This is a genomic window from Micromonospora sp. NBC_01699, from assembly GCF_036250065.1.
Taxonomy (GTDB): Bacteria; Actinomycetota; Actinomycetes; order Mycobacteriales; family Micromonosporaceae; genus Micromonospora_G.
In genome coordinates this window covers 4,309,557-4,367,227 of sequence record NZ_CP109199.1, presented here as the reverse complement: position 1 = coordinate 4,367,227, position 57,671 = coordinate 4,309,557, and the positions used below count along the sequence as shown (strand labels likewise).

35 protein-coding genes (2 of these 35 cut by a window edge) are annotated in these 57,671 nt (G+C 71.8%); 13 read left to right on the top strand and 22 right to left on the bottom strand.

Going from position 1 to position 57,671, the window contains the following annotated elements:
* The 4 genes from OG792_RS18750 to OG792_RS18735 all read right to left on the bottom strand — a co-directional run.
* Positions 1–271, bottom strand: partial view of an alpha/beta fold hydrolase gene (locus tag OG792_RS18750; RefSeq protein ID WP_329111318.1) — the beginning only. Its footprint begins 563 nt before the window's first position; 271 of the gene's 834 nt are visible here — the first part of the coding sequence; it begins with the start codon at positions 269–271; the stop codon falls past the left edge of the window.
* Between the two features lie 2 nt (positions 272–273).
* Complete coding sequence (locus OG792_RS18745) at positions 274–621, bottom strand: acyl carrier protein (protein WP_329100609.1); 348 nt, start codon at positions 619–621, stop codon at positions 274–276.
* A 50-nt stretch (positions 622–671) separates the two neighbouring features.
* Positions 672–5,477: a polyketide synthase gene (locus OG792_RS18740; protein WP_329100607.1), complete on the bottom strand. Its 4,806-nt coding sequence runs from the start codon at positions 5,475–5,477 to the stop codon at positions 672–674.
* A 103-nt stretch (positions 5,478–5,580) separates the two neighbouring features.
* The gene (locus OG792_RS18735; RefSeq protein WP_329100605.1) at positions 5,581–12,984 is read right to left on the bottom strand and encodes an SDR family NAD(P)-dependent oxidoreductase; all 7,404 of its coding nucleotides are present in this window, start codon (positions 12,982–12,984) and stop codon (positions 5,581–5,583) included.
* 576 nt (positions 12,985–13,560) lie between these two features.
* Between OG792_RS18735 and OG792_RS18730 the strand changes: the two genes are divergently transcribed.
* A complete protein-coding gene (locus OG792_RS18730; RefSeq protein WP_329100603.1) occupies positions 13,561–14,475 on the top strand; it encodes a sulfite exporter TauE/SafE family protein in 915 nt (304 codons plus the stop codon).
* A 115-nt stretch (positions 14,476–14,590) separates the two neighbouring features.
* Here OG792_RS18730 and OG792_RS18725 read toward each other — a convergent pair whose 3' ends face one another.
* The 3 genes from OG792_RS18725 to OG792_RS18715 form a co-directional block, all read right to left on the bottom strand.
* Positions 14,591–15,763, bottom strand: coding sequence for a hypothetical protein (locus OG792_RS18725; protein ID WP_329100601.1), 1,173 nt, complete (start codon positions 15,761–15,763; stop codon positions 14,591–14,593).
* A gap of 348 nt (positions 15,764–16,111) precedes the next feature.
* On the bottom strand, positions 16,112–18,619 hold the full coding sequence (locus OG792_RS18720) for an ATP-binding protein (protein WP_329100599.1): 2,508 nt from the start codon (positions 18,617–18,619) through the stop codon (positions 16,112–16,114).
* Positions 18,620–18,685: 66 nt separating this feature from the next.
* Positions 18,686–19,573, bottom strand: a complete 888-nt coding sequence (locus tag OG792_RS18715) for an NAD(P)H-binding protein (protein ID WP_329100597.1) — start codon at positions 19,571–19,573, stop codon at positions 18,686–18,688.
* Positions 19,574–20,004: 431 nt separating this feature from the next.
* Between OG792_RS18715 and OG792_RS18710 the strand changes: the two genes are divergently transcribed.
* The 3 genes from OG792_RS18710 to OG792_RS18700 are packed head-to-tail and all read left to right on the top strand — an operon-like array spanning position 20,005 to position 23,810.
* Entirely contained in the window at positions 20,005–22,041 is a 2,037-nt protein-coding gene (locus OG792_RS18710; RefSeq protein WP_329100595.1) for a sensor histidine kinase, read from the top strand.
* Positions 22,038–22,700, top strand: a complete 663-nt coding sequence (locus OG792_RS18705; protein ID WP_329100593.1) for a response regulator transcription factor — start codon at positions 22,038–22,040, stop codon at positions 22,698–22,700. Before OG792_RS18710 ends, OG792_RS18705 begins: the two co-directional genes overlap by 4 nt.
* A 48-nt stretch (positions 22,701–22,748) precedes the next feature.
* Positions 22,749–23,810, top strand: a complete 1,062-nt coding sequence (locus OG792_RS18700) for a Gfo/Idh/MocA family protein (protein ID WP_329100592.1) — start codon at positions 22,749–22,751, stop codon at positions 23,808–23,810.
* A gap of 37 nt (positions 23,811–23,847) precedes the next feature.
* Here the strand turns inward: OG792_RS18700 and OG792_RS18695 are convergent, their stop codons facing one another.
* Together OG792_RS18695 and OG792_RS18690 are read right to left on the bottom strand one after the other, a co-directional pair.
* The gene (locus OG792_RS18695; RefSeq protein WP_329100590.1) at positions 23,848–24,504 is read right to left on the bottom strand and encodes a DUF1345 domain-containing protein; all 657 of its coding nucleotides are present in this window, start codon (positions 24,502–24,504) and stop codon (positions 23,848–23,850) included.
* 150 nt (positions 24,505–24,654) lie between these two features.
* Positions 24,655–25,704 (bottom strand): LLM class flavin-dependent oxidoreductase, encoded by a 1,050-nt coding sequence (locus tag OG792_RS18690; RefSeq protein WP_329100588.1) that lies wholly within the window; start codon positions 25,702–25,704, stop codon positions 24,655–24,657.
* A gap of 237 nt (positions 25,705–25,941) precedes the next feature.
* Here OG792_RS18690 and OG792_RS18685 point away from each other — a divergent pair, with 237 nt between their 5' ends.
* The gene (locus tag OG792_RS18685; protein ID WP_329100585.1) at positions 25,942–26,280 is read left to right on the top strand and encodes a hypothetical protein; all 339 of its coding nucleotides are present in this window, start codon (positions 25,942–25,944) and stop codon (positions 26,278–26,280) included.
* Positions 26,281–26,543: 263 nt separating this feature from the next.
* Here the strand turns inward: OG792_RS18685 and OG792_RS18680 are convergent, their stop codons facing one another.
* Both OG792_RS18680 and OG792_RS18675 read right to left on the bottom strand, forming a co-directional pair.
* Positions 26,544–27,065, bottom strand: coding sequence for a GNAT family N-acetyltransferase (locus tag OG792_RS18680; RefSeq protein WP_329100583.1), 522 nt, complete (start codon positions 27,063–27,065; stop codon positions 26,544–26,546).
* A gap of 136 nt (positions 27,066–27,201) precedes the next feature.
* Positions 27,202–28,425: a hypothetical protein gene (locus OG792_RS18675; protein WP_329100581.1), complete on the bottom strand. Its 1,224-nt coding sequence runs from the start codon at positions 28,423–28,425 to the stop codon at positions 27,202–27,204.
* A 308-nt stretch (positions 28,426–28,733) separates the two neighbouring features.
* On the opposite strand from OG792_RS18675, the gene OG792_RS18670 reads away from it, so the two are divergent.
* Positions 28,734–29,639, top strand: a complete 906-nt coding sequence (locus tag OG792_RS18670) for a bile acid:sodium symporter family protein (protein WP_329100579.1) — start codon at positions 28,734–28,736, stop codon at positions 29,637–29,639.
* 9 nt (positions 29,640–29,648) lie between these two features.
* On the opposite strand, the gene OG792_RS18665 is transcribed toward OG792_RS18670, so the two are convergent.
* The gene (locus OG792_RS18665; protein ID WP_329100577.1) at positions 29,649–29,972 is read right to left on the bottom strand and encodes a hypothetical protein; all 324 of its coding nucleotides are present in this window, start codon (positions 29,970–29,972) and stop codon (positions 29,649–29,651) included.
* Between the two features lie 240 nt (positions 29,973–30,212).
* Between OG792_RS18665 and OG792_RS18660 the strand changes: the two genes are divergently transcribed.
* Complete coding sequence (locus tag OG792_RS18660) at positions 30,213–31,463, top strand: glycosyltransferase family 87 protein (RefSeq protein ID WP_329100575.1); 1,251 nt, start codon at positions 30,213–30,215, stop codon at positions 31,461–31,463.
* Here the strand turns inward: OG792_RS18660 and OG792_RS18655 are convergent.
* The 3 genes from OG792_RS18655 to OG792_RS18645 all read right to left on the bottom strand — a co-directional run bounded on the left by OG792_RS18655 (position 31,450) and on the right by OG792_RS18645 (position 39,547).
* The gene (locus OG792_RS18655) at positions 31,450–35,427 is read right to left on the bottom strand and encodes a CARDB domain-containing protein (RefSeq protein WP_329100573.1); all 3,978 of its coding nucleotides are present in this window, start codon (positions 35,425–35,427) and stop codon (positions 31,450–31,452) included. The two genes, OG792_RS18660 and OG792_RS18655, sit on opposite strands and share 14 nt — an antisense overlap.
* A gap of 348 nt (positions 35,428–35,775) precedes the next feature.
* Positions 35,776–38,820 carry an AfsR/SARP family transcriptional regulator gene (locus OG792_RS18650; RefSeq protein ID WP_329100571.1) on the bottom strand — a complete coding sequence of 1,015 codons (3,045 nt, stop codon included), beginning with the start codon at positions 38,818–38,820 and terminating at the stop codon, positions 35,776–35,778.
* A gap of 70 nt (positions 38,821–38,890) precedes the next feature.
* On the bottom strand, positions 38,891–39,547 hold the full coding sequence (locus OG792_RS18645) for a M15 family metallopeptidase (RefSeq protein WP_329100569.1): 657 nt from the start codon (positions 39,545–39,547) through the stop codon (positions 38,891–38,893).
* 149 nt (positions 39,548–39,696) lie between these two features.
* Between OG792_RS18645 and OG792_RS18640 the strand changes: the two genes are divergently transcribed.
* Both OG792_RS18640 and OG792_RS18635 read left to right on the top strand, forming a co-directional pair.
* Positions 39,697–40,449, top strand: a complete 753-nt coding sequence (locus OG792_RS18640) for an SDR family NAD(P)-dependent oxidoreductase (protein ID WP_329100567.1) — start codon at positions 39,697–39,699, stop codon at positions 40,447–40,449.
* Positions 40,450–40,566: 117 nt separating this feature from the next.
* Positions 40,567–41,232, top strand: a complete 666-nt coding sequence (locus OG792_RS18635) for a TetR/AcrR family transcriptional regulator (protein ID WP_329100566.1) — start codon at positions 40,567–40,569, stop codon at positions 41,230–41,232.
* A gap of 26 nt (positions 41,233–41,258) precedes the next feature.
* Here OG792_RS18635 and OG792_RS18630 read toward each other — a convergent pair whose 3' ends face one another.
* The 5 genes from OG792_RS18630 to OG792_RS18610 all read right to left on the bottom strand — a co-directional run bounded on the left by OG792_RS18630 (position 41,259) and on the right by OG792_RS18610 (position 46,163).
* On the bottom strand, positions 41,259–42,299 hold the full coding sequence (locus OG792_RS18630; RefSeq protein ID WP_329100564.1) for an ABC transporter ATP-binding protein: 1,041 nt from the start codon (positions 42,297–42,299) through the stop codon (positions 41,259–41,261).
* The gene (locus OG792_RS18625) at positions 42,296–43,849 is read right to left on the bottom strand and encodes an ABC transporter permease (protein WP_329100562.1); all 1,554 of its coding nucleotides are present in this window, start codon (positions 43,847–43,849) and stop codon (positions 42,296–42,298) included. The genes OG792_RS18630 and OG792_RS18625 overlap by 4 nt, the downstream gene beginning before the upstream one ends.
* 28 nt (positions 43,850–43,877) lie before the next feature.
* On the bottom strand, positions 43,878–44,912 hold the full coding sequence (locus tag OG792_RS18620) for an iron ABC transporter substrate-binding protein (RefSeq protein ID WP_329100560.1): 1,035 nt from the start codon (positions 44,910–44,912) through the stop codon (positions 43,878–43,880).
* A gap of 181 nt (positions 44,913–45,093) precedes the next feature.
* Positions 45,094–45,648 (bottom strand): hypothetical protein, encoded by a 555-nt coding sequence (locus OG792_RS18615; protein ID WP_329100559.1) that lies wholly within the window; start codon positions 45,646–45,648, stop codon positions 45,094–45,096.
* A gap of 110 nt (positions 45,649–45,758) precedes the next feature.
* Complete coding sequence (locus OG792_RS18610) at positions 45,759–46,163, bottom strand: BlaI/MecI/CopY family transcriptional regulator (RefSeq protein WP_329100557.1); 405 nt, start codon at positions 46,161–46,163, stop codon at positions 45,759–45,761.
* A gap of 97 nt (positions 46,164–46,260) precedes the next feature.
* On the opposite strand from OG792_RS18610, the gene OG792_RS18605 reads away from it, so the two are divergent.
* Complete coding sequence (locus OG792_RS18605; RefSeq protein ID WP_329100555.1) at positions 46,261–47,172, top strand: M56 family metallopeptidase; 912 nt, start codon at positions 46,261–46,263, stop codon at positions 47,170–47,172.
* On the opposite strand, the gene OG792_RS18600 is transcribed toward OG792_RS18605, so the two are convergent.
* Positions 47,147–47,920, bottom strand: coding sequence for an ABC transporter permease (locus tag OG792_RS18600; protein ID WP_329100553.1), 774 nt, complete (start codon positions 47,918–47,920; stop codon positions 47,147–47,149). The two genes, OG792_RS18605 and OG792_RS18600, sit on opposite strands and share 26 nt — an antisense overlap.
* 163 nt (positions 47,921–48,083) lie before the next feature.
* Positions 48,084–48,668 carry a hypothetical protein gene (locus OG792_RS18595; RefSeq protein WP_329100552.1) on the bottom strand — a complete coding sequence of 195 codons (585 nt, stop codon included), beginning with the start codon at positions 48,666–48,668 and terminating at the stop codon, positions 48,084–48,086.
* A gap of 975 nt (positions 48,669–49,643) precedes the next feature.
* Here OG792_RS18595 and OG792_RS18590 point away from each other — a divergent pair.
* From OG792_RS18590 to OG792_RS18580, 3 genes are all read left to right on the top strand, one after another.
* Positions 49,644–50,951 (top strand): beta-ketoacyl synthase N-terminal-like domain-containing protein, encoded by a 1,308-nt coding sequence (locus OG792_RS18590; RefSeq protein WP_329100550.1) that lies wholly within the window; start codon positions 49,644–49,646, stop codon positions 50,949–50,951.
* Positions 50,952–51,014: 63 nt separating this feature from the next.
* Positions 51,015–57,368, top strand: coding sequence for a type I polyketide synthase (locus OG792_RS18585; RefSeq protein WP_329100548.1), 6,354 nt, complete (start codon positions 51,015–51,017; stop codon positions 57,366–57,368).
* Positions 57,369–57,496: 128 nt separating this feature from the next.
* Positions 57,497–57,671: the 5' portion of a methylmalonyl-CoA mutase family protein gene (locus OG792_RS18580; protein WP_329100546.1), read on the top strand. 1,598 nt of this gene lie beyond the right edge of the window; only the first 175 of its 1,773 coding nucleotides appear in the window; it begins with the start codon at positions 57,497–57,499; the stop codon falls past the right edge of the window.

Here is a 57,671-nt window from a genome sequence, read left to right as displayed (position 1 = left end):
CCGCCAGGTCGTCGACGAAGTCGTCCAGGGTGTAGCCGGTGGGCGGGCGTTCGCTGTGGCCATGGCCGCGCAGGTCGTACATCAGCACCCGCAGTCCGGCGTCGGCCAGCGGCTTGGCCAGCGTGAAGTACCAGCTCGCCAGGGTGTCGGAGGCCATCCCGTGGATCATCACCAGGGTGGCCGGTCCGTCGCCGGTGGCGACCTCGTCCCGCTCGTCGGCCGGTGGATCGAGCTGTTCGACGTGCATCCCGATCCCGTTGGCCCGGATCATCGTCACGAGCCGACCACCCCGACGACGGCGGGCGTGCCGGCACCGGCCTGGGTGTCCCCGGTGGCACCGGCCGGGTCGAGGGAGCGGGTGATGTGCTCGACCAGCTGCCCGACCCGTAGGTCGCCCACGGTCTCCAGGTCCAGCCGGGCGACGAAGTGCGCGAAGTTGACGGTGTTGCCGTACCGGGCCTGCAACCGCCCGGCGAGCGAGACGACGTCGATGCTCTCCATCCCGAGCTCGTCGCGGAAGGTGGTGTCCGGGGTGATCGGGGTGTCGGTGGCGAAATCCCCGAGAACCGCGTGGATGATCTCCGTGAGTTCGGCGAGGATGTCGGCGGTCGAGGCGGCCATGGGGCGTACTCCTTCGGATGTTCGGGAATGGGTGCCGGTCACACGGTTGATCAGTGCCGGGCGTCGGTCTGTGGGCCCCAGGTCCAGGCCACGACGTACCGCCGGGGCGGAAGGTCCTCCGGGTTGCCGACCTCCCGGTGCTCCACCCGGTAGCCGCGACCGTCGACGTGCACCGCCAGCACGGCGTCGTCGGCGCTGGTCACGGTGAGCCGGCGGGGCCGCCCGTCGAGGCCGGTCCCCTCCGCCTTGCCGACCGCCTCCTTGGCGGCCCAGAAGCGGGTGAACCACCGGCGTCGGTCCTCGGCGTCGCCGCCGAGCGAGTCCAACAGGGCGATCTCCGCGTCGGTCAGGGCGAAGCGCAGGGTGCTCTCCGGATGGTCGGCGATCTCGGCGGCGTCGATGCCGACGCCCGGTACGCCGGCCGGCGCCGCCGGATCGCGGGGCTTGGCGATGGCGACCCCGAGCTCGGCGCAGTGCGCCAGCGACACGTCGCAGTCGCGCAGGTCACGACCCGGACGCCCGGACACCCGGGGTCGCCCGTCCGGATCGTTGCCGACCGTCAGCTCGATCGGGTAGATGTCGCGGTGCCCGTCCTCCCACAACCGGAACCGGACGGCGTCCTTCACCGCGATCCGGCCCAGCAGCCACTGTTTGCGGGCCTTGGCCGGCTGCCGTTCGTAATCCGCGTACGCGCCGGAGCCGAGGATGCCGCGGGCGGCCATGCCCTGGGTGACCAGGTCGGTCCAGCAGTCGAAGACCATCGTCCAGCCCTCCGGCTGGATCAGCGACATCGAATGCCGCTCGGGGAACCGCTCCGCCGGCCTGGCCTGTGGGTGGCTGTCGAAGCGCCGGTCGACCGCGCCGTCGATCTGCGCCCACACCCGGTCGCCGTGCACCAGTTGGGTGTCCGCGACGAGTTGGCCGTCGTCGATCGTACGAACCCGGGCGACACACTCGAACGCCGTGCCGGGCTCCGGCGGGGGACCGAAGTACCGGACGTGGCCCAGGCCGACCGGCAGCGCCACGGTACGGAACGGCTGGGTGGTGATGAGCCAGTTGCCGATCAGTTGCAGCGCGTTGTCCAGCAGCGCACCGGGCGGTACGGGAGCGGTCACCACTCCCCGTACGTGCATCTCCCCGAGAGCGTGTACGGCGGTGACCCCCTGGAACTGCGGCCCGTGGAACATCAGCCGCTCCGCGTACATCTCCTCGGCGCTGATCCGGGGCGGCTGCTCGGTGGCCGGATCGTGTCGCCAGACCTCGGGCGGGTCCGTCGGATAGTCGGCGGCGAGTTCCACCGTCGACCGGGCGTACGGTCCGAAGGTGACCGAGACCCGGCCGGGGCCGGACGGCTTCACCGTGACCTCGACATCCTGCCCCGGCTCGGCGATCAGCCAACGGTTGAACCGCGCGTCCCGTACGGCCACCGCCCGCAGGTCGGGTACGGCCCGCTCCGCCGCGTCGACCATGTGCTGGACCAGGGTGGTCGCCGGCACCACCGGCCACCGGTCCTCCACGTTCGGCCAGTCCGGCGGCTGGACGAAGAAGCAGTGGTCCCGCAGGTAGGGCATCGTCTCGACGGAGACCCGGATCGTGAACCGGTGGACCGCACCGGCGTCGCCGGCACCGCCGTTCCCGTTCGCCGTGCCGTTCCCGTTCGCCGTGCCGTTCCCGTTGGGCGTGCCGTTCCCGTTGGGCGTGCCGTTCCCGTTGGGCGTGCCGCTTCCGTTGGGCGTGCCGCTTCCGTTGGGCGCGGCGGGCGGGGTGACCGGGGGCGGCGCGGCGGTCACCGGCCGCGCGACCGGCGGCGGCGGTCGCAGCGCCGGCCCGGCGGCGTCCAGCACGCTCACCGCGTCCCGTGCCGTGTCCTGCAACAGGGCCGCGAGTTCGGCCGCCGCGCTGGATCGCCCGGCCAGCCGGTGCAGCGCGGCCAGTGCCGCCGCCGGGTTGCCACCGGCACCCGCCGGCTCCGGCTGCCGCGTCGCCGGGGCCGTGGCGTCGACCGTGCGGGCCACGTCCGCACCCGTGGCCGGGACGACGGCGGGCAGCCGATCCGGCTGGCCGTCGTGCACCGAGACGCCGAGCAGACCGGCGGCGCCGGCACCGAGCCGTACCAGCGGCCCACCCAGGTCCAGTGGGATCGACGGCCCACGACGTACCGGCTTCGCGGGGGCCTTCGGCCGGGGCGGGTCGAGCGCCGCCAGGTTCGGGCTGCCACCCTCCACCCAGAGCGCGGTGGCGACCCGGCGGAGCTGGTCCAGGCCGCTGCGGTGCTTCACGTTGACCGGCATCGCCAGGTGGTCCCGCCCGCGCAGGTTGTCGCTGATCAGCGAGGCGAGCTGTCCGGCGCCGAGTTGCAGGAAGACCCGTACGCCGGCGTCGTACATCGCCGCGACGGTCTGCCGGAACCAGACAGGTTCCATCATGTGCCGGACGAACAACGCGTTGACCTCCGCCTCGTCGGCCGGGAACGGCGCGGCCAGGGTGGCCGACCAGACCGGGATCCGGGGCGGGTGCACCTCCCACCGGCGCAGCGCCGCCCCGATCGACTGGAGGCCCTCGGCGAAGACCGGGGTGTGGAAGGCCGACCGGAACGGCAGCTTCTGGCACAGCACGTTCTCCGTACGCAACGCCTCGACCAACCGGTCCACCTGGGACTCCGGCCCGTTGACCACCGACTGGGCGGGGGCGTTGTCGTGTGAGAGCACCACCCCCGGGAAGTCGCCGAGCATCGGGGTGACCCGTTCGGCGCCCGCACCCACGGCGGCGAAGACGTACCCGGACACCTCGACCGAGTCGGCGTCGAACATCTCCAGGAACTCGTCCATCGCCGCGGTGCTGATCTGGCCGCTGGTCGCGGCGGCCGTCCACTCGCCGATGCTGTGCCCGGCGACCGTGTCCGGGACCACGCCGATGCGGCGCAGCGACTCGTCGAGCAGGGTGCCCACCTCGATCAGCCCGGCGCCGTGCCGGCCCAGGTCGGTCGCGGACCACTGCCGGTCCGGCAGCCCGAAGTGCGCGGCGATGTCCTCGGTACGCGGGGAGAACTCCGCCTCCAGGCCGGGGAAGACGAAGGCGAGTCGGCCGGTCCCGGCGGCCAGCAGCGGCTCGGGACTGAACCAGATGTCCCGGCCACCCCGCCAGGCCTGCCCACGGGCCACCGTCTTGCGGGCGACGGCGAGCAGCTTGTCGGTCGGGGCGACGATGCCGATCCGGCACCGTTCGGCCCCGGTGGCCGGCCGGTTGCTCCGCGCCCGCTCGGTGCCCAGCGCCCTTACCTCGTGGTCGTCGCGGGACAGCAGGCCGGCCAGTTCGACCGGGTCCGTGGCGGCGAGCCAGAGCACCTGGTCCGGCTCGGCCACCTCGACGGTCGACCCGGTCGGCCGGACCGCCGGTGCCGAGGTCGCCGGTTGCCCGCCGGTTCGCCGGCCGCGTACGCCGCCCGGTTCGGGGGCCTGCTCGACGATGACGTGTGCGTTGATGCCACCGAAGCCGAACGCGTTCACCCCGGCCCGGCGCGGCCCGTCGCCCTCCCACGGTCGGGCGGTCGCGATCGGGGCGAACCGGGTCGCCGCCATCTCCGCCCGTGGATCGTCACAGTGCAGGGTGGGCGGCAGCACCCCCCGGTGGATCGCCAGCGTGGCCTTGATCAGGCCGGCGATGCCGGCGGCCGGCATGGTGTGCCCGATCATCGACTTGACCGACCCGATCACCGGGCGCGCTCCGGCGCCGGAGTGCGGGCCGAAGACCTCCGCGACCGAGACCAGTTCGGCCGCGTCGCCGGTGGGTGTGCCGGTGCCGTGCGCCTCCAGCAGGCCCAGCGCGTCCGGCGCGGTCGGGTCCAGCCCGGCCGCCTCCCAGGCCCGCCGGATGGCCAGCACCTGCCCGGACGAGGCCGGGTTGAACATGCTCGCCGAGCGGCCGTCGCTGGACATCCCGCTACCCCGGATGACCGCGTAGACCCGGTCACCGTCGCGGACCGCGTCGGAGAACCGTTTCAGTACGACCACACCGGTGCCCTCGCCGATCAGCAGCCCGTCGGACTCCCGGTGGAACGGCCGGCTCTCCCCGCGCCGGGACAGTGCCCGCAACTGGCTGAACACCGACCAGAAGCTGATGTCGTGCACGTGGTGCACACCACCGGCGAGTACGGCGTCCAACCGTCCACTGGTCAGCTCGGTGATCGCCTGGTCGACCGCGATCAGCGACGAGGCACAGGCCGCGTCCAGCGTGTACGCCGGCCCGCGCAGGTTGAGCCGGTTGGCCACCCGGGACGCGGCCAGGTTCGGCACCAGCCCGATCGTCCCCTCCGGCTGGTACGGGCCGAGCCGTTCGTCGAACTTCTCGCGTACCAGGTCCAGCCGGCTCTGGTCCAGCTCCGGGATGAGTTCCCGGAGCACCTGGATGACCTGGCTGGACATCCGTACCCGTTGGGCGTAGCGGGCCTGGGCCGGGCTGAGGATGCCGCCGCGCCCGAGGATCACGCCGACCCGGTCGCCGCCGGGCAGCCGATCGGCGCCACCGGCGTCCTCGATCGCGGCGGCGGCCACGTCCAGGGCGATGAGCTGGTCCGGCTCGATCTCCGGCACCGAGGTCGGCATGATGCCGAACCGCAGCGGCTCGAAGTTCGCGAACTCGTCCACGAACCCACCCCGCCGGCAGTACATCCGGTCCGGCCGGTGAGCCTGTTCGGGGTCGTAGAACTCGTCGTCCCACCGGTGTGCCGGCACATCGGTGATCGCGTCGAAGCCGTCGACCAGGTTGCGCCAGTAGCTTTCCAGGTTGCCGGCGCCGGGCATCACCGTCGCCATCCCGACGATCGCGACCGGGTCGCGCCGGTCGGTGCTCGTGTTCATCCTCGACCTTTCGTTCCACCGTCGACGGGCGTACCGGGGGTACGGCGCGGGCGCCGCCGTGTCGCTGGGCGGATCGACGCCCGTCGCCGTATCGGGTGGCGGGTCACCAGCCGGAGGCGGTGTAGACCACGGAGTTGATCTTCGGGTCGCCCCAGGCCAGCTCGCCGAGCAGGCTGAACGCGCCCGACTCGGGATCGATCAGCTCGATGCCCCGGCGCGCGTACTCCCGGCTCAGCTCCTCGCTGACCATCCCGCCGTGGCCGGCACCCGGCGCCCACGGACCCCAGTGCACGGTCAGGCAGCGGTTGCCGGTGCCGGCCGCCCACCGGGCGCCGATCGCGTCGATCGCGTCGTTGGCCGCGGCGTAGTCGCCCTGTCCCCGGTTGCCGTAGGCGGCGGCGATGCTGCCGAACAGCACCACGAAGCGGGGCGCCGAGGTCAACCCGTCCAGCCCGGCGAGCACCGACCGGGCACCGTCCACCTTGGTTCCGAACACCCGGGCGAACGATTCCGGGTCCTTCTCGGCGATCAGCTTGTCCTCGATCACACCGGCGGCGTACACCACACCGTCGACCCGGCCCTGCGTCCGCTCGATGTCCAGCAGCAGGCTCCGGGTCGCCGCCGCGTCCCGTACGTCGAGGGCGTGGTAGCCCACCTCGCTGCCCAGCTCCCGCAGCTCGGCGATGGTCGCCTCGACCTCGCGGGCGGCCAGCACCGCCTGTGTGGTGCGTTCGATCTCCGCCGGTGACCGCAGGCCCCGGCGGGCCAGCGCCGCGCGCAACGAGGTCCTGTCCCGGGCCGACGCCAGGTCCGGATCCTCCGGCCCGGCCGGCAGCGGGGTACGGCCGACCAGCTCGATCCGGCACCGGCTCGCGGTGGCCACCGCGCGGGCGAACCACGGCGTGATCCCCCGGGCGCCGCCGACCAGGACGACCACCGAGTCCCGGTCCAGGCCGATCGCGGCGGCCTCGGCGGCGCCGTCACCGGCCGGCCCGGCGCCGCTGGTCGCCACCGCGCCGAGCGTCACCGGCGCGAGGTCGACCGTGGTCCGCTCGGTGTCTCCCCGTACGACGACCGGTGTGTCCCCGCCGACCAGCAGTTCGTCCACCAGGTGGCGGGCCACCCGCTGCGGATCGGCCGTCTCGTCGACCTCGACGTACCTGGCTGTGACCTGCGGGTACTCCCTGGCGATCGTACGGAACAGGCCGGCGAGCCCGTCGGTGCGGTCGCCGCCGCCGATCGGTCCGGCGGCGATCAGCCAGCGTGGCCCGGCCGCGAGCGCCTGCTTGAGGAACGGGAAGACCTCGGGCAGCAGCGGGGCTCCGGTGCCGGTCAACCCGTCGAGCATGATCAGCCCGTCGAACCCGGAGAGTTGGCCGGCCTGCTTCTCGTCCAGCACACCGGTCTGCCCACCCGCCCCCTGCTCCTGAAGGAACTCGGCGAGGTACGCCAGCGCCGGGCTGGCTCCGGTGATCAGGAAGCTGGTGCCGGCGAGTACGTCGACGGGCTGCCCGGCGAGCGGGGCGTCGGAAGCCGTTCCGGGCGGCGTCGCGAGCACCGTCGCCTGTGGCAGGAGCCGTTTCGGCGTGATCCCGGCCCGGCCGGCGGTCGGCGCCGGTGCGGTGGCGGCCACGGTGTCGGCGGTCGGGACCGTCGACGGTGCGATGGTCGTACCGATCGTGGTGAGCGCCGTGGCCAGGCCCGCCGGCCGGGCGGTCGTCACGGCGGACGCGGTGGCCGTGATCGTCGCGGTCAACGCGCGGGTTCCGGGCGACGCGGTGAGCGCGACGGCCCCCGAGGATCCGGCCGGGGCGGCGTCGCCCTGCATCTTCTGGTTGAGCCAGTCGACCATGGTGCGTACGGTGCGGGCTTTGACCAGGTCTTCGAGTTCGGCTTCGTTGCCTTCGACGGCGAGGCGGAGGCGGGCGGCGACCTCGCCGGCGACTTCGGCGCGTTTGATGGAGTCGATGCTGAGGTCGGCTTCGAGGTCGAGGTCGAGTTCGATGAGGTCGACCGGGTAGCCGGTGCGTTCGCTGATCACGTCCAGGATCGCGGTCTGGAAGTCGGGTCGGGCCACCACTACCGTGCTGGTGGCGACCATCCCGTTGCCGCGCCCCGAGCCGCCCGCCGGGCCGAGTACGGCGGTCGTGTGGATCACGGTCGCCGTGGACCGCATCCTGTGGTTGAGCCAGTCGACCATGGTGCGTACGGTGCGGGCTTTGACCAGGTCTTCGAGTTCGGCTTCGTTGCCTTCGACGGCGAGGCGGAGGCGGGCGGCGACCTCGCCGGCGACTTCGGCGCGTTTGATGGAGTCGATGCTGAGGTCGGCTTCGAGGTCGAGGTCGAGTTCGATGAGGTCGACCGGGTAGCCGGTGCGTTCGCTGATCACGTCCAGGATCGCGGTCTGGAAGTCGAGACCGGCCACGGCCACCGGCGCGGCGGCGACCTCGACCGCGCCCACCGGCGCGATCGAGGCCGCGACCAGGGGCGCGGCCACCATCGCCGGTGTCGTCACCGGGGCGACCTCGCCGCCGTTGCCCGGCAACACCACCGGCTGGTACGCCTGGGACGGTTGCCACACCAGCCGCCCGCCGGCGCTGTCACCGAAGTAGGCGAGCATCACGTCCCGCTGCGAGGCGATCATGTCCCGGCTGGTCCGGAGGAACTCGCTGAGCAACTCGTCCCGGCCGTCCCGGCCACCGAGGCCGGTTCCGTTCGATGCGGTCATCGACAACTCCTTGATCCGTCGTGGGGGTGTCATCCCGCCGGGCAGGCTGTTTCCGAACTGGTCGCGTACGAGCTGGCCGTCGACGGTCCAGATCGGACGTGGGGTCGGCTGGGCCGCGCCGAGGTCCATCGGGTCGCGACCCTGGTACAACCAGCCGGTCCGGACCGGTACGCCGGCACAGGCCAGTTCGGCGACGGTCAGCAGGAAGCCGCGCAGCCCCTCGTCGGGACGCGGCTCGGCGGCGACCGCCAGGTGCGGCCGGTCGCCGAGGATGGCCCGGACCAGCCTGGTGAGGACCTGACCGGGGCCGGTCTCCACGAACGTCCGGGCGCCGCTGGCGTACATCGACTCGATCTGTTCGACGAACCGGACCGGTGCGCCGATCTGCGCGGCGAGCTGGTCGCGTACCCGGTCGGGCGCACCGGCGTACGGGGCGGCGGTGTGGTTCGACCAGACCGGGATCGCCGGTTCGCGTACCGGGACGGCGGCCAGGGCCTCGGCGAACCGGGCGGTGCCGCCGGCCACCACCGGACTGTGGAACGCGCACGCCACGGCGAGGCTCCGGGCCGACAACCCGGCCTCGCGCAGTGCCGCCACCGCCGAGCCGACCGCGGCTGTCGGGCCGGAGATCACCACCTGGGTCGGCGCGTTCCGGTTGGCCAGCACCACCTCGCCGGCCAGCCCCGCCTCGGCGAGCACCTCGCCCACCTGCTCGGCGGTGGCGGTGACCGCGGCCATGGTGCCCGGATCGTCGCCGCTGGCGGCGAGGATGGCGTCGGCGCGTTGCCGGCTGAGCGCGAGCAGGGTCTCCGGGTCGAACGCGTCGGCCACGCAGAGCGCCACCAACTCGCCGTAGCTGTGCCCGCCGGCCAGGTCGGGTCGGATGCCCAACCGCCGGAACAGGTGGTCGACGGCGAGCCCGCCGATGCCCAGTACGGGTTGGGCGACCCGGGTGTCGCGTACCCGGTCCTCCTGCGCGCGGGTCGTCTCGGCGTCGAACGCCGCCGGCGGGAAGAGCAGGTCCGCCCACTCGGCGCCGAGGCGCAGGTAGTGCCGCAGTTCGGGGAACGCCACGAACAGTTCGGCGAGCGCGCCCGGCCGTTGGCTGCCCTGCCCGGGAAAGAGGAAGGCCACCTTTCCCGGTTCCGGCTCCCGGTCGTCCGACGGTTGGACCAGGCCGCGCGCCGGATCGTGCTCGCCGGCCAGCGCCCGGTCGAGCAGGGTGGCGAGTTCGTCCCGGTCGCGGGCGACGATCGCGATCCGGACCGGACCGGTGCGGTGGTCGGACTCGTCGGCCAGGGCGGCGGCCAGGTCGCGCAGGGCCCACGGCCGGCCCAACTCGTCGCGGGCCGACAGCTTCTCGACCAGCTTGCCGGCCCGGACCCGGGCGGCGGCCCGGTCGGCGCCGCGCAGGCAGAACAGTTCCGCCGGCCAGGTCCGCCGGGTGTGCCGGGGTTCCGGGCTGTTCGGGTACGCGCTCAGCACGGTGTGGAAGTTGGTGCCGCCGAAGCCGAACGCGCTCACCCCGGCCAACCGCTGCGCCGCCGGGGCGACCCACGGCCGGGCGCCGGTGTAGAAGGTGAACGGGCTGCGGTCCGGGCTCCACGCCGGGTTGGGCCGGGTCAGGTGGATCGTGGGCGGCTTGACCCCGGTGTAGAGCGCGAGGCTCGCCTTGATCACGCCGGCCAGCCCGGCCGCGCACTTGGTGTGCCCGATCTGCGACTTCACCGAGCCGAGCGCGCAACTGCCGGGTTCCGCGCCGGCCTCGTCGAAGAACCGGGTCAGGGTCTCCAGTTCGGTACGGTCACCGACGACGGTGCCGGTGCCGTGCGCCTCGACCAGGCCGATCTGCTTCGGCGAGATGCCGGTACGGTGGTAGGCCCGGTCCAGCGCCCGCCGCTGCCCGCTCGCCCTCGGGGCGGTGAGTCCGAGGGCCCGCCCGTCGCTGGAACTGCCGACGCCCTTGATCACGGCGTAGATCCGGTCGCCGTCACGTTCGGCGTCGGCCAACCGCTTCAGGACGACGCAGGCCACCCCCTCGCCGAGGGCGATGCCGTCGCCGGTGCTGTCGAACGTACGGCAGCGGCCGGTCGGGGAGAGCGCGTGCGCGGAGGTGAACATGAGGTAGTCGTTGATGCCGTTGTGCAGGTCGGCACCACCGCAGATCATCAGGTCGCTGCTGCCGGCACTGAGTTCCTTGCAGGCGGCGTCCATCGCGGCCAGTGACGAGGCGCAGGCGGCGTCGATGGTGTAGTTGGGCCCGCCCAGGTCGAGCCGGTTGGCGACCCGGCCGGCGATGACGTTGGCCAGCACACCGGGGAAGCTGTCCTCGGTGACCGTGGGGAGCAGGTCCTCCAACTCGGCGGGCACGTCACCGAAGTAGGCCGGGAGCATGGTCCGCAACGTCTGGGCGTGGCCCATGTCGCTGCCGGCCTCGGCCCCGAACACCACCCCGGTCGCGCTGTGGTCGACACCGTCGCCGTCGTACGGGTAGCCGGCGTCGACCAGCGCCCGGTGGGCCACCTCCAGGGCGAGCAACTGGGTCGGGTCGATGCTGCTCAGCGCCGCCGGGGGGATGCCGTAGCGGATCGCGTCGAACGGCACCGGGTCGATGAACCCGCCCCATCGGGAGACACTGATTCGGCCGGTCTGTCCGGGCCCCACCTCGGGTGCGTAGTAGTTGTCGACGTCCCACCGGTCGGCCGGTACCTCGGTGACCGCGTCGGTGCCGCCGAGCACGGTCTGCCAGAAGCTGTGCAGGTCGGGGGAGCCGGGCAGGACGCAGGACATGCCGACGATGGCGATGTCCAGCGGAGCGGGCGGCTCCTCGACCGGGACGGCCGGCGGGGTGAGTTCGGCGCGCAGGGCGGCGGCCCGTACGGCGTGGTATTCCACCGCCTCGGTGGTGACCTGCGCGTGCAGCTCGGCGACCGTGGTCGGTGCGTGCCGCAGCACGGCGACCTGACCGGCCATGAACATCCCCTCGACGGCCTGGACCGTCTCGTCGACCTCGACCAGGCCGGTGTCCTCGCGGCGCACCCCCTTGCTGGCGATCCGCAGCCGTCCGACGTTCAGCAGCTCCAACTGCTCCCACACCCGGCGGTTCTCGACGCCGGCCGACTCCAGTTCCTCCCGTACGCCGTGGAAGTCGTCGACGAACGGGCTGGGCAGGCAGCGGGTGGCGTGTCCCGGGGCGGTCTCCAGCAGCGACGTGCCGGTCGCGGCGATCGCCTCGCGGTGGAACAGCGGCTGGATCGCGCCCTGCTCGACAGCTTCGCGGGTGAACAGGTACGCGGTCCCCATCAGCAGGCCGATCCGGGCTCCGCGCCCGGTCAGCGGTGCCGCCATCGCCGCGACCATCGCCGCCGACCGCGCGTCGTGGATGCCGCCGGCGAACAGGAGTTGCAACTGCCCGGCGTCCTCCGGCGAGTCCGCCAGGAACTCGTCCAGGACCAGCAGTTGGGCCTCCCACAGCGGGAAGCTCGCCCGTGGTCCGACGTGCCCGCCGCACTCCGCGCCCTCGAAGACGAACTTACGCGCTCCCGAGCGCAGGAACTGCCGCAGCAGCCCCGGCGAGGGTACGTGCAGGAAGGTGTTGATCCCCTCCTGCTCCAGCACGGTGGCCTGGGCCGGCCGTCCACCGGCGATGATCGCGCAGGCCGGTTTGATCTCGCGGATCGCGTCGAGCTGTGCCGCGCGCAGTTCGTCCGGTGCGAAGCCGAGCACACCGACGCCCCAGGGCCGGTCGCCCAGCCGGTCGGCGGTCTCCCGGAGCACCCGGCGGGACTGTTCGGCACCGGACAGGGCGAGCGCGACGAAGGGCAGCGCCCCGTCGGCGGCGACCGAGGCGGCGAACGGGGCCTCGTCGCTGACCCGGGTCATCGGGCCCTGCACCACGGGTATCCGTACGGCGAGGGCGTCGGCGAGGGCGGCGCCCGGCGCCAGCGCGTCCCCGGCGCCCGGTTGCGCGATCGCTTCGAGCAGCGTGGTCCGGATCGCGCGTACGGCGGCGGCGGTGTCCGGCCAGCGTCGGGCGAAGACGGCGGCGAGCCAGCCGTCCTGGCCGATCGGCAGCAGTGCCGAGGCGGTGTCGTGCGGTCCACCCCGGCGGATCCCGCGTACGCCGTCGACCAGCACCGTCTCGGACCCGTCCAGCCGACGGATGGTGCGCCGTACGTCGTCGGGCAGTTCGGCCTCGGGCATCAGGGTGAGCTGGCTGTCCAGGACGACCCCGGCCGCACCGCCGATCAGGCAGGCGACGGCGGTACGGGGACCGATCCCGCCGGCCACCCAGATCGGCAGGTCGATGCCGTCGGCCGCGGCCAGTTGCTGGAGCAGGACGAACGAGCTGAGTTCGCTGACCTTTCCGCCGCCCTCCATGCCCCGCGCGACGAGCCCGTGCGCCCCGGCGGCGGCCGCCCGGTGGGCCTCGTCGAGGCTGGTCACCTCGACCAGCACCCGGTACCGGTCGACGGCGGCGGCCAGGTCCCACGGCGTGTCCAGCGGTACGACGAGGAGGTCCACCCGGCCGTGTCCGGCCCGCTCGACGTCGGCCGGGGTGGCGGCGCAGCCGGCCGGCACCCGTACGCCGATCGGCTCGTCCGATCCGGCGGTGGCCTGGGCCAGGCAGGTGAGTGTCCAGCTGTCGCCGGAGGCGAGGTCCAGTACGCCGTGGCCGCCGCCGCGGCGGGCGGCGGTGGCGATCCGGGGACTGGGTTCGAGGAGGCTACCGGCGCTGATGGCGATGACCAGATCACGCGTGTTCGGTGCAGGGCTCATCGGACTCCCACTTCATCGGGCGGCGGTTCTCGGACGCGACAGAATGGATCAAATGATCAACCGAGGGGACCCGCAGTCAATAGGCGCTAATCGATCTCGCGCCCCAATTAAGTTAGGGGAGCTTGGTTACAGGCTAGTTAAATCTCTCTAACCAGGGCGCCTGGCGGTCAGTTTTTCCGGCGACCCCGGCGGTGTGCCGGACATTTGATGCCCGTCAACGGCCCGTCGCCGGGAGCTGGTCACGAGGTGGGCGGTTATCTGGCGAGTGTTGGGCGGCACTGTTACGTATCGACCTACTTTGATTGCCGAAATGTTACCTGCCACTCGAAAAGAGTGATGTCGATCACTATCTAGTTGGCCGATCGGAATTGCGAAAGCACTCTTGTTCGGTCGGTTTGGTTCCTAGAACCATTCCTATCTGATGGGTATGAAAATGGTTCGGGCGGGCCCGGCTAATTGGTCGGGACAGCGATCGGAGGGAGGTGAATCGGCCGCGAGAAGGCCCGGTCGCCGCACGCCCGGACCGGAACCTCCGACCCCTTCCCCACCTGCACCCCGACGAACTGGTGGTCCCTCATGCGCAAAATCCTCCTGCTGGCCCTGGTCGGTCTCGGCGCGCAACTGGTCGACGGCAGCCTCGGCATGGCCTACGGCGTGACCTCCACGACCCTGCTGCTCGCCGTCGGCGTCCACGCGGCCGCCGCCTCGGCGACGGTCCACCTCGCCGAGATCGGCACCACGCTCGCCTCGGGCGCCGCGCACTGGCGGTTCGGCAACGTCGACCCGAAGGTCGTCGCCCGGATCGGCATCCCCGGCGCGATCGGTGCCTTCGCCGGAGCCACCCTCCTGTCCAGCCTCTCCACCGACTCGGCGGCTCCGATCATGTCGCTGATCCTGCTCGGCCTCGGTGGCTACCTCCTGGTCCGCTTCACCACCTTCGACCTGCCGAAGGACAACGTGGGCAAGCCGCTGCGCAAGCGGTTCCTCGGTCCACTGGGCCTGCTCGCCGGCTTCGTCGACGCCACCGGTGGCGGCGGCTGGGGGCCGATCGGCACCCCGGCGATCCTGGCCAGCGGCCGGCTCGAACCACGAAAGGTCATCGGATCGATCGACACCAGCGAGTTCCTGGTCGCCGTCGCGGCGAGCCTCGGGTTCCTGGTCGGGCTCGGCGCGGAGAACATCAACCTCGGCTGGGTCCTCGCGCTGCTGATCGGCGGCGTGGTCGCCGCACCGATCGCGGCCTGGCTCGTCCGCAGGGTCCCGCCCCGGGTCCTCGGCTCCGCGGTCGGCGGCATGATCGTCCTGACCAACAGCCGAACCCTGCTCCGCAGCGACTGGCTCGACGCCCCGTCCGCCGTCCGGTACGGCTGCTACGCGGTGATCCTCGCGGTGTGGGCGGCGGCGGTCACCCACTCGTTCCGGCAGCACCTCGGGCAACGGCGGCGGCAGCCGGTAGTGGTCGGTGGTGATCCGGAGTCCCGGACCGGCTGACCGTGGACCCGCCGGACCCCGGCCGGCGGTGCTCCCGGCGCCGTCCACCGGCACGGCCGGATGCCCGACCCGCTGTCGTGGGCCGGGCATCCGTTCCGGTCGGGGGACTACCCGTTCACCAGTAGAGAGTCGTCGAGACGTTGAATCCGGCCCGGACCGGGTTGGTTGTCGGGAACGAGAAGACCTCGCCGTACCACGGCGGTGGCCCCGGGGGCGGCGGGATCGGTCGACGCCACCACCAGAAGAACCACCACCAGATGTTGTTGCCGCACCAGGCCACGTACACGTAGTCGTCGACGACGGTGAGCGAGATCGCGCCGCCGGGCCGGGCGATTCCCGGCTGGCTCGCGACCGCCGGCTCGGTCCAGCCGCCGGCGAGGTTGGTCGCCACCCGGATCGCACCGTCGGCGGCGGCGAAGAAGACGGCCAGCCGGCCGTCGGTGAACTGCGCCGCCGCGAGACGGGCACCGGCCGGCGCCGCACCCACCCCCGAGATGGCCACCGGCTCCCACGGCTCCGGATGGGGCACGGCGGAAAGGCCGACCCGCCACAGCCGTCCGTCCTGGCCGGTGAAGAACGCGTGCGGGCTCGTGGTGGAGGCCGTGGCGACGCCGCCGCCGGGCGGCGCCACACCGGCCGGACTCACCGGGAACGTGGACCAGGCGCCCGTGCCGCCGCGCCAGACCGAATGCACGGCGCCGTCCACGCCGACGAAGACGGCACCCGGCAGGTAGGACTGCCGGGTCGCGGCGACGACCGCGCCGGGCGGTGCGATCCCGACGGCGGAGACCCGCCGTGGTCCGGCTCCCGGCTGTACGCGCTGGAGGTACGACGTGCTGTAGATCGCCCCGTCGTAACCGACGAAGAAGACGTGTACCGAGTCCTGGGTGCTGATCGAGCTCACCTGTCCGCCCGGAGGCGCCAGCCCGGCCGACCCGTCGAGGAAGATCCTGAAGCCGGAACCGGCGGAGCTGGTGGATCCGGCGACGAGCCCGCCCTGGTTGCCGATGACGAAGGTGGCGACGTTCCCGTCCGGCTGCCGGGCCGCGCTGACGGCCGCGCCCGGCGGCGCGATCACGGTGCCGCTGACCGGACCGGATCCGCCCGACGACCCTCCGGGCGACGCCGAGTAGAGGCGGCCGTCCGCGCCGATGGTGAAACCGAGCAGCTGCGACGCCGCGACCTGCGCGGCTCGCGCGGGTGGTGCTCCGATCGGTGCGATGGCGGTCGCCACCGCGACGCCGACCGCGACCGCGATCCGGAAGCGTCTGGTGTGGGTCTGGTTCACGGAGGTCCCTTCACTCTGGGTACGAACCGGAGACAACAGATTCTCCATTGGGAGGCCCCGACAGCCAGCATTCGAGCAAAGTGCAAGCCATTCGTGAATTGCCGTCGGAATCCATTGACGAAAACGGTCAGGGATGCACCACCAGCCACCAAAATGCCTGGTCACACGCTGTGTGGCTGTTCGGGTCGTGCATATCCGGACGGCGCCCGGAAACCCCCGGCCGGTACGGTGGCCGTGACCTGCGCCAATTGCGCCGGTGCCGGTACCGCTATCCGGGAATCGGCCGGACAGCGATTTCGTACGGCAGGATCGTGACGTGTGGACCGTTACCGACGAGCCGATCCCGGACTATTCGTCGCTGTCCGGCGGCAGTTTCCTCCGGACCTGCGCGGCGTCGGGGTGGCCGAGCCGGTCGAGGATGTCGACGGCTTGCCGCCAGGCGGTGCCGGCCCGGTCGGGGGTGCCCGCGACGTGGTGGGTGTCGCCGAGGTGCGTCCACGTGGTGGCCTCGAAGTACCGCTCCCCGGCCTCCTGCCATAGCGCGAGCGCGTGCTCGTAACAGTCGACCGCCTCCCGGTGGTGGCCGAGGTGGTGGTGCGCGTAACCGAGGCTGTCCCAGGTGTGGGCCTGCCAGTACCGGTTGCCGGTCCGCTGCTGCGCGACGAGCGCCCGCTCGCAGTAACCGAGCGCCCGCCGGTGGTCGCCGAGCTGTATGTGGTACCAGCCGATGTTGTTCAACGCGTTGGCCGCGCCCTGGGTGTGACCGGCGGCTTCGAACAGGTCGAACGCCCGTTGCGCGTGGTCGAGCGCCGGTCGGTAGTGGCCCTGACGTTCGGCGAGGATGCCGAGGTTGAGCTGGGTACGGGCGCTGCCGACGTGGTCGCCGAGCTGACCGTACAGGTCGAGGGACCGGTCCAGGTGGGCGCGGGCCTCGTCGTGGTTGCCCAACCGCAGGCACGCCACCGCCCGGTTGCGGTGGACCCGGGCCTGGCCGTTGCGGTCGCCGGCCCGGGTCGCGGCCTCCAGCGCGAGCTGCTGTACGCCGGACTGCTCCTGCCAGGCACCCAACCGGTCGAGGTACGTGTTCAGGGTGCAGGCGAGCTGCCAGGCGTGGGTGTCGAAGCCGGTGCCGGCGGCGAGTGCGGTGGCGGCCAGCAGCGCCCGGTGCTCGGCGCTCAGCCAGGCCCAGGCCTGGTCCCGGTCGGCCAGTTCGGGGGTGACCACCCCGTCGTGCACGGCCGGCAGGCAGATCGAGTCCCGGTGCTGGTAGAGCAGCAGGTCGGCGGCGTGCGCGGTGTGCAGGTAGTGGTCGAACAGCCGGCCCAGCGCCGCTTCGCGTACCGGGTCGGGATCGTTGGTGTCGAGCTGTTCGAGCGCGTAGGCACGCAGGAGGTCGTGCAGCGCGTACCGGCCGGGCAGGGGTTCGGCCAGCAGGTTCGCCCGGGTCAGCGCGGCCAGCGGTGCCCGTACCCCGGCGACCGGAACCCCGGTGAGGCTGGCGGCGGCCGCGATCGACAGGTCCGGGCCGGGGTGCAGCCCGAGCAGGCGGAACAGCCGCGCGGTCGGCGGGTCCAGGCCGCGACAGGACCAGGAGAAGACCGCCCGTACGTCGGCGGTCGCCTCGCCCCCGGTGAACCCGTCGAGGCTGCCCCGGCCGCCCTGCAACTCGTCGGCCAGCCGGCCCAGGCCGAACTCCGGGTGGGTCGCCGCCCGTGCGGCCACGATGGACAGTGCCAGCGGCAGCCCGGCCGAGGCGGCGGCGATCCGGTCCACCGCGTCCGGTTCCCGCGCCACCCGGTCCGGCCCGAGCCGGCGGGACAGCAGCTCCCGCGACTCCGCCGCCGGCAGCAGGTCCAGGACGAGCGGATGCGCTCCCTCGGCCGCGACGAGTCCCGGTAGCTGGTTGCGACTGGTCACCACCACCAGGCAACCCGTCGAGCCGGGCAGCAGCGGTCGCACCTGGTCGGCGTCGCGGGCGTTGTCCAGCAGCACCAGCATCCGCCGGCCCGCCAGCAGGCTGCGGTAGAGCGCCGCCTGCGCGGTGAGCCCGACCGGGACACGCTCCGGCGGCACTCCGAGGGCGTCCAGAAAACCCCGGATCGCCTCGTCCGGGCTCAGGATCGGTGCGGTGGCGTCGAAACCGCGCAGGTCGACGTAGAGCTGCCCGTCCGGGAACCGGTCCGCCACCCGGTGCGCCCAGTGCAGCGCGAGCGCGGTCTTGCCGACCCCGGCCGTACCGCCGATCGCCGAGATCAGCACCGTGCCGGGTGCGCCCGCCGGCTCGGTGAGCAGCCCGGTCAGGGCGGCGACCTGTGCCGTCCGGCCGGCGAAGTGCCGCACCGCCGCCGGTAGTTGCCGGGGCACGACCCATGCCCGGGTGACGGGTTGTTGCTCCGGGGCCGACGCCTCCGGCCGCCGCTGTGGTGTGGTGCCGGCGGCCCGACGACCGACCTCGCTGTGGGAGGCCCGACGACCGACCTCGCTGTGGGAGGCCCGACGACCGATCTCGCTGTGGGCCGCGCCGGCGACCCGGTCACTCGCCCGCAGGCCGTCCGCCGCCCGCAACAGCCGCCAGTGCTCCGCGTCCCAGCGGGCCAGGTCGGTCAGTTCGGCCGGCAACGGGGTGCCGGCCTGTTCGGCGTACGCGGAGCAGGCGCTGACGTACGCGGCGACGAACGGCCAGTCGGGCAGTGACTTGGCGTTGAGCTTGTCGCTGAGGGTGGACCGGGCGAGTGGCTGCCGCAACCGGGCGGAGACCGCGACCAGTGCGTTCAGTGACGGTGCGCCGGCGAGCTGCCGAAGCCGCCGGAGTTCGTCGACGAACCGGACCAACACCTCCCGGCCGGCTTCCCCCATCCCGCACCCTCTTCCGGCATCCGGTACCCGACCTCGGAAGGTCCTGCCCAGAGTAGCCGAACGAATTCACGCAATTCGATGGTGATCGGCGCGCAGGTCCACGGCGTGGTCGCGGGCCCACTGCGCGAACGAACGGCCGGGGCGCCCGGTCACCTGCTCCGCCGTGGGCAGCGGGCCGAGGGTGGCGAGGTCCAGCTCCTCGATCGACTCCGGGTCGGCCTCGTCGCCCGAGTAGGTCTCGAACCCGAGCAGGAAGTCGGCGTTGTCCGCGGCGAAGCCGCCCTGCTTCAGGTAGATCTCCCGGGCCTGCGCGGGGGTCACCACGTCCAGCCGTACGTAGCGACCGATCGCCGACGCGATGGCGCGCACCTGGTCCCGGCGGCTGATCAGCTCCGGCCCGTTCAGGTCGTACGCCCTGCCGTGGTGCCCGTCCCGCAGCAGCGCGGCGGCGGCGACCTCGGCGATGTCACGCTCGTGCACCGGACACCACGACACCTCGGGAAAGGGCTCGTGGACCACGCTCTCGGACCGGATGGACGGACCCCACAGCCAGAGCCGGTTCAGCATGAACTCGCCGGGGCGCACGTGCGTCCACTCCAGACCGGACTCTTCCACCGCCCGCTCCACCGGAAGGTGGAAGTCGGTGTCGAAGCCGCCGGTCACCGCACCGGAGGAGAGCACCACGAAACGTCGTACGCCGGCGCGCTTCGCCTGATCGACCACCTCGCGCGCGGTCTGGGCAACCGGAAAGAGGTACATCCGATCGACGCCGGCCAGGGCGCCCGCCAGGGTCGGCGGCTCGGCGAGGTCGCCGTGCACCACCTCGACGCCGGCCGGGAACCGGGCCGACCGGGGCGCGCGGGTCATCGCACGTACCCGCGCGCCGGCCTCGACCAGCCGCTCGACCACGAGCCGGCCCACGTGTCCGGTCGCGCCGGTCACCAGAATTGTCATTGGGTCCTCCCCTTTTCGGTGGTGAGAATGTTCGGCGCGCACGCCGAACGGCGCACCGGTTGGTGCGCTGCTCGGTGTGTCGGTCGATGGCGGACCCGCGCTCGAACTGACCCATCCTTATCCGGAAGGCGGTGGTCCGGCAAACGCGAACAGGCTGTTCATGTTCGTTCTGACCTGCGGAAATAACTCTCGGTGCGCGGGCAGTCTCGTCAATACGACATCCTCGTCGAGCGCCAACGGGCGGCGACTGTCCCGGTCGGTCGGGACTCCGGTCACTGGTGGACCGGGACGCCCCTTCGGTGTCCTTCTTCTCCGACCTGTCGAGATTCTCGTCTGGACACGGGATGGGCAAGTGGGGCAGGTGACAGCACTGTGGACGGTGCGCGGGGGCCCGGACCGGGTCCCGTACGAGGCCGACCGGGGGAGGGGCCATGACGGTCGCCGGTGTCGACCGGCGAGCCCCGGTCGCGGCGTGGGCGGTGCTCGCCATCACCACCCTGCTCAGCGTCGGCTCGGTGGTCTGTTGGTGGGTGGCCGCCCCGCCGTGGGACCCGTGGATGCTCTACACGCTGGTGGACCTGATGGTCGGCGCGATCTACGGGGTGGTCGCCTGGCTGACGCTGCTGCGCCGGGCCCACCTGGCCGCCTGGATCATGGCGGCGGCCGGGCTCGGCGGGGCGTCGGCGGCGGCGGCCGCCTGCTGGTGGATGGTCGTCGGGCGGTGGCCCGACCTGTGGGGTCCGGGCCAGGTGCTCGCCAGCACCTACTGGATCTGGGTGCCGGGCTTCTATGCCCTCATCGTGGTGCTGCCGTGGCTCCTTCCGGTGCGGCCCGCCGACCGGACCGCACGGATCGCGGTCGGCATCGGAACCGCCTTCATCGTGGTGGCGCAGGCGTGCGTACTCACGCTGCCCGACGGGCTGCACGCGATCCCGCTCACCGATCCGACCCTGCTCGGCGTACGCGCGGTGGTGGAACCGTGGCTGGAGCCCGTACTGGTGCTGCTCGGGTGCGCCGCCGCCGTCGGGGTGCTGAGACGCCGCCGTACGCTGCCACCGCAGCAACGGCACGGCCTCGGTTGGCTCGCGGTCGGTACGCTGCTGCTCTGCGCGGCCTTCCTCCCGCTCGCGCTCAACCCGCTGCTGCCGGTCACCGTCCCGGTCCCGTTCTCCCCGCTGCTGATGCTCGTCGCGCAGGCGTTCTTCCCGGCGTCGGTCCTGGTGGTGGTGCTGCGCCAGCGACTGTGGGGACTGGAGCTCACCGTCCGCCGGACCCTGGTCTGGGCGCTGATGACCGGGCTGGTGATCGCGTCGTACACGCTGGGTGTGCTGTTGCTGAAGACGGTCGTGCCGACCTCCTCGGTCGTACCCGAGGTGGTGGTGACGGCGTTGCTGGCGGCCGCGTTCCAGCCGCTGCGCCAGTGGGTGCAGCGCCGGGTGGACCTGCTGGTGCACGGTGACGGCGGGCGTCCGCTGATCCGTCTGGTCGGCGACCGGTTGCGGGCGGCGGACCGGGGCACCCAGATGCTCGACGCGGTCGCCGACGGGATCGCCGACTCGCTGCGGTTGGCGGCGGCCACGATAACGCTCACCGGTGACCCGGCGGGGCCGCAGCGGCCCGCCGCGGCGGGCCAGGTCGCCCCCGCCGGCCCGCCGTTGACCGTCCGTCTGGTCAACGGCGACCGCCCGGTCGGGGTGCTGCGGGCCTGGCCACGGGCGGGCGAGCGGTTGGACGGACGGGCCAGTTCGGTGCTGGCCGACCTGGCGCCGGTGGTGACGGCGCTCGCCGAACTCGCGGTGGCCCAGCGTGACCTGGAGTGGTCCCGGCTACGGCTGGCCCGGGGCCGCGACGAGGAACGCCGCAAACTGCGTCGGGATCTGCACGACGACCTCGGTCCGGCACTGAGCGGGGTGGCGCTGGCGTTGGCCGCCGGCCGTAACATGCTCCGGGCGCACCGGCACCTGCCGGAGATCGCGGCGGCCGACAACCTGCTCGACCAGCTCGTCCAGGAGATGGACCGGCAGGCGGTCGGGGTCCGCGAGATAGCCCGGGACCTGCTGCCGCCGCTGCTCGACGACGGCGCGTTGCTGCCGGCCCTGGACCGGCTGCGGGAACGGTACGCCGCGGCGGGGCTGACGGTACGGGTACGGGCGGCGCCGGTGAGCCTGCCCGAGCCGGTGGCGACCGCCGTGTACGGCATCGTGGCGGAGGCGGTCCGCAACGTGCACCGCCACGCCGACGTGGACCGGTGCACGATCGAGGTGACGAGCGGGCCGGACGGCCTGGAGGTGTGCGTGACGGACCAGGGGGTGGGCATCGGCGCCGAGGTGACCGTGGGCGTCGGCACCCGGTCGATGCGGGAACGCGCGGAGGGTATCGGCGCCGACCTGACCATCGGTCCGGACCGGGCGACGGAGCTGCGGACCGGTACGCGGGTCCGGCTGTTCCTGCCGATCGGCGCCCGATGAGCCGGGGTGCGGGGGAGCGGACGATCAGGGTGGCGGTTGTCGACGACCACCCGGTGTTCCGGCTGGGCATGACCGCCTTGCTGGGCACGCTGGCCGGGATCGAGTGCGTCGGCGAGGCGGTCGACGTCGACTCCGCGCTGGACCTGGTCGCCGACCGTACGCCGGACGTGGTGCTGATGGACCTGAATCTGGGGGATCGTTCCGGGGTGGAGGCCACCCGGCTGGTCCGTACCCGGTATCCGGCGGTGGCGGTGCTGGTCATCACGATGTTCGACGACGACGATTCGCTGTTCGGCGCCCTGCGTGCCGGGGCGTCCGGTTACCTGCTCAAGGGTGCCTCACCCGAGCAGGTGGAGCGCGGGGTACGGGCGGTGGCCGAGGGCGAACTGCTGCTCGGTCCCGAGATCGGGGTCCGAGCGGTCGGTTTCCTGACCCGCGCCGCCGGCGAGCCGGCGGCCTTTCCCCAGTTGACAGAGCGGGAACGGGAGATTCTCCACCATGTCGCGCGGGGTCTGGACAACCACACGATCGCGCAACTGCTCGCCCTCAGTCCGAAGACCGTACGGAACAACCTGTCGAACGTCCTGGTCAAGATCGGCGTCAGCGACCGGGCCCAGGCGATCGTACGGGCCAGGGAGAGCGGCCTCGGCCGGCGGTGAGCCCGCCGGCCGACGGCGGATCCGGCGGCGCTGGCCTACGGTTGCCCGATGACGGACAGGATGTCGTTCGCGCTGGTCGGATTCGGTTGGCGGGCGGAGGCGTTCTGGCGGTTGTCCACCCGGCTACCCGACGTCACCTGCGTCGGGGCCGTGGTCCGCACCCCTCGGGAACTGCCGGTGCCGGGCTTCGACTCGCTCGCCGCCTGCCTGGACTCGGTCCGGCCGGACTTCGTGGTGACCGCGCTGCCCCGGGCCGTGAACCCGGACATCGTGACGGAGGCGGTGGCCCGCGGTGTCCCGGTGCTGACCGAGACCCCGCCCGCGCCGGACCTGGCCGGCCTGCGCCGGTTGTGGGACGCGGTCGGCGGGTCCGGCCTGGTGCAGGTCGCCGAGCAGTACCTGCTGATGCCCGCGCACGCGGCGCGGCTGGCGGCGGTGCGTTCCGGGATCATCGGTACGCCGACCCAGGTGCAGGTGTCCTCGACGCACCAGTACCACGCCGTGTCCCTGATCCGGGGTCTGCTCGGCGCCGGTCACGCACCGGCGAGCGTCCGGGCCACCCGCACCACCGCGCCGCTGCTCGATCCGCAGACCCGTTCGGGCTGGACGGACGATCCGGTGCCGAAGCCCGCCACCACCACCATCGCCACGCTGGACTTCGGCGACGGCCGCTCCGGGCTCTACGACTTCACCGACAACCAGTCGCGCAACCAGTTGCGGTTCCGCCGGATTCTGGTCCGGGGCACGCACGGCGAGTTGCGCGACGACGAGGTGGTGCACCTGGCCGCCGCTCGTACGATCGTGCGCTCACCGCTGGTACGTCGACAGACCGGGTACGACCTCGACCTCGACGGCTTCGACACCGGTGCCGTCACCCTCGGCTCGGAGGTGCTGTACCGCAACCCCTATCCGGGTCTGCGGTGGAACGACGACGAGATCGCCACCGCCACCCTGTTGCAGGCGATGGCCGCCTGGGTACGCGGTGCCGGGCCGGCACCGTACCCGCTGGCGGACGGGGCACAGGACCACCTGATCGCCCTGGCCGTTGAGCACGCCGCCGATGTCGATCGCACCGTCGGTACGACCACCGAGGCGTGGACGACCGTTTGACGGGGCGTCGGGGCGGGCCGGACGGGCGGGCACCGGTTCACGGGTGGGCGAGGCCGGCGACCAGGTTGATGGCGGCACCGACGATCACGGCCCCGAAGAGGTACGCCAGCAGCGCGTGTCGGAGCACGGTGGCCCGCATCTCGGTGGTGGTGAGGTCGGTGTCCGACACCTGGAAGGTGAGGCCGACGGTGAACGCCACGTAGGCGAAGTCGACGTACCGGGGCAGCGGTGTCTGGTGGAACTCGATCCCACCGTCGACCCCGGTGTAGTAGAGCCGGGCGTACCGGGCGGTGAACACCGTGTGCACGACGCTCCACGACACCACGATGCTCACGATGGCGGCGCCGACCCGGATCGGTTGACCGAGGTCGGGCGGGTTGCCCTCGGCCAGCACGAAGCCGATCGCGACCAGGCTGACCAGGCACGCCCCCAGCAGGAGCAGGTCGCGGACGGTGCGGCTGGGGTCCTCCCGGAGCGCGAGGCGCGCCGTCTGCTCCGGGCCCATCGGCCAGATGATCGTCCAGATCCAGAGCAGGTAGGCGATGGCGGCAGCGTCCCAACCGGCCAGCGGGCCGAGGATCGGCGAGTAGAGGACACCCACCGGAACCCCGACGCAGAGGCCGATGATCGCGACCACGGCCAGTTCCACCCCGGCGCGCACCCGCTGGGCCGCCGCCGGAAGCCTGCTCAACACGAGCGCCCGAGCATCGTCGTCACCTCTTCCGGCCGTCCGTCGAGGCCCGATCGGCCCGACATCGGCCGCCGCGCCCGTCCCTCATGCCCTAACGAGGCAGGGTCGACTTTGTCCACGGCGGGTCGTCGGCGGGCCGGGGTGGCCGACCGCTCAGCCGAACGCTGGCGCCGCGCGGGTGGCCATGAGACCCGGTTCGAGTACCTCGGTGGCGAGCCGGGCGATGTTGTCCAGGGTGGGCCGTCGGCCACCGCCGGCTTCGACCATCAACAGCAGATGGCGTACGCCGGGCAGCGCGGCGGCCTCGGCGAGCCGCTCGCGGCACCTGTCCGGACCGCCGACCGGGTGGATGTCGAGCAACCGTTCCAGGTAGGCGGTTCGGTCCGGCGCCCCGGCCGGTGGTGCGTCGTCGAGCCGGACGTAGTCGTCCAGCCCGGTCAGCAACGCGGCCAGGTTCGTCCGTACGTCGGCCTCGGCGGCCTCGTCGGTGTCGGCCACGTAGGCGAGGTGGGCGCTGGCGTGGGCGGCCGTCGACGGGTCGTGGCCGTGTGCGGTGGCGACCCGCCCGTACCGGTCGAGCAGTTCGGCCTTCTCGGCGTGACCGGCGTGCATGCCGAGCAGGAGCGCAAGCCCGTGCCGGGCGGCCAGTTCGACGGTCGACGCGGAGGTGGCCGCGATCCACACCGGGATCGGCCGGCGGGGACGGGGCACCACCCGCACCGGGCGGAACGGGAAACGGCCCGTTCCGGTGACCCTCTCGGCTCCGGAGAGCCAGCTCGCGAGCAGGTCGATCGATTCGGCGAAGCCGTCGGCGTACCGCTGCCGGCCGGTGCCGAAGACCTCCAGATCCACCCAGGGCCCGCCGCGCCCGACGCCGAGCGCGAACCGGCCGCCGGAGAGTTCGTCGAGCAGTACCGTCTCCTCGGCCAGGGCGACGGGGTGTCGGTTGGACAGGATGCAGGCCGCGGTGCCGACGGTGATCCGCCGGGTCGCGCCGAGCAGGTACGCGGCGAAGGCCAGCGCCGACGGGCAGACGCCGTACGAGATGAAGTGGTGCTCGGCGATCCACACCCCGGCGTAGTCCGCGGCCTCGCCGGCGAGCGCGTATTCCTTCGCGGCGGCGAGTGTCTCGGCGTGGGTGCTGTCCGGGTGCTGTCCGGCGAGCAGGAACAGGTGCGCCTGCACCGGGGCGGTGGGCTCCATGGTCCTCCTCCGGTGGCCGGGCCGCGCGTCCTAAACAGACATGATTATCGTTTCCTGTGGAGATCGCAACGACCGGAGGGCGGAAACGACCTCGTGGCGTCCCCTCGTCTCGGTTCCAAGCCGGAGCCCATGCGCGGAAATTTGCGGGATCCTCTTCGGATATTGCAACGCATTGTTCGACAACCTACGATCCTTGCGTCGCCACCGATCCACCCGCCCCCACCGCGAAGGATCACCGTGAAAATCATCAAGCTGGCCGTTGCCGCCGCCATCACGGCCGCCGCCGTCCTCGTCCCGGCCGGCGCCGCCCAGGCCGCGCCCTGTCAGGGGATCTACTCGATCGCCCACTACGGTGGCAAGGTCGAGGTCACCGGCGGCTTCGCCTGCGACAACGGCTGGCAGCCGGCGTACCTGGTGCTGCTGCGCAGCCAGGCCGGCGGCCCCCAGCAGTACGCCGCCAGCGGAATGGGGGTGGCCACCTACGTCTGCCGCACCTCCGACGTCTGGACGTACCAGCTCGGCGGCCAGGTCGTCGGGAGCGGCGGCTACATCCTGCCGGACGTCCACTGCGGCTGAACACCGGACCGGGTGCCCGCACCGGTCGGTAGACCGGCCGGGAGCTTGGCATCGGCCACTATCCTGGCCGTCGGAGCGCCGTACGCCCTGCTGTCGGGTGTGCCGACGAACCTCCACGGCCGGGAGGATCCACCAGGATGGACGCCGATCTGCTGCTCTCGATCCTCGGCACCGCCGTCGCGGCGCTCGCCTGGTTGATCCCGCGCCACAGACGGCAGCGGCAGCTCGACGCCGACGACCGCCACCCGCCCGACGTGGTCGGTCTACCCGTGCGGGAACCGATCGGGCGGCTGCCGTCGGTGCTGCGCGGCCGCGACGAGCTGACCCGGCAGTTGTGGCGGTCGCTGCGTCGACCCACCGGCGGCGTGGAGGTGCTGACCGGTCCGGGCGGCGTCGGCAAGTCGACGGTGGCCGCCGCCTTCGCCGAGCGCGTACGCCGCAGCCGGGTCGGCTGGCGACCGGTCCCGCATCCGGCCGAGCAGTTCGGTCAGTAGGGTCCGCACGTGGCCCCGGCGCCGGTGCAGCGGGTTACTCGCCACCCCGGCGATGCCGGCCATCGGGCAGACCAGCCCGCGTACGTTCTGGCGCATCGGGATCGCCGACGCCTCGGCGACGACGTCGCCACCGTCCTCCACCACCAGGGTGAGGTTGTCCCGCAGGTACGGCTGCAACTGACGCAGCTGGTCGTCGCTCCCGTTTCCGCGGGGCGAGGGGCGGAAGGAGTAGGTCTGCAACGGCAGACTCAGCTCCGCCCGCTCCTCGGCGTCCAGTTCGCGGATCCTCATCCGACCACGTCCCTCGGGGGTTGCCGGGCTCCTGCCATGCCGGCTCCCCGCCATCGTCGCAACCGTCGGCCAACGGCGTCCGGTCGCGCCGCTCAGCGTCGTCGGTTGTCCCCGTCGGTGTCGGCCGTTGCCGCCGTCAGTGTCGGCCGTTGTCGCCGTTGAGCATCGGGTGTTCGGCGGTGCTGCCGTCGCTGGTCGGCTCGGCCGGCTCGACGACGGCCCGGTTGGCTGCCGGCGGGACCGCCACCATCCGGTACTCGCCGGTCTCGGCACTGATCGCGGCGGCCGCCATGACCGCCGCCGCCGCGCGGTCCGCCACCCGCTTCGCCTCGCGCTGCACCCTGGCCCGTACCTCCATGGCGTGCCGTTCGGCGGAGTCGGCCGCCTGCCGGGCGTCGTCCAACCGGGTGAGCTCGGCGGTCATGTCCTGACGGACCTCGCCGAGGCGCTGCTGTAGCTGGATGACATCGCGTTCGGTGCTGGCCCGCTCCTGGCGCGACTGCGCGAGTCGCTGCTGGGCGGTCTCCTGTGCGGCCTGGAGCTGGGCCAGCGCCTGTTGCCGGGCTTCGATCTCCTTCTGGGCGACCGCGAGCTGCTGCTCAAGGGCGGCGGCCTGCTCGTCGGCGCGCCGGTGCAGGTCGGCCGAGTACTGCTGGGCCTCCGCCTGGAGGGCCGCGTTCTTCTGTTCGGCCGCCGAGCGCCAGCGGGTCAGGTCCGCCTCGGCCGCCGCCTGCCGCTCGGTGACCTCCCGCTCCACGTGGGCCTTCCACTGGGCCAGCTCGTGCTGGGTCTGCGTACGGGCCGCCTCGATTTCCTGCTGGGCCTGGGTACGGGCCGCGTCGAGCATCGATTCGGCCTCGGCCCGAGCCTGTTCGACCTGCTGGATGCTCTGCTCGTTGATCCGGTCCGCCTCCTGCTCGGCCTGCTGTAGGGCGGCCGTACCGTCGGCGATCAACTTCTCGGCGTGATCACGGGCCTCGGTCAGAACCCGTTCCGCCTCGGCCTGGTGCTCGGACGCCTGCTGCGCGGCGGTGTTGACGATCGCCTCGGCCTGCATGTCGGACAGGGCCAGGATCTGTTCGACCATCGGGCCGAGCTGGCGGAAGGACGCCCGGTCCGTCTGCGGTGGCCGCTGGTGCAGCTCGGCCAGCTCGGCCTGTAGCTGCTGGAGCTGGGTGGCCAGCTTCTGGATCTGGGCGTACGCGGATCCGCGTTCGGACGTCAGCTTCGAGATCTCGCCGGTCGCCTGCGACACATAGTGGTCCACCTGCCGCTTGTCGTAGCCGCGCAGGGCGGACTCGAAGCCCGGCCGCGAGGTCGTGCCCTCGCGTAGGTCGAACAGCTCCGCGGCCTGGGACATACGCCATCCTCCATACGATCGGAGCCCGGCCCGGGCGCGCGAGGCACGCCGCCGGGGACACGGCTCAACCGCCGGACTATACCGCCCGCCGGGGGCTGCGCAACGCTACCGCCGTTCCCCGTGCGCGCCACCGTCGCGCCGGTCGTCTCGCTGCCGCTCGCGACGTTCGGATTCGACCCGAGGACCGGGCGCGGGCGTACGCGGCCGGGCGGCCACGACGATATTGCGCACGTCACGAGATGCGCGGTGGGCGGCGCCGATGTGAGGATCCGTAGAGATTTGCGGTCCTCGATCGGAAGGTGGACGTCGTGGGTTCCGGGTTGTCACTCGTGCTCTTCCCAGTCGCACTGGGCATCGTCATGTTCGGGCTCGGGCTCACCCTGACCGTCGAGGACTTCCGTCGGGTCATGCGTTACCCGAGGGTGGTGGTGATCTCCCTGGTCTGCCAGATGCTGATCCTGCCGGCGATCTGTCTGGGGCTGGTCGTCGCCTTCGACCTGCGTCCCGAACTGGCCGTCGGCATGATGCTGCTGGCCGCGTCACCGGGCGGCAGCACCGCCAGCCTGTACAGCCACCTCTTCAAGGGCAACGTCGCGCTCAACGTGTCGCTGACCGCCATCAACTCGGTGCTGGCACTGTTCACCCTGCCGCTGATCGTCAACCTGGCGGTGGCCGGCTTCATCGGCTCGGACACCTCGATCGGGTTGCAGTTCGACAAGGTGATCCAGGTCTTCGCCATGGTCCTGATCCCGATCGCCGTCGGCATGGCCATCCGGGCCCGGTTCACCGACTTCGCCGTCCGGATGGAACGCACCGTCAAGGTGCTGTCGATCGTGGTGCTGGTCGTGATGATCACCGGAGCGCTCAGCGGCATCAAGGACGACATCGCCGCCACCATCGGCGAGATCATCGTCATCGTCCTGGTCTTCAACCTGATCAGCCTGGCGATCGGGTACGTCGCGCCGCGCGCGCTGCGGGTCCCGCACCGGGAGTCGGTCGCCTCCTCGTTCGAGATCGGTCTGCACAACGCGACGCTGGCCATCACCATCGGCATGAGTCCGGCGCTGCTCGACAGCACCGACATGGCGATGCCGTCGGTGATCTACGGCACCGTCATGTTCTTCACCGCCGTCGCCTTCGGCTTCGTCGCCGCCCGCCGGACCGCGGCCGGAACCGAGGTCACCGGCCGGGCGGCGGATTCCACCACGGTGTGACCCGAACCGTCACCACCACTGCTTGACGGCCACCTGCGCCCCGCCGCCGTTGTCGCCCAGGTTGGGGTCGTTGTACGAGAACACCAACTGCGGGATGCCGACGTTCCAACCCTGGAACTGCACACACCGGCTGTCGGCGCCGACCGGGAACCATTCGTTCGCGTGGTAGAGGCGCCCGGTCCGGGTCGACCAGATCAAACCGGCGGTCACCTTCGCGACCAGGGCGTACTTCGGGGAGTCGGTGGCCGGCCAGCCACCGCCGGGGCCGGGGCCGGGGGCGGGCGAGGGCGAGCCGGAGCGGTCGTACCAGGAAACGCCCGTCCCGTAGGACATCGAAGCGCGCAGAACCGAACATGCGTCGTCCCTTCATCGGCCACCTCAGCGGACCCGACGTTGGCGATCACCGTCAACCCGACGGGCGCCACCGGGGCATGGTGCTTTCGCATTCCGGAAACATTTGTCCGCCTACAATCCTCGCGCCGACAGTGGCCCGCCGCTAACCCGCAGCCGGGTGCCGACCGGGAACGAGGCTGGACAATGGATTCACCGGGACGTCCCTGGCCGATCGTTGCCGTGCTGGCTGTCTGGACCCTCAGCAGAACCGCATTCGTGCTGGTCTACACGAAGGTCGTCGAGGCGCCCGACTTCAGCGGTGTCTTCGCGGACGTGGAGCTGTACTACCGCTGGAGCGACTCGCTGCTGACCGGGCAGATCCCCGGTGATGATCCGATGTGGCAGTATCCGCCCGGCGCGGCGGCGCTCTTCCTGTTCCTGCGCCACCTGGCCGGCGACTCCGTCGGCGCGTACGACGACACCTTCTTCGTCGCCGCGCTGGCAGCGGACCTGCTGGTCCTGCTCGCCCTGCTCCGGCTGGCCCGGGGCAACGGGCTGCTGCTCGGCGCCGGCGCCTGGGCTGTGGTCGTACCGTGTCTGAATCTGTTGACCTATTCCCGGTACGACATCTTCGTCACGGCGTCCGCGGTTGTCGCGCTCGCCGCCACCGTCCGGCGTCCGCTCGTCGCGGGCGGCGTCCTGGCCGTCGGCGGGCTGGTCAAGGTCTGGCCGGTGCTGCTGCTGATCAGCGCCCGACCGGTGGCCGGACTCCGCCCGCTGCTGACCGGCTTCGTCGCCACGCTCGCCGTGCTGGGCGGTGCCCTCACCGTCGCCTTCGCCGGTGCCTGGTCCGGATTCACCGACAACCAGTCCGGCCGGGGGTTGCAGATCGAGGCGGTGGGTGCCGCCCCGCTGGTGCTGGCCCGGCTCCGGGACGAGACCATCACCGTCGCGTACGTCTACGGCGCGATGGAGTTCCAGCACGGGTACGTGCGGCCGGCGACGGTCGTGCTGCCCGTCCTGACCGCCGTCGGGCTGGGCGTCCTGGCCCTGTGGTGGCTGGTGCGGGGCCGACGGCTCGCCTGGACCCCGGCGGTCGGTTTCGACGTGGCGCTGCTGGCGGTGCTCGTGTCGGTGGTGACCAGCCGCGTCTTCTCGCCGCAGTACATGCTGTGGCTGGTCGGGCTGGCGGCGGTCTGCCTGACCCGTCGGGACACGACGCAACGGGCCACCAGCGCCCTGATCATGGTCGCCACCGGGCTGACCAGTGTGCTCTTCCCGTGGTTCTACGACCAGGTGTCGACGGACCCGTCCTGGCCGGGATCCGCGCTGCTGCTCGTCCGCAACGCGCTGGTCGTGGCCGCCCTCGGGATCGGGTTCCGCGCGCTGCTGCGCGGTGCCGGCCGTGAGCGTGCTCCCGAGGTGACGTTCCACCCGGGAGCACGCCGCACGACCGGCACCGGTGTTACCGCGGTGGCTAACCGCCCGTGATCACGAAGCTCGATCCCGGTTCTCGGACGATGTTGCCGTCGGCCGAGTTGGTGATGGTCACGTTCGTCAGCGTGGCGCTGCCGCGGGCACCACCCATGGCCAGGATTCCGGCGCCGTTGTTGGACTTGTCGATGCGTACGTTGCTGACCACGACGCCGGGCATGTTGCCGCCGCCGTTCTTGAACTGGATGCCGTCGTAGGTCGAGTCGTAGATGTCGGTGTCACGGATGGTGACGCCGGTGATGTCCAGGGTCGCCGGGAACAGCGTGATGGCGCCGAACTCCTGATCCTCGTTCCAGAAGGCGCCACCGGTGCGGTAGAGCCCGTTGTTGGCGATCAGGGTGGTCCCGGAGAAGGGCAGGGGACTGTGGTCGGTCGCCAGCATGATGCCCGGGTAGTTCATGGTGTCGTAGATCAGGTTGTTCTCGATCGAGTTGTCGTAGCCGCCGTAGATCGCGATGCCGTTCGCCCGCCAGGGCAACTGGATGGTGTTGTTGACGAAGTGGTTGTCGTGCGTGTTGTCGGCGACCCGGTCCCGCACGGCCGTGTTGGCCCAGACCGCCAGGGCGTCGTCACCGTTGGTACGGAACGACGAGTTGAACACCTTCGAATTGCTCGTGCCGTTGGTGAAGTTGATGCCGTCGGCGTACGTGTTGCGGATGCGCATACCGCTGAATTCGAGGCCGTCGCCGGGTCCCCACAGTGCGGGGATGTTGTCGTAGTCACGACCGACCCAGGCACCCACGTTGGCGTGCTCGATCCACACGTTGGTGATCTTGGTGTTGTCGCCGAACCGCCCGTTCAGGCCCACGCCACCCTCGTCGTTGCCGTCCCCGCCGCGGATCCGGCCCGAGCCGAAGATGGCGATGTCGGAGATCTGGGTGTTGTTGTCGATGTCGAAGCCGAAGTTGCCCTCGTGCGGGTGGTTGATGCCACCCACCACGTCCTGCGGCTCGGTCAGGGTGTAGAGCTGGGAGTGCCACATCCCCGCGCCGCGGATCGTGACGTTGCTGATGCCCACCTGGTTCCACTGACCCCGGTTCAGCGGGTCGTCGGTGAGGATCTTCTGTTCCTGCCGCCACTGGCCGGCCGGGATCCACACGCAGCTGATCACACCGTTCTGGTCGTCGGTGACCGCCCGCTGGATCGCGGTCGTGTCGTCGAGCCCATCGTTGGCCACCGCGCCGTAGGCCGTGATCGAGGTGCAACCGGCCGGCTGGCTCGTCGGTGCCGCGACCTGCTCCAGGTCGACCATGTCGATGATGTAGAACGAGGCGTTGTCGGTCGCATCGCGCTGCAACTTGAACCTGGTGCCGGCCGGGTAGGACTGCGACAGCAGCGCGTGCGACTCGTCGAACAACCGCCGGGCGTCGGCCTGGGGGGTGTTCGTCAGTCCCTCGGGCTGGTCGGTGTTCCCGTAGAGCCAGCTGTGCCGGGACGAGAGCGTCAGCTTCTGGACGAAGGTGTCGTTCGCGTACAGGCTGATGCTGGCCTCGATCCCACCGCCGCCCGCCGCGTCCGGGATGGAGTTGCGGACCACTATCGAGTTGGACGGGTTGGTCGAGGTGAACTCGACGAACTGGCCCGTGCTGTTCAGGCGTACCGACTTGCGGCCCGAGGACTCGGTGGCGAAGTTGGTGTGCCCGAACGTGCGCAGCGGGTCGGTCTCCAGCAGGACGCCCTGGTAGCGACCGGCCTCCGCCTCGTACGAGACGTACGGGACGGCCGCGCCCCGGCCAACCACTATCGACTGGGTGAACACGTTGTTGGACTCGTTGGTCTCGGCGACCACTCCGGTCGCGTCGGCGGTCGCGGTGATGGTGGCGCCACCGCTGGTGGCGGTCCAGCTACCGGTGATCGCCACGTTGGCCGTCGTACTGGCCGCGATCGACGGCGTGCTGGTGTTCAGCGTGGTGCCGCCGACCGCCAGCCGGGTGATCGTGGTCGCGCCGGTCGCGCTGGTCCCACGGTTGTTCACCGCGACGGTGAACGTGACCGTCGCGCCGACCGCCGGGTTCGGCGGGTTGGAGCTGATGCTCAGCACCTGTAGGTCGGGGCCGGGAGCCTGGGCGACCACCAGCGGCGACGGCGCGGTGAAGCTGTTGTTGGCGTTGTTCTGCTCGATCACGGTGTTGGTCGGGTCGACCACCGCCGCGACGCTGTAGCTGCCCAGCGGCCGGGTCCCGGCGTTGAACGAGACGGTGGTCGAGGCACCGGCGGCCAGCGCGCCCACCGGCGCGCTGCCGACGACGGCACCGCCCAGGCTGAAGTTGACAGTGGTCGCGCCGGCCGCCGCCGAGCCGATGTTCTGAACCGTGGCGGTGAGGGTGACCGGGGTGACCTCGGTCGGTGCCGCGGGGGTCCAGGTGGTGGAGCTGACCACCAGGTCCGGGTTGGGGGCCGGGGTGCCGCACACCTCGAACTCGGCGACCTGGCCGGACGGGGCGCCGGTGTTGGAGTTGAACCGGAGCTGTACGTCCGCCGTGGTCGCGCTGACCGGGATGCTCACCGCGTTGCTGCCCTGGACGAACTGGTAGTTCGCCGCCGCCACCAGGCTGGTGTAGGTGGTCGAGCCCTGGTCGCGGCCGAGGATCTGGAAGTTCTGGGTACGGGTGCCCCAGGACGCGTCCGGGTTCAGCTTGACGTTGACCGACGTGATGGCGTGGTTCGCGCCCAGCACCGCGGTCAGGCTCTGCGGGTAACCCGCCCCGCCCTCCCAGTAGCTGGCCAGCGAGCCGTCGTTCGCCTTCTCCGGGGTGAAGGTGAAGGTGGAACCGCTCGCCGTCATGGTCTTGCCCAGGGCCACGTTGGTGCAGCCCGGCGGCTGGGTGCCGGTCCGGGTGACGGTGTTGCTGTTGCCGGACAGGTTGCCGGCACCGTCGCGCGCCCGGACGTAGTACGACACGGTCGCCGTCGCCGGCTGGGTGTCCTGGTACGTGAGCACGGTGCCCAGCGTCGCGATCAGGCTGCCGCCCCGGTAGACGTTGTACCCGGCCAGACCGCTGCCACCGGAGTCGGTGGAGGCGCCCCAGTTGAGGGTGATGGTGCTGCCCGAGGTGCTGTGCGACAGCGTGCCGGGCACGGTCGGCGCGGTGGCGTCACCGGCGCCGGTCCGGGTGACGGTGTTGCTGTTGCCGGACAGGTTGCCGGCGACGTCGCGCGCCCGGACGTAGTACGACACGGTGGCCGAGGCCGGCTGGGTGTCGGCGAAGGTGGTCACGTTCCCGAGGGACTGGAGGTACGCGCCGTTGCGGTAGACGTCGTACCCGGCCAGGCCGCTGCCGCCCGCGTTGTCCGTCGACGCCCCCCAGTTGAGGCTGATCGTCGTACCGGACTGGGTGTAGGACAGGGTGCCGGGAACACTCGGCGGGGTGGTGTCGGCGCCGCTCTGCGGCCCGTAGACCTCGAACTCGGAGATCTGTCCGGCCGGCCAGCCGCTGTTGGCGGTGATGTTGACCCGCACGTACTGGGTGGTGGCCTGGCCGAAGTTGATGGTGACCGAGTTGCCGTTGACCGCCGGGTTGAAGGTGTACGTCTGCGACCCGACGAGGTTGCTGAACGTCGACCCGTTGGTGCTGCCCTGCACGCTCAACGTCTGCGTACGGGTGCCCCAGTTGGCGGCCGGCAGCCGCAGGACGACCTGGTTGACGGTCACCGACGGGCCGAGGTCGACCTGGATCCACTCCGGGAAGGAGTTGTTGGCGCTCTCCCAGTAGGTGCCCTGGTTGCCGTCGACGGCCCGGGACGAGTCGTAGACGTCGGCGTGGCCGCTCTCCTGGGTGGGGCGGCCCTGGGCGAGGTTGCCGACCGCGTTCGGGCCGACGACCGCGTTCGCGGAGGCTGTCGTGCCGGGCGAGTGGTCGGGTTTGCCGGCCGCGGTCGCGACGGCGGCCAACCCTACGGTGGCGATCATGGTGGTGGCGACCGTCGTCGCCACCACCCTGACCAGATTCGTTCGTCTCATCACTGTCCTTGTCGCGTGGAGGGACGTTTGCGCGTGTGGTGATCCCCATGGGCGTGGGGTCGGGCGTGGGCCGGCGTTCGACCGGTCGGGGCCGTGGCAACGGCGGGACGATCGGGGGTGGGTATGCCGGACGGCATCACCGGGCCTCTCCGGAACGGGGGAGAAACACCGCCGGGGAGCGGCCCCACTGGAAATTGCAGATGCAAGCGACGAACAGAGCAGCTTCTTGTCGTAATCTTGCAGTGCTTTGGCCGAATGTTACCGACGTGCTACGGGCACGTCAACACTCCGATCGATCGCTGTCATCGATTGCCGAAAATGTCCGCGCGGGGTGCCGCGCGACCCGGCTCAGCGGGGCTTCGAGCCGCCCGGAGCCACCGTCGGCGGGTCGGTCAGCACGACGTACTCGCGGGAGTGCCGGTCGTGGAAGACCCGGCGCGCGTTGGCGAAGGCCCGCTCCGCCGCGACCGCGTCCCCGCGCGCGGCGTACACCTGGGACAGGACGTACTCGGTCCGGGCCCGCCAGAGCGGCGCCTGGACGGTGTCCCACAGCGAGAGCGCCGTGTCGAGCGCTTCCTGCGCCAGGTCGAGCCGCCCCTGCGCGAGGTGCAACTGCCCCAGCGCGCGCAGCGTCACGCCCTGCCCCCACCGGTCCCCGGCGTCGCGGGCCACCGACAGCACCCACTCCAACCGGGGCAGCGCCTCGGCGACCAGGCCCATCCGCAACTGGGTGGTGGCATGCGCGCGTACGGCGTACGCGTGCATCAGGTCGTTGCCGAGTTCGGCGAAGATCTCCGCAGCCTCGGCGCAGGCGCGCAACGCCTCGTCGTACTCGCCCCGGGCCCGGTGGTAGAGCCCGAGGCTGCGCAGCGTGTACGCCACCCCGCGCCGGCTGCCGGTACGCAGGTAGGCGCGCATCGACCGCTCCAGGTCGGCGAGCGCGGCCGGGAAGTTGCCCTGTTCCAGGAACACCGAACCGCGTACCCGGTGCACGTAGCCGAGGCCGACCGGATCGTCCAGGGTGTGCACCAACGCCGCCGACTGGTCGAGGAAGTGCAACGCCTCCGCCAGGTGACCGGGCTCCCGGCAGGCCAGGCCCAGCCCGGCCAGCGCCGACGCCTGCCCCCGTACGTCGCGCAGGGCGCGGAACCTGCTCAACGCCTCGCCGAAGTGCCGCCGGGACTCGGCGTACCGGTCCTCGGCGTACCGCAGTTGCGCCAGCTCCGCCAGCATGACCGCCTCACCGTGCAGGTTGCCGGCCAGCACGCTCGCCGCCAGCGCGGCGTTGACGATCCGGGACCGGAACTCGAACCGGTTCACCCCCTCCAGGTCCAGCGCCATCCGGGTCGAGACGAAGTCGCAGGCGACCTCGTGCAGGCCGATCGCCGCGGCCCGCTCGACCCCGATGGCCAGCACCGATTCCTCGCGCTGGAGCCAGCCCGCCGGGTCGGCGAGGACCCGCCGGGCCAGATCGTCCGGCACCGCCGTTCCCGGTACGGGTGGCTCCCGCCAGACGACCTCGGCCGGCGGGAAGGTGGCCGCGATGTGGTTCATGACCGACCGCCAACCGTCGACCGCCCGGAGCACCGCGTCCCGCAGCGTCCCGGCCGGTTCCTCCGCGTCCGCCCGCTCCCGCGCGTAGAGGCGAACCAGGTCGTGCAGTCGGTAACGCAGCGTGCCGGTCGGGTCGACCCCGGTGAACTCCACCAGGTGCGCGTCGACCAGCAGTTCCAGCAACCGCTCGGCGGCGGGTTCGGGGGTGTCCAGCAGCCGGCCGAGCACGAACGCGTCGAACTCGGGGATGCCGAGGAAACCCAACCGGCGCAGCGCCGCCCCGGCGCGCTCGTCCAGAGCCCGGTAACTGAGGGCGATGCTGGACCGTACGGCGAGGTCACCGGCGGCGAGTTCGTCGAGGCGCTGCCGCTCGTCGGCCAGCCGCTCGGCGAGCACCCGCAGCGGCAGGCGCCGGCGGGTGGCCAGCCGTGCTCCCGCGATCCGGATCGCCAGCGGCAGGTTCTCGCAGCCGGCCAGGATGCGCCGGGCCGAGTCGGCGTCGACGGCGGCCCGTTCCGCCCCGATGATCCGGCAGAGCAGGGCCCACGCCTCCTCGTCGGTGAGGACCCCGAGTTCGATCAGGGTCGCGCCGGCCAGCCCGGCCAGCCGATCCCGAGAGGTGATCAACGCCGCGCAGCGCGGTCCGGCCGGTAGCAGCGGCCGGACCTGCCGTTCGTTCGCCGCGTCGTCGCAGAGGACCAGGATGCGCCGATCGGCGACCAGGCTGCGGTACAACTCGGTCCGCTCCGGGCCGGGGTCCGGGAGGTGGGCCGGACCGACCCCGAGCGAGCGGAGGAAGCCGGCCAGCACCTCGTCCGGCGTCGCCGGGGTCTCGGTCATGCCGCGCAGGTCGGCGTAGAGCAGACCGTCCGGGAACGACCCGGCCACCTGCCGGGCGACCCGGGCGGCGAGCGCCGACTTGCCGCTGCCACCCTGACCGGCCAGGACGTGCGTACCCGGCATGGCGGACCGCAGCGCGGCGACCAGCGTCCCTCGTTCCGCCTCCCGCCCGGTGAAGTCCGAGGGGGCGAGCGGGACCTGCGCCGGGATCACCACGGGCGGGCCCGGATCGGGCTTGGGCCGGCCGCCGTGGCGCAGCTCGCCGGCACCGCGCAGGATCGCGTCGTGCAGTTCCCGCAGTGGCTGGCCCGGCTCGACGCCCAACTCCTCGACCAGCGCCGACCTGCCCTCCCGGTAGCAGGCGAGCGCGTCGGTCTGCCGCCCCAACCGGTACAGGGTGAGCATGAGCTGCCCGCGTAGCCGCTCGTTGGTCGGGTGACCCTCCAGCAGCCCGGTCAGTTCGGCCAGGTGGTCGAGGCGACCGAGATTCAGCTCGGCCTCGACCCGCTCGCTCCGGGCGACCAGGAGCAGCTCGTCGAGCCGGCGGGCGTCGGCGGACAGCGGCGACTGATCAAGACCCGACAGGGCCGGTCCGTGACTCAGCCCGATCGCCCGCCGCAGCAGCTCCGCCGCCCGGCCGTGGTCGCCGCGCCCGGCCCGCTCCCCGGCCGCGCCGACGAGTTCGGCGAGGAGATCGGCGTCCACCGTCGCGTCGTCGAGTCGGGCCAGGTAGCCCGGCGGATCACTGCCGATGACGTCCGGAAGGCCGTGCCGGGCGAACGACTTGCGCAGGGTGGAGACGTAGGTCTGGATCAGGGCACGGGCGCTCTCCGGCGGGCTGTCCGGCCAGACCACGTCGATCAGGCGGCTGGCCGGTACGACCCGCCCCCGTTCCAGCACCAGCGCCGCGAACAGCGCCCGTGGCTTTCGGCCGCCCAGCGGTACCGGCCCGTCCGGGGAGTGGGCCGAGACCGGACCGAGTAGCCGGACCTGTAGCAAATCAACCTCCAGTCGCCGACCACCCGCACCCCCTGGATGCTAGCGGCGCCGGTTCGGTCGATCGGTGGGGTCAGGCGCTGACCGGGCCGTACAGGGCATGATCGGAACCGGTCAGGTAGGCCCAGTAGCGGTCGCCGTACGACCAGTGCCACCACTCGCTGGGGTAGTTCACCAGGCCGGCGCCGTGCAGGGCGGCGCAGAGCAGGTCCCGGTTCGCCCGTGCCGGCGCGCCGATGTCGGGGGAGTCGGTGTGGCAGGCGGTGGTGTCGGTGTCGTTCACCGCCGTACCCATCGGAAGTTCCTCGCCGTCGACACTGCACAGGGTGAGGTCGACCGCCGCCCCGGCGACGTGCGGGGCCACCGCGGGCGGGGAGATGTACCGGCTGGCGTGGCGGCGCAGTGCCGACTCGTCGGCATCCGGCGTACGGTCGCGCAGCCGCCGTACGTGTGCCTCGAAGTAGTGTTCTTGCAGGCTCAGCGGCCGGTACCCCTCGATGACCAGGAGCCTGGTTCCGGCCGGGAGCAGGGTCTGCGCGGTGACCAGGCGGTCGACCACGCCGACCCGCAGCCGCGCGAACGCACCGGCGGAGTCGGCAAGCCGGTGGTCGAGCCGCAACGCGTCGACGTCGCGCAGGTCGACCAACGGCTCACCGCACTCCCGTACCTGCGTCGCCGTCACGCCCGGGTCGGACAGCAGCACCATGCCCACGTTCAGCACCTCATCCACTGACGCTCCGTGCCGGCCGGGCCGGCGGCGACCCCCCGATCCGACGCAGCATCTCCGATCCTGCTTCAACTTTTCTTCAAGCCCGGCGGGGACCCCACCGTCCACTTCGGTGGGTTAGGGTTCTGTTTATTGTGCCGATCGACACAGAAATGAGGCAGAACGTGGCCGGACTTGCTGGCAGGGTCGCCCTGGTGACCGGGGGAAGTCGGGGTATCGGCGCGGCGATCGTGGCCCGGCTGGCGCGGGACGGCGCCGACGTCGCGTTCACCTACGTCGACGCCGAGGACCGGGCCAAGACCGTCGTGGCCGAGGTCGAGGCGCTGGGACGCCGGGTGGTCGCCGTCCGCGCCGACAGCGCGAGCTCCGACGGCGCGAGCGGCGCGGTCGAGCGTACGGTCGCCGAGCTGGGTCGGCTCGACATCCTCGTGAACAACGCCGGGGTGTTCCCGTACGGTCCGATCGAGGACGTGAGCCTCGCCGAGCTGGACCGGACCCTCGCGATCCACGTACGCGGTGTCTTCCTGGCCACCCAGGCGGCGGTCCGGCAGATGGGTACGGGCGGGCGCGTGATCAGCATCGGCAGCTGCTTCGTCGAGCGGGTGCCGTACGCCGGGGTGAGCCTCTACGCCATGACCAAGAGCGCGCTGATCGGCCTGACCCGGGGGCTGGCCCGCGACCTCGGCCCGCGCGGCATCACCGTCAACCTGGTGCATCCCGGCTCCACCGACACCGACATGAACCCGGCCGACGGCGAGAGCGCCGACCACGAACGGACCTTCATCGCGCTCGGCCACTACGCCGAGCCGACCGACATCGCCGCCACCGTCGGCCACCTGGCCGGCGAGGGCGGTCGCTACATCACCGGTACGTCCATCGCGGTCGACGGTGGATTCGCCGCCTGACCACGCGCCGTCGGCCGGTCGTGGTCGGCATCGCGGGGCTGAGGGCGGTGGACGGCTGACGTCGCGGGTGAGTGGTGGTCACGCCCCGGAATATGCTCGCGGGGAAGGGGGTGACCGATGGCGGGACGGGGACGACCGCGCACGTTCGATCGAACGGTCGCGCTGGGGCGGGCGATGGAGGTGTTCTGGCAACACGGTTACGAGGGCGCCTCGATGGCCGAACTCACCACGGCGATGGGTATCGCCTCGCCGAGCCTCTATGCCGCCTTCGGTAGCAAGGAGGCGTTGTTCCGGGAGGCCGTGGCGCACTACAACGCGACCGAGGGCGCCGCCCCGTTGGCCGCACTCGACGGCGGCGACACCGCGCGGGCCGGTATCGAGGCGATGCTGCGGCACAATGCCCGTACCCACGTGGATCCGTCCCGGCCGCTGGGCTGCATGGTCGTACTGGCCGCCACCGCCGGCCCGGCCGGAAACGACGAGGTCCGTCGATTTCTCGCCGGGTGCCGCAACGACGACATCGCCGGGCTCCGTACCCGCGTCGAACGGGGTGTGGTCGAGGGCGACGTACCACCGACCGTCGACTCCGCGATGGTCGCCCGCTTCTTCGGCGCCGTACAACAGGGAATGTCGGTCCAGGCCCGGGACGGCGCGAGCCGCGAGACGCTCGACGACATCGTCACCTGCGCCATGGCGGCCTGGGACCGGTTGGTGAACCTTCCCACCGGGTCGGGCGGCACGAGGGCGCGTCCCGCACCGGCGAAGGCCGCCGTACCCGGGTGACGCGGTCGACCGGCGGCCCTGTCGGGTCACGAACCCGACGGGTACGCGGTGACGGTGCCGCGTACGGCCAGGCCGGTCTCGGTGCCGACCGGTGGGGTCCGGTGACTGGGCACGCGGGCGGTGATCGGGGAGGCGGCTCCGGGCAACCTGAGCTCGACGATCGCGTCGGGTCCGTAGAAGGTGACGGCCGCGACGTGTGCCGCGGGCCGGTCGGCGGCCGGTGGGGTGAGCGTGATCTGTTCGGGCCGGATCATGACGCTGTCGCCGACGGCGGGCCGGGGCCGCCGTACCGGGATGACACCCAGGACGGTGTGGGCGCCGTCGTCGGCGAGGGTGGCGGGCAGGATCACGGCGGTGCCGAGGAAGCCGGCGAGTTCCAGGTCGGCCGGGTGGTGGTAGAGCTCGGCCGGCGACCCGGCCTGGACGAGCCGGCCCCGGCGCATCACCGCTACCTGGTCGGCCAGGGAGAGGGCCTCCGCCTGGTCGTGGGTGACCAGGATGGTGGTGGTGCCGGTGGCGGCCAGCGCGGCGGTGACGGCGCGCCGGGTGCCCTCGCGCAGGGCGGTGTCCAGGGCGGAGAACGGCTCGTCGAGCAGGACGACGCTCGGCTCGGGCGCCAGGGCGCGGGCCAACGCGACCCGCTGCTGCTGTCCGCCCGAGAGCTGGTGCGGATAGCGGCCGTGCAGGGCCGGGTCGAGACCGACCAGGTCCAGCAGTTCGGCGAGCCGGCCCCGGTCACGCCGCCGGCGCCGGGGGAGCCCGAAACCGATGTTGGCCGCGACGGTCAGGTGCGGGAACAGCGCACCCTCCTGGGCGACGTAGCCGATCTGCCGCCGGTGTGCCGGGGTCCAGCGGCCCGGCCCGGTGACCGTGGTGGAACCGACGCTGACGGTGCCGCTGTCCGGTCGGTCGAACCCGGCGACGAGGCGCAGCAGGGTGGTCTTGCCGCACCCGGAGGGCCCCAGTACGGCGGTCAGGGTGCTGGCCGGTACGTGCAGGTCGATCCCGTCGAGCACGGTCTGGTCGGGATAGCTCTTGGTCAGGGCGGTGATGGTGAGGTCGGTCATCGGGTCCTGCCTGTGGTGCGGCTGAGGAGGTAGGCCAGTGGCGCCGACAGGATCACCATGAGCGCCGCGTACGGGGCGGCGGCGCCGTACGCGACGGAGTCGCTGTTGGCCCAGAACTCGGTGGCGAGCGTGCGGGTGCCGATCGGTGCGAGCAGCAGGGTGCTGGTGAGTTCGGTGGTGACGGCCAGGAACACCAGGGCCGCCCCGGCTCCGACACCGGGGGCGATGAGCGGCAGCGTCACCCGGCCCCAGACGGCGACCGGTCCGGCGCCCAGGGCGCGGGCGGCGTCGTCGAGGTGCGGGGGCGCGTGGGCGAGGGCGGACCGCAGGCTCACCACCGCGCGCGGCATGAACAGGATCGCGTACGCGGCCAGCAGCATCGTCGTGGTCTGGTAGAGGGCGGGGGCGGAGCGGACGCAGATGGTGATCAGGGCGAGGGCGACGATGATGCCCGGAAGCGCGCTGCCGAAATAGGTGGCCCGTTCGATGACGGTACTGAGCCGACCGGGCCGACGGACGGTCAGCCAGGCCACCGGTAGCGCGAGCGTGACCGTGACGGCGGCACCGGCCACACCCAGGCCGAGGGTGGTCGCCGTCGCGCCGGCCAGGTCGGCGACCGGGAACCGGGTGGAGGATCCGGTGCTCAGCCAGTAGACCAGGCTGCCCAGCGGCACCCCGAGGGCGAGCCCGACGACACCGGTGACGGCGGCCAGCGCCGCAGGTGTCCGCCGACCCAGGCGTACCGGGGTCGCGTACCGGGCCGACCCGGACCCGAGCCGGGCGTGCCGGACCCGTCCCCGCAGTCGCAGCTCGCCCATCAGCAGCAGCAGGCAGGCGACGGCCAGCACGCTGCCGAGCATGGTCGCGGTGGGTCCGTTGAAGGTGGCCTGGTACTGGTCGTAGATGGCGGTGGTGAAGGTGGGGAAGCGCAGCATTTGCAGGGCCCCGAACTCGGCCAGCAGGTGCAGGCCGACCAGCAGCATTCCGCCGAGGATCGCCGGCCGCAGCTGCGGCACGACAACGCGCAGGAAGACCCGCGCCGGGGACAGTCCGAGGGCGCGGGCGGTGTCTTCGAGGGCCGGGTCGAGTCCGCGCAGCGTCGCGGCGGCGGGCAGGTAGACCAGTGGGTAGTAGGAGAGCGTGACGACCAGGACCGCTCCGCCGTAGCCCTCGACGGCCGGGGTGAGCGACACCCAGCCGAAGCTGTTGACGAACGCGGGAACGGCCAGCGGCACGGCGAGCAGGACGTGCCACACCCGGCGACCGGGCAGGTCGGTGCGTTCGGTCAGCCAGGCGGCGCCGGTGCCGAGGACCGCGCTGGCGAGCATCGCCGCGACCGCCAGGCGGGCGGTGTTCGACAGCAGTTCCCCGACGCGCGGCCGGACGAGCTGCTGGTACGCGGCACCCCAGCCCTCGCCCACCGCGAACCCGGCGACGTAGCCGAGCGGGATCAGGGTCAGCGCGGCCACTGCGGCGGCGCACCCGGCGACGGCGGTGGGGTACCCGCGTACCCGGGCACCCCACCGCCGCGCCGACGACGTCACCGTCACCGACGACGTCCCTTCCCGGCAACACGGGTCACAGCAGGCCGGCCTTCTGCATCAGCGCGATCACCTCGGGCCCGTTCAGCGCGGACAGGTCCACGTCCGGCGGGCTGAGTTCGGACAGCGGCTTGAGCTTGGCGTTCGGCGGTACGTCGCTGGCGATGGAGTACTCCAGGGCGGTGCTGTCGGACAGGATCTGCTGCCCCTTCGCCCCGGTCAGGTACGCCACCAGTTGCTGCGCTTCCTTCGGGTGCTTGCTGGACTTGAGCACCCCGGCGCCGGAGACGCTCAGGAACGCGCCCGGGTCCTTGGCGTCGAACAGGTGCAGTTCGGTCTTGCTGCTGTTCGCACCGGACTCGGCCCGGTCCTTGTACCAGTAGTAGTGGTAGATGACCCCGGCCGGGATCTCGCCGGCGTTGACCGCCTTGAGGATCGCGCCGTTGCCGGTGTAGATCTTCGCGTTGGTCTTCAGGCCGGTGAGCCAGGCGCTGGTCTGCTCGGGGCCGTTGAGGGCGAGGACGGCGCTGACGATGGCCTGGAAGTCGGCGCCGGCGGCGGCGATCCCGAACCTGCCCTTCCACTCCGGCTTGGCCAGGTCCAGCAGCGACTTGGGCAGCTGGGCGGCGGGCAGCAGCGACGGGTTGTGCACGAACACGGTCTGCCGGGCGGCGAAGCCGACCCACGACTTGTCCGGCGGGGTGAAGCGGGCGGGGACCTGGGCCTGCGTGGCCGGGTCGACGGTGGCGAAGCCGCTCTTGGCGGCGACCAGGCTCATCGCCGGGGAGTTCTCGGTGATGAACACGTCCGCCGGGGAGGCCTGGCCCTCGGCGACGATCTGGTTGGCCAACTCGAAGTCCTTGCCGTTGCGGAGCTGGACCTTGATGCCGGTCTGTTCGGTGAAGTCCTTGACCATCGCCTCGGCCAGATCCACGTGCTGGGCGTTGTAGAGGGTCAGGGTCACGTCCGACGGGCTGCCGGCGCCGTCGGCCGCCGGTTCGGACGTCGAGCAGCCGGTCACGGTGAGTAGCGCCATCGCCGCCACGCCAGCCAGGGTGCGCTTGCCGCGCATCAGGTCCTCCGAGGGGTACGGGGCCAGCCGGGCCCTGTGCGGTGGAACGGCTCGTTCGGCCAGGCGGGTGCGGCCACGACCCGAGCGAGACACAGGGCAGGCTTACCTCAATTAGGGTTGCCTTACCTGAGGAACTGTTGCATCTACATGTTGTAGATGTCAACTTCCGACCCGGAGGGGGCTACGGTCGGCGCAGGTTGGGCAGTTGATGCAGCCAGAGCACGAGCGCCCGGCTCAGCTCGTGCGCGTACGCCAACCGGGCGCGGACCGCCGGCGGATGCCCCGCCCCGTCGGCCGCGATCTCCCGCTGGTGTCGCCGGACCACATCCAGGCTGTTGCCCAGGAAGGCGTCGAAGGTGGACGGATCGGCGACCTCGACGGCGAGCATGCCGCGCAGCTGGACGTCCTCGACCCCGGCGCCGGCCGGGATCTCGGTCAACCACGACCGCTGACGGTGCTGCCCGGCGACGGTCAGCACGTACGTGCGTCGGTTGCGATGGCGTCTGCGGGCCGGCGCCGCGGCCTCGATCCGCAGGTGTCCGGAGCGTTCCAGGCGATTCAGTGCCGCGGTCACCCGACCGAGGTCGACGGCCTGCCCGTCGCCGAACAGCGTGGCATGCCGCTGGCGCAGGTCCTGGGCGCTGTACGGACGCTCGCCGAGCAGTACGAGCAGGACATCGTCCAGTGCCGGGGTCACCGCGATGCAACCCTCCCGCCGACCCGCGCGGCAGGCCATCTTCTACAGTTTGTAGAAGTTAACAGAGCGGGACTCGACGGCCAAGGCCGGCGGATCGTCGAGGTTGCCGCTCGGGGCGTCCCCGATCCGCCCCTACCTCGCCGGCCTCATCACTCGGCGTCCTCGCGCAGCAGGGCACGCAGGATCCGCTCGTCCCGGTCGTCCAGGGTGCCGACGAACCGGCGCAGCACCGAGGTGCGATCGGGCTCGGCTGCCAGCAGCCGGCTCATCCGCTCGGCGACCAGCCCGGCGGCGTCGCGTACCGCGCCGTAGCGGTAGGCCCGACCGTCCCGTTCCCGGCGGACGGCACCCTTGTCGAACAGCCGGGTGAGCGTGGTCACCACCGTGCTGTACGACAGCGGCCCGCCCGGATCGAGCCGATCGCGGACCTCGCCGGGGGTCAACGGCCCGGTCGCCTCGACGAGGATGGTGACCACCTGAGCTTCGAGCTGACCGGGACGTCGGCGACCGTTCTCGGACGCCCTGTCGCCGGGAGCGGGCTGTGTCGTGCTCATCGGGTTGACTGTATCGGTCCGCGGCCGAGCCCGGTCGCGGTCGTCGTGCCGTCCGGGCTCCAAGCGTGGCACACTCGACCGGTCCGGACGGAGGGGCATGTTCGATCATTTCGTGTGGTCGGTGGTGGTGGTCCCGCCGCTGATCGTGCTGGCGATGCGGTTGCTGGCCGACCGGTTGCCACCCTCGATCGCCGCGGTCACCCTGGCCTGGTCGGCCGCTGTCGTGGGCGCGGCCAGCATGACCAACCTCGCCGTGTTCGCGTTGGTGGCGGTCGCCGAGGTGCCGGCCGTGGGGCGGACGGTCGGCTGGTCGTCGCGGGTGGTCGCGGACGACACCGCCCATGTGGCCTGGGCGCCCTGGTTGAGCGTGGCACTGCTGGTGACCGCCGGGGTGGCGGTCGCCCGGCGCTGGCGCCGGCACCGTCGGGCGCTCGACCTCGAACCCGTCGGGCTGCCCGGCGACGGTCCGCTCGTGCTGCTCACCGATCCGTCGGTGCAGGCGTTCGCGGTGCCGGGGCGTCCCGGTCGGGTGGTGGTGACCACCGGCCTGCGCCAACTGCTCACCGAGCGCCAGTTCGACGCGCTGCTCGCCCACGAGCACGCGCACCTGACGGCCGGTCACCATCGGCTCGTCCGGCTGGCCGAACTCGCCGCCGCCACCCATCCGGCCCTGTGGTGGGTCGCCCGCCAGGTCGACTACCTGGTGGAACGGGCCGCCGACGAGCAGGCCGCGATCGAGGTCGGCAGCCGCCGTACGGTCGCACACGCCATCGGCGTGGCCGCCCTGGCGGCGACCGGGCAGCGGAACATCCCGCGGATCCTGCACGCCGCGTCGCCCGGCGGCATCGTTCCGCGCCGGGTCGCGCGACTGCTGCACCCCCGCCCACCCGTCCGCTCGCCCGCGCTGCGGGCACTGCCGGTGTCGCTGGCGCTGGCCTCGCTGGTGTGGACCGGCGAGGCGATCTACGACCTGTTCGAACTGCTCAACGCGGCCCGATCCGGCCGATAGGTGAGGGGTCCCGACGCAGCACGCCGCGGGCGATCAACTCGACCGTGGCGGCGATGGCGATCGTCTCCACCGCGAGCAGTGCGACGAGGATGAGCAGTTGCGTCACTCCGGCCTGCACCGGGCTCGCCCCGCCGAGCAGTACGCCGACGAACGCGCCGGGCAGGGTGACCAGCCCGACCGTCCGGGTCTGGTCCAGCGCGGGTACGAGCGCCTGGCCGGCGGGCTCCCGACACACCTCAAGTACGGCGTCGCGTCGACCGAACCCGAGCGCCAGCCCGGCCTCGTACTCGCCGTGGCGGGCGTGTAGTTCGTCCAGTGAGCGGCGGCCGGCGAGGGTGGTGGCGGTCATCGCACCACCGATCAGGATTCCGGCCGTCGGCAGTACCGCCAGCGGTGTCGCGGGCAGCGACCGACTTGCCAGGAGCAGCCCGAGCGCGGGCAGTACACCGAGTCCGATCGGGAGTGCGGCGACCCATCCGGCACGCGCGGAGCTGATTCTGCGGGCCGAGGTCAGCGAGGCCACCACGTACATGACGGCGATGAAGGCGGACGTGCTCCACCAGGATTCCAGCACCGTCAGGATGATCAGCGAGACGGCGCCGAGTTGCAGTACGGCCCGTGCCGCCGCCCGTACCACCGCCGCTCCCGAGCCGAGCCGGGTCAGCCCGAACACGGTCGCGGCGAGCAGGGTCAGCGCCGCCAGGACCGGGAACAGGGTCGGGCCGATGGTGATCGAGGCGCCGTTCATCAGCGCATTGTGGCCGACCGCCGGCGGTGGATTCTCCGGCGGTGCGCCACCGTGCGGTGCGGCACGCCGTGACACGGCGGCGGGCGCACGACCGACGGCTGTACGGTCATGCGCCCGGCATGCTGTCCGGGCCCGCCTCGGTGGGTCGGCGAGCCCGGCGGGTTCAGCAGGTGACGACGCCCACGAAATAACCTTCGTTGGCGAAGTTGCGTTGCATGGTGAGGACTCCGGCACCACTGCCGGCGGTCACACCGACCAGACCGAGGGTGCCTGTGCCGTCGATCATTGTCCAGGACAGGTAGCCGTTGGCGGCCTTTGCGCCGGCAACCGGCCGTACCACTCCGTTGGAAACGTTGTAACTGATACTGCCGATTCCGCATCCGACTATCGTGCCGACGAACGACGCCGTCCCGCTCAGGGTGAACAGGTCGGGTAGTCCGGTCGACATCAGGCAGTAGTCGTACACAATGTTGCCCAGCCAGGTGTCGCCGGTCCGGGTCCCGAGTACCGCGTCGCCGCGGATTGCCGTGCCGCCGGGACAGGGGGCAGCCCCCGGTAGCCCGATGCCATCGTCTCTGAAGTTTGTCAGGACTGGAATGAGGCGGGGTGCGACGACCTCTGGGTCGGCGGCTTTCGCTGTGGCGGTCGAGGGCGGAAGCAGACCGAATGCGAGCAGGGTGGCGGCGACGCCGAGCCCGGCCTGACACGCGGTGAGGGCTTTCGCCGAGGTCGTTTTGAAAACGCCCATGGTCTTCTCCTTGCGATGGGACCTCGCCGGGAACATGCCGACCAGGGGATCGGCCCCGTTTGTCGGGCTCGCGGCGTGGTCCGACCGTACCGGCCCCGGCTCCGGTCCGTCTGTCATTGATCCGTCACGATAAATCCCAGATGTCGCGTACGAGAGCTGTGTAGCCATTGCTGGAGATGTGGGCAGATCTCACATCTGTCTCGGTGGATGTTCTGTCCGGTCAACCAGGGCTGTGACCTGCGTGAACGGTGATATATCGATCAGCATCGAAGTTCGAGCCTCGCCTGAGCGCTGACTGCCCTCCCGGTGGGCGGGTGGCGGGTCGGCCGGGGGTCCGATCGGGCCGCTCCGGGCTTACTTCGGCGCGGTCGACCTGCTCCGGTAACCGGCGATCCGGCCGGCCGCACAGTAAACCTTTCATCTTGCCGCGGAAATCTGAGAACTGCCTATTATCGATTCGCCCTCACATTTTTCGGTTTTCGAGCGCTGTTGTCGAAGAGTCCGGAGACGGCGGCGTTTGATCAGAGTGGTGACCCTTGCAAGGGTCTGGGCATATGTATATGCTCGCGTCAAGCTCGATCCCGGTGCACGCCGCTGGGGTCTGACATTTCGGCGTCGTGGTTGTCGCCGCCAGCTCCGCGCGAAGGCGCGAACATACAAAGAGGCAGGCTGGCGCTTGCGCGAATTCTGAGACGACGCGGTGTCTCCATCGCCGAGTCTCGTGTTCCGGCTGTGTGCCGGCGCCGAACTGAGAACTGTCGAATTCTACGACGCCACCACCGCGTAGACGTCACGCGGGCTGCCGGGTGACGTTGCCGCCCCCATCCCGGGGGTTCATTGTGTCTGTCGGCCGAATGGCCGCCGGGAAATGCAACCCATATTGCGGCGAGGTTTCAAGTCGGTGTCCAAGTCCGCGCTTTTCTCAAGGAGAGAGATCATGAAAGCATTCGTACCGTCGACCTCGGGTAGCCCCTCATGACCGGCGCGAGCGGACGCGACGTGCTGGTCACCGGCATGGGCTTCTGCCTGCCCGGAGAGAACGAGCCGGTCACCACCGCGGACGACATGTGGCGGGTCGCCTCCACCGGTCGCTGCTGCCTGACCCGCAACGACGAGGGCGTCTACTACGGCACCGTCGGTCTCACCGCGGGGATGTTCGAGCAACTCGTGCCGGACGTGCCCGGCGTCTTCGCCGAGCACTTCACCGACGCCCACCGGCTCGGGCTGGTGGCGATGGTCGCCGCCTGCGAGGACGCCGGGCTCGACTTCCGGACCGACGATCTCACCGAGGCGGGGATCCTCGCCGCCCGTGGCGGGGTGGACGCCAACATCGGCAGCTACCTCGCGATGCTCCGTAGTGACTCGGAGACGATCGACCTCGCCGCCGCGGCCGGGATCTTCGTCGAAACCGCGCTCTCGCTCACCCCGTCCGATGTGGCACTGGCCCAGTCGGCACTGGTCCGCTCCACCGGCCCGTGTTTCACCGTCTCCTGCGGCTGCTCGTCGTCGTCGGTCCAGATCAACAACGCCCGCCGGATGATCGCCGCCGGCGAGGTGGAGATCGCCGTCGTCACCGGCGTCGACACCCTGAGTTTCGACCTGCTCCAGCGCCTGTTCGGACTGGTGGAGGTCGTCCAGCAACTCGACGCCGCGGACCGGCCGATGCCGCTGCCGGACGAGGTGCTGTCCTTCAAACGGCTGATGCGGCCGTACGACCGGCGGGCGCACTGCGTCAACTACGGCGAGGGTGCCGCGACCGTCATCTTGGAGAGCCGGGAACACGCCGAACGCCGGAGCGCCCGACCCCACGGCCGGGTGCTGGCCCAGGCGGTCGTCCGGGACGGGCTGGCCCACCCGCTGGCCAGTGACGACAGCGGTGCCGGACTGGTGTCGGCGGTCCGCAAGTGCCTCGGACAGCAGTGGGACCTGAAGCAGGTCCCCTACATCCACGGCGGCAGCGACGGCGGCATGGCCACCCTGGAGTCCAACGCGATCAGAACCCTGTACGGCCCGGCGGCGGCGGACCTGCTGATGACCTCGCAGGAAGGGTGCTTCGGGCACAACGGCGCACCGACCGGATCGCTCGGTGTGGCGCTGACCCTGCTGATGATGCAACACGGCGAGGTGTGCCCCACCGCCAACTGCGAGGAACCCCTCGAAGACCTGCCGTTCGACCCCGTACCCGGGGTGACCACCCGGAAGCTCGACTTCGACCACGCCCTGACCTTCACCTACCAGCTCGGCGGCCTACAGAGCTCGATCCTGCTGGGTCGAGCGGACTGACACCGGTACGTCACCACCAGCACGCCCGCCAGGTATTCACATTGTTAGTGGAAGGGGACTCCGGTGCGCCAGAAAACAGAACACGCCGGACCGGAAAATCAGGCCATCGCGATCATCGGGATGGGATGTCGCCTGCCCGGCGACGTCGACTCGCCCGCGGCGCTCTGGCAGTTGCTAGTGGACGGGCGGGACGCGGTGGGCGAGTTGCCGGTCGAACGGACCGGCGGCGAGATGTCGGACCTGGGGGGACGGATACCGGCCGGGGAACGCGTACCCCGGGCCGGCGGCTTCCTGCGCGACGTCGCCGGCTTTGACGCGGACTTCTTCGGCGTCGGCCGCCAGGAGGCGGACGTGCTCGACCCGCAGCAGCGGCTGCTGATCGAGGTGACCTGGGAGGCGCTGGAGCACGCCGGACTGCCGCCGGAGCGGCTGGACGGCACCTCCACCGGTGTGTTCACCGGCATCAGCTACGACGACTACGTACGGCAGCTCGCCGGTCGGACCGAGGAACTGGCCGGCGCCATCCTCACCAACGGGTTCTGCGTCGCCGCCGGACGGATCTCCTACCTGCTCGGGCTCAGCGGCCCGTGCGTCTCACTGGACACCGCGTGCTCGTCCTCCCTGGTGGCACTACACCTGGCGGTACAGGCACTGCGGGCCGGGGAGTGCGACACCGCCCTCGCCGGCGGGGTCAACCTGCGGCTCTGGCCGACCACCACCAGGTCGTTCGCCCGGATGAAGATGCTCTCCCCGACCGGCCGCTGCCACACCTTCGACGCCGACGCCGACGGCTTCGTCCGCTCCGAGGGATGCGCAGTGGTGGTGGTCAAGCGCCTGGCCGACGCCACCCGCGACGGTGACCGGGTGCTGGCCGTGATCAGGGGCAGTGCGGTCAACCAGGACGGTCGCTCCGACGGGCTCACCGCGCCGTCGGGTGCCGCGCAGCAGGCCCTGTACCAGCGGGCGCTACGGTCGGCCGGGGTCGAGCCGGGCGACATCGGGCTGATCGAGGCGCACGGCACCGGCACCCCGGTCGGCGACCCGATCGAGTTCGCGAGCCTGGCCAGCGTCTACGGCGCCGGCGAGCACCCGTGCGCACTCGGATCGGTGAAGACGAACATTGGCCACCTGGAACCCGCGGCCGGCGTCACCGGCCTGATCAAGGCCGTACTCTGCCTACAGGCCGACCAGATCGCGCCGAACCTGCACTTCAACAGCTGGAACCCGGCTATCGACGCGGAGGACACCCGGCTGTTCGTGCCGACCGAGGTGGTCGGCTGGCCCGCCGGGCAGGAGAGCCGACTGGCGGCGGTGTCGTCGTTCGGCTTCTCCGGCACGAACGCCCACGTCATCCTGGAACAGGCCCCGGCCCCGGTCGGCCGCCGCCACCGGTCCGGGACCACCGCATCGGCCGTAACGAACGGCCCCGGTGTGTTCCTCGTACCGGCCGGGTCACCGGAGGCGCTACCGGTGGCGGCCGAGCGGCTCGCCGACTGGCTCGAACGGGACGGCGCCCCGGTCGCGCTCGGGGACATCGCCCACACCCTCGCCCTGCGCCGATCCCCGGGCCGGGGCCGCCTCGGCGTGGTCGCCGACAACCGGGAGGACCTGGTCGGCGCGCTGCGGTCGTACGCCGCCGGCCGGATTCATCCGGCGGTCGTCTCCGGTGCGGTCGGCGCCGGCATCAGTCGCCGGCCGATCTGGGTCTTCTCCGGCCAGGGCTCCCAGTGGGCGGGCATGGGCGCAACCCTGCTGGCACACGAGCCCGCCTTCGCCAGGGCACTGACCGAGGTGGACAAGCTGGTCCTCGCCGAGGCCGGCTTCTCGGTGCTCGACGTGATCCGCGACGGCACCGCCGTCAGCGGCTGCGGCCGGGTGCAACCGGTGCTGTTCGCGATGCAGGTCGCCCTCGCCGCGACCTGGCGGGCGTACGGCGTCGAACCGGCCGGCGTGATCGGCCACTCGATGGGCGAGGTTGCCGCGGCGGTGGTCGCCGGCGGCCTGTCGGTCAGCGACGGGGTCAAGGTGATCTGCCGCCGGTCGGCGCTGCTGGAGCGGATCGCCGGTGCCGGGGCGATGGCCAGTGTCAGCCTCGACCGCGACGCCGTACAGGGCGAACTCGCCGCCGCCGGGGTGACCGACACCGTCTCGGTGGCGGTCATCGCCTCCGCCGAATCCACGGTGGTGGCCGGCGACGCCGCCCACATCCGGCGACTGGTCGAGGAATGGGACGCGCGCGGCGTACCGGCCCGACAGATCGCGGTGGACGTGGCATCCCACTCCCCGCAGGTCGATCCGCTGCTCGCCGACCTCACCACCGCACTCGCCGACCTCCGTCCCCGTCCGACCGAAGTGCCGTTCTACTCCACCGTGCTCGACGACCCGGCCGACGCACCGGCGTTCGACGCGGCGTACTGGTGCGCGAACCTGCGCCGCCCGGTCCGCTTCGCCGCCGCCGTCACCGCCGCCGCGGCCGACCGGCACACCGTGTACGTCGAGGTGTCACCCCACCCGGTGGTGACCCAGCCGGTGGCGGAGGTGCTGCGCGGCCTGTGCAGCGACCCGGTGGTCCTGCCCACGCTGCTGCGCGACGAGGACGAGTCACGCACCTTCCGGACCCAGCTCGCCGCCCTGCACTGTGTCGGCGTACCGGTCGACTGGTCGGTCCTGTACGCCGACAGCGCCCTCGCCGACGTACCCACGATGACCTTCGACCGCCGTCGGCACTGGATTCCCGACCTCGGGGCGACCACCCGACCCGACCGCACCCCCGGCGCCGCCGGCACCCTGCCCGGCTGGTACACCGAGGTCGCCGGCACCCCGGCCCAGCACGCCTGGCACGGCGAGGTCGGCACCGCCGCCCTGCCGTGGATGACCGACCACCGGGTACACGGCGAACCGGTGCTGCCCGGTGCCGCGTACGTCGCGGTCGCGGTGGACGCCGCCTGCGCCGTGTTCGACGCCACCCCGGCGGAGATCGAGATCACCGACGTGCAGTTCCGCGAGCTGCTCCGGCTCGGCCAGCAGACCGCGCTGGGCACCACCGTCACCGTGGTCGCACCCGATCGGGCCGAGTGCGAGTTCCTGGTCCGGGAGGACGACGGCGAGTGGATCCGGCACGCCATCGCCGGACTGCGCCATGTCCCCTCCGAGGAACGCCGGGTGCTCTCCGTACCGGCGCTCGCCGACCGGCACCCGGTGGCGATCGACCCGGCCGCGCTCTACGGCGGGCTGCGGGAGCGGGGCATCGACCATGGTCCCGCGTTCGCGATCATCCGGGAACTGCACAGCTCCGCCGACGGCGGCAGCTACCTCGCCCGGATCGAACCACCGTCCGTGGACGTCGCGCAGTCCGCGCTGCGGGTCCATCCGATCCTGCTCGACGCCTGCGCGCAACTGCTGGTCGCCGGCGTGATCGCGGACGGCGGACAGGACCAGGTGCTGCCGGTCGGACTGCGGGCGATGCGGGTCCTCGGCGACCCGGCGACCGCCGCCTACTGCATCGCCCGGATCGACCACGACGACGCGTCGACCCTGCGCGGCACCGTCACCGTGCTGGACGAGGACGGCGTGGTGCTGGCCGTGCTCGACGACCTTGAGTTCGTCCGGCACCGCAGCGACGACCCGGTCGATGTCGACCAGTGGTTCCTTGAGGTCGGCTGGCGCACCGAACCCCGCCCACCGGTCCGGTCGGCACGGCCGGGGGAGTGGGCCGTACTCGGCGGACCCGGCGGCGCGGCCCAGGACCTGAGCAAGCTGCTGCTCCAGTCCGGCGCGATCACCCGTACCCGGAACGCCCCGGACCCGCTCGCGTCGCTGGACTCCCTCCGGTCGTCCCTGGTCGAATGGCTCGCCGCCCGGCCCGCACCGCCGAGGGGCCTGGTGCTGGTGCTACCACCGTTGGCATCGGAAGCGGATCCGGGCATCGCCGCCATGCGCCACACCCGACTCCTGCTGGCCGCCGCCCAGGCGGTGACCGCCCACTACCCACAACCGCCGAGGCTGTACGTCATCACCCACGGCGGGCAGGCCGTCGCCGGGGCCAACCGGGTCGACCTCAGCCACACCGCCGTACGGGGGGTGCTCCGCGTCCTCGCCCACGAACATCCGGAACTGCGGGCCACCCTGATCGACACCGACCCGGAACAGCCGACCCCGGACGCGCTCGTCGACGAACTGCTCGGTGCCGCCCCGGACGACGAGGTGGCCCTGTGGGCCGGCACCCGGCAGGTGGCCCGGCTCGCGTACGCGCCGCTGTCCAGCACCGAACGGACCGCCGCCACCGTGCGTCCCGTCCGGTACGGAGTGGACCGGTTCCGGCTCCGGGCCGGTCGGCTCGGCGAACCCGACCGACTCGAACTCGCGATCACCGCCCCGGTGGCACCCGGTCCCGGCGAGGTCGAGATCCAGGTCCAGGCGGCGGGGCTGAACTTCCGTGACGTCCTCACCGTCATGGGCCTGCTGCCCGGCGGCGACGACCTGAAGTACCGCATCGGACTCGAATGCGCCGGTGTGGTCCACGCGGTCGGCCCGGACGTCACCCACGTCAGCCCCGGCGACCGGGTGCTCGCCCTCGATCTGCGGGGCGGATCCTTCGCGTCGTTCGCCACCGTGCCCGCGGTCTTCGTGGTCCCCATCTCCGCCGGACTGGACTTCGCCACCGCCGCCGGACTGCCCGTCGGCTTCGCCACCGCCTGGTACGCGCTGCGCCACGTGGCCCGCCTCGCGCCGGGCGAGCGGATCCTGATCCACTCCGCCACCGGCGGAACCGGACTGGCCGCCGTACGGGTGGCCCGGCTGCTCGGCGCCGAGGTCCTGGCCACCGCCGGCAGCGAGGAGAAGCGCCGCTACCTGCGCGAGCTGGGAATCGAGCACGTGATGGACTCGCGCTCGCTGGACTTCGCGGCCCAGACCCGCGCCGCGACGGCGGGGGAGGGGGTGGATGTCGTACTGAACTCCCTGGCCGGGCCGGCGATCCGAGCCGGGCTGGAGACCCTGCGCCCGTTCGGTCGGTTCGTGGAACTCGGCGTACGCGACATCATCTCCGACACCGCCCTCGGACTCGCCCCGCTGCGGCACAACATCAGCCTGAGCACGGTGGACCTCACCGAGTTGCAGGAACGCCAGCCGGACCTGCTCGCGGAGGTCCTGCGGGAGGTGCTGGCGGAGATAGCCAGCGGCAAGCTTTCCGCGTTGCCGCAACGGACGTACCCGTTGGCGCTCGCGCCCTCGGCGTTCCGGGACATGGCCGCCGCGGAGCACCTCGGCAAACTCGTCCTCACCATGCCCGAGCAGGGCAAGACCACCGCGGTCCGGTCGGACCCCGTTCCGGTACGGTCCGACGGCGGTTACATCATCACCGGCGGTCTTCGCGGCGTCGGCCTCGCCACCGCCCGCTGGCTGGCCGAGCACGGCGCGAACCACCTCGTCCTCAACGGTCGTACGCCGCCCGAGCGGCGTACCGAGCGGGTGCTGGACGAGTTGCGACGCGGTGGGACGCGGGTGACCGTCGTCCTCGGCGACGTCGCGGAGCCGGACATCGCCGAACGCCTGGTGACGGTCGCGAACGCCGGTGGCAGTGTGCTGCGTGGCGTCGTGCACTCCGCGATGGTGCTCGACGACGCCGCCCTCGCCGGCATCACCGACGCGCAGCTCGACCGGGTCTGGGCACCCAAGGTCACCGGCGCCTGGCGCCTGCACGAGGCCTGCGCGGACCGATCCGCCCCGGACTGGTTCGTGCTCTACTCCTCGATGGCCTCGCTGTTCGGCAACGCCGGCCAGGGTGTCTACGCGGCGGCGAACGCGTGGCTGGACGGATTCGCCACCTGGCGCAACGCCCGTGGGCTGCCCACCCTCGCGGTCAACTGGGGGCCATGGGGACAGACCGGCGTGGCGACCAACTTCGCCGACCGTGGTTACCAGACCATCCCCACCTCGTCCGGCCTGCACGCGCTCGGCGCACTGCTCACCCATCACCGGGTGCGGACCGGTGTCGTCCCCGGTGAGCCGGAGACCTGGCTCTCTTCCAACGCGCGGCAGTCTCCGCTGTTCGAACTGCTCGACATCGGCACGGAGCAGGACCAGAACGAGTCGGTCGACAGCCCGGACATCCGGGGCCACCTGGAGGCGCTGGAGCCGGGGCTCGGCCGGCGGACCGCGCTGGAGGAGTATCTGACCGGGCACATCCGCGCCGTACTCCGGCTGGGTGCCGCGACCCTGGATCCACAGACTCCACTGCGGGCCCTCGGCTTCGACTCCCTGCTCTCCCTGGAGTTGCGTACCCGGCTTGAGGGCGGACTGCGGGTGAAGTTGCCGGGCAACTTCGTGTGGAAGCACCCGACGCTGGCCGAACTCGCGACCGGCCTGGCCGAGTACATGGACCTCGACCTGTTCGGCCCGAAGCGAAGCGACGGCTGAGGCCACGACCGAGACAAAGGCAAAGGCAAACCATGACGTACGGACCGGAGTGGGAAGGGCGAACAGCCATGCCGGAAACCCTTCCCGCTCCGGCCACACCGGTGACCCGGGCGCAGTGGCAGGAGCTGGTGCTGACGGTGCTGCGCAAGAGCGGCGCCGCCGACGAGTCGACCAGCCCGGCGGCGGCCGAGGAACTACTGGCCCGGATGACGTACGACGGTATCCATGTTGCGCCGTTGTATACCGCTGCGGATGCTGTTGTGTCGGCTGGTTTGCCGGGGTTGTCGCCGTTTACTCGTGGTG

Coding starts and splice junctions, on each gene's coding strand:
- OG792_RS18745 (WP_329100609.1), bottom strand. CDS start 621: ATGGCCGCCTCGACCGCCGACATCCTCGCCGAACTCACGGAGATCATC.
- OG792_RS18740 (WP_329100607.1), bottom strand. CDS start 5,477: ATGAACACGAGCACCGACCGGCGCGACCCGGTCGCGATCGTCGGGATG.
- OG792_RS18735 (WP_329100605.1), bottom strand. CDS start 12,984: ATGAGCCCTGCACCGAACACGCGTGATCTGGTCATCGCCATCAGCGCC.
- OG792_RS18730 (WP_329100603.1), top strand. CDS start 13,561: ATGCGCAAAATCCTCCTGCTGGCCCTGGTCGGTCTCGGCGCGCAACTG.
- OG792_RS18720 (WP_329100599.1), bottom strand. CDS start 18,619: ATGGGGGAAGCCGGCCGGGAGGTGTTGGTCCGGTTCGTCGACGAACTC.
- OG792_RS18715 (WP_329100597.1), bottom strand. CDS start 19,573: ATGACAATTCTGGTGACCGGCGCGACCGGACACGTGGGCCGGCTCGTG.
- OG792_RS18710 (WP_329100595.1), top strand. CDS start 20,005: ATGACGGTCGCCGGTGTCGACCGGCGAGCCCCGGTCGCGGCGTGGGCG.
- OG792_RS18705 (WP_329100593.1), top strand. CDS start 22,038: ATGAGCCGGGGTGCGGGGGAGCGGACGATCAGGGTGGCGGTTGTCGAC.
- OG792_RS18700 (WP_329100592.1), top strand. CDS start 22,749: ATGACGGACAGGATGTCGTTCGCGCTGGTCGGATTCGGTTGGCGGGCG.
- OG792_RS18690 (WP_329100588.1), bottom strand. CDS start 25,704: ATGGAGCCCACCGCCCCGGTGCAGGCGCACCTGTTCCTGCTCGCCGGA.
- OG792_RS18680 (WP_329100583.1), bottom strand. CDS start 27,065: ATGAGGATCCGCGAACTGGACGCCGAGGAGCGGGCGGAGCTGAGTCTG.
- OG792_RS18675 (WP_329100581.1), bottom strand. CDS start 28,425: ATGTCCCAGGCCGCGGAGCTGTTCGACCTACGCGAGGGCACGACCTCG.
- OG792_RS18665 (WP_329100577.1), bottom strand. CDS start 29,972: ATGTCCTACGGGACGGGCGTTTCCTGGTACGACCGCTCCGGCTCGCCC.
- OG792_RS18655 (WP_329100573.1), bottom strand. CDS start 35,427: ATGAGACGAACGAATCTGGTCAGGGTGGTGGCGACGACGGTCGCCACC.
- OG792_RS18640 (WP_329100567.1), top strand. CDS start 39,697: ATGAGGCAGAACGTGGCCGGACTTGCTGGCAGGGTCGCCCTGGTGACC.
- OG792_RS18635 (WP_329100566.1), top strand. CDS start 40,567: ATGGCGGGACGGGGACGACCGCGCACGTTCGATCGAACGGTCGCGCTG.
- OG792_RS18630 (WP_329100564.1), bottom strand. CDS start 42,299: ATGACCGACCTCACCATCACCGCCCTGACCAAGAGCTATCCCGACCAG.
- OG792_RS18620 (WP_329100560.1), bottom strand. CDS start 44,912: ATGCGCGGCAAGCGCACCCTGGCTGGCGTGGCGGCGATGGCGCTACTC.
- OG792_RS18615 (WP_329100559.1), bottom strand. CDS start 45,648: ATGGCCTGCCGCGCGGGTCGGCGGGAGGGTTGCATCGCGGTGACCCCG.
- OG792_RS18610 (WP_329100557.1), bottom strand. CDS start 46,163: ATGAGCACGACACAGCCCGCTCCCGGCGACAGGGCGTCCGAGAACGGT.
- OG792_RS18605 (WP_329100555.1), top strand. CDS start 46,261: ATGTTCGATCATTTCGTGTGGTCGGTGGTGGTGGTCCCGCCGCTGATC.
- OG792_RS18600 (WP_329100553.1), bottom strand. CDS start 47,920: ATGAACGGCGCCTCGATCACCATCGGCCCGACCCTGTTCCCGGTCCTG.
- OG792_RS18595 (WP_329100552.1), bottom strand. CDS start 48,668: ATGGGCGTTTTCAAAACGACCTCGGCGAAAGCCCTCACCGCGTGTCAG.
- OG792_RS18590 (WP_329100550.1), top strand. CDS start 49,644: ATGACCGGCGCGAGCGGACGCGACGTGCTGGTCACCGGCATGGGCTTC.